This window comes from Leisingera sp. ANG-Vp, assembly GCF_000813725.1.
Lineage (GTDB): Bacteria > Pseudomonadota > Alphaproteobacteria > Rhodobacterales > Rhodobacteraceae > Leisingera.
In genome coordinates this window covers 1-57671 of record NZ_JWLD01000045.1, presented here as the reverse complement: position 1 = coordinate 57671, position 57671 = coordinate 1, and the positions used below count along the sequence as shown (strand labels likewise).

The 57671-nt window shown below is 62.1% G+C and carries 48 protein-coding genes (1 of these 48 running past the window's edge); 23 read left to right on the top strand and 25 right to left on the bottom strand.

The window, feature by feature from the left end:
• Together RA20_RS15560 and RA20_RS15555 are read left to right on the top strand one after the other, a co-directional pair.
• Positions 1-1305, top strand: the 3' portion of a protein-coding gene (locus RA20_RS15560; protein WP_039130668.1) for a BCCT family transporter. Its footprint begins 348 nt before the window's first position; only the last 1305 of its 1653 coding nucleotides appear in the window; its start codon lies off the left edge, out of view; its stop codon occupies positions 1303-1305.
• Positions 1306-1371: 66 nt separating this feature from the next.
• Complete coding sequence (locus tag RA20_RS15555) at positions 1372-2385, top strand: alpha/beta fold hydrolase (protein WP_039130666.1); 1014 nt, start codon at positions 1372-1374, stop codon at positions 2383-2385.
• 8 nt (positions 2386-2393) lie between these two features.
• Here RA20_RS15555 and RA20_RS15550 read toward each other — a convergent pair whose 3' ends face one another.
• A complete protein-coding gene (locus RA20_RS15550) occupies positions 2394-3263 on the bottom strand; it encodes a LysR family transcriptional regulator (protein WP_039130665.1) in 870 nt (289 codons plus the stop codon).
• 113 nt (positions 3264-3376) lie between these two features.
• Between RA20_RS15550 and RA20_RS15545 the strand changes: the two genes are divergently transcribed.
• The 5 genes from RA20_RS15545 (at position 3377) to RA20_RS25425 (ending at position 8114) form a co-directional block, all read left to right on the top strand.
• Positions 3377-4213, top strand: coding sequence for a 3-methyl-2-oxobutanoate hydroxymethyltransferase (locus RA20_RS15545; protein ID WP_039130662.1), 837 nt, complete (start codon positions 3377-3379; stop codon positions 4211-4213).
• Between the two features lie 35 nt (positions 4214-4248).
• Positions 4249-5286, top strand: coding sequence for a sterol desaturase family protein (locus tag RA20_RS15540; protein ID WP_052249019.1), 1038 nt, complete (start codon positions 4249-4251; stop codon positions 5284-5286).
• A 120-nt stretch (positions 5287-5406) separates the two neighbouring features.
• Positions 5407-6102, top strand: a complete 696-nt coding sequence (locus RA20_RS15535; protein ID WP_039130758.1) for a fumarylacetoacetate hydrolase family protein — start codon at positions 5407-5409, stop codon at positions 6100-6102.
• A 183-nt stretch (positions 6103-6285) separates the two neighbouring features.
• On the top strand, positions 6286-7356 hold the full coding sequence (locus RA20_RS15530; RefSeq protein ID WP_039130659.1) for a GSCFA domain-containing protein: 1071 nt from the start codon (positions 6286-6288) through the stop codon (positions 7354-7356).
• Positions 7353-8114: a hypothetical protein gene (locus RA20_RS25425; RefSeq protein ID WP_206540113.1), complete on the top strand. Its 762-nt coding sequence runs from the start codon at positions 7353-7355 to the stop codon at positions 8112-8114. The genes RA20_RS15530 and RA20_RS25425 overlap by 4 nt, the downstream gene beginning before the upstream one ends.
• Here RA20_RS25425 and RA20_RS25090 read toward each other — a convergent pair.
• Genes RA20_RS25090 through RA20_RS15505 form a run of 4 tightly spaced genes read right to left on the bottom strand, consistent with a single transcriptional unit; the run spans position 8010 to position 10987 of the window.
• Positions 8010-8657, bottom strand: coding sequence for a glutathione S-transferase N-terminal domain-containing protein (locus RA20_RS25090; RefSeq protein ID WP_193748851.1), 648 nt, complete (start codon positions 8655-8657; stop codon positions 8010-8012). The genes RA20_RS25425 and RA20_RS25090 overlap by 105 nt on opposite strands.
• A gap of 49 nt (positions 8658-8706) precedes the next feature.
• Positions 8707-9585, bottom strand: a complete 879-nt coding sequence (locus tag RA20_RS24705; RefSeq protein WP_241482269.1) for an MBL fold metallo-hydrolase — start codon at positions 9583-9585, stop codon at positions 8707-8709.
• 23 nt (positions 9586-9608) lie between these two features.
• Entirely contained in the window at positions 9609-10070 is a 462-nt protein-coding gene (locus tag RA20_RS15510) for a cupin domain-containing protein (protein WP_039130652.1), read from the bottom strand.
• 59 nt (positions 10071-10129) lie between these two features.
• Positions 10130-10987 carry an MBL fold metallo-hydrolase gene (locus RA20_RS15505; protein ID WP_039130648.1) on the bottom strand — a complete coding sequence of 286 codons (858 nt, stop codon included), beginning with the start codon at positions 10985-10987 and terminating at the stop codon, positions 10130-10132.
• Positions 10988-11081: 94 nt separating this feature from the next.
• Here RA20_RS15505 and RA20_RS15500 point away from each other — a divergent pair, with 94 nt between their 5' ends.
• The 4 genes from RA20_RS15500 (at position 11082) to RA20_RS15485 (ending at position 17496) form a co-directional block, all read left to right on the top strand.
• Positions 11082-11969 carry a LysR family transcriptional regulator gene (locus tag RA20_RS15500; RefSeq protein WP_039130645.1) on the top strand — a complete coding sequence of 296 codons (888 nt, stop codon included), beginning with the start codon at positions 11082-11084 and terminating at the stop codon, positions 11967-11969.
• A gap of 930 nt (positions 11970-12899) precedes the next feature.
• Complete coding sequence (locus tag RA20_RS15495; protein ID WP_039130643.1) at positions 12900-14408, top strand: FMN-binding glutamate synthase family protein; 1509 nt, start codon at positions 12900-12902, stop codon at positions 14406-14408.
• A gap of 41 nt (positions 14409-14449) precedes the next feature.
• On the top strand, positions 14450-16114 hold the full coding sequence (locus RA20_RS15490) for an acetolactate synthase large subunit (protein ID WP_039130642.1): 1665 nt from the start codon (positions 14450-14452) through the stop codon (positions 16112-16114).
• Complete coding sequence (locus RA20_RS15485) at positions 16111-17496, top strand: aldehyde dehydrogenase family protein (protein ID WP_039130639.1); 1386 nt, start codon at positions 16111-16113, stop codon at positions 17494-17496. Before RA20_RS15490 ends, RA20_RS15485 begins: the two co-directional genes overlap by 4 nt.
• Here the strand turns inward: RA20_RS15485 and RA20_RS15480 are convergent.
• Positions 17493-18431, bottom strand: a complete 939-nt coding sequence (locus RA20_RS15480) for a LysR family transcriptional regulator (RefSeq protein ID WP_082018027.1) — start codon at positions 18429-18431, stop codon at positions 17493-17495. The genes RA20_RS15485 and RA20_RS15480 overlap by 4 nt on opposite strands.
• 103 nt (positions 18432-18534) lie before the next feature.
• Here RA20_RS15480 and RA20_RS15475 point away from each other — a divergent pair, with 103 nt between their 5' ends.
• Both RA20_RS15475 and RA20_RS15470 read left to right on the top strand, forming a co-directional pair.
• Complete coding sequence (locus RA20_RS15475; protein WP_039130636.1) at positions 18535-19485, top strand: DMT family transporter; 951 nt, start codon at positions 18535-18537, stop codon at positions 19483-19485.
• Between the two features lie 91 nt (positions 19486-19576).
• Complete coding sequence (locus RA20_RS15470) at positions 19577-19921, top strand: RidA family protein (protein ID WP_039130634.1); 345 nt, start codon at positions 19577-19579, stop codon at positions 19919-19921.
• A gap of 75 nt (positions 19922-19996) precedes the next feature.
• On the opposite strand, the gene RA20_RS15465 is transcribed toward RA20_RS15470, so the two are convergent.
• The 4 genes from RA20_RS15465 to RA20_RS15450 all read right to left on the bottom strand — a co-directional run bounded on the left by RA20_RS15465 (position 19997) and on the right by RA20_RS15450 (position 26252).
• Complete coding sequence (locus RA20_RS15465) at positions 19997-21688, bottom strand: BCCT family transporter (protein ID WP_039130632.1); 1692 nt, start codon at positions 21686-21688, stop codon at positions 19997-19999.
• Between the two features lie 228 nt (positions 21689-21916).
• Positions 21917-23338, bottom strand: a complete 1422-nt coding sequence (locus RA20_RS15460; protein ID WP_039130628.1) for a carnitine 3-dehydrogenase — start codon at positions 23336-23338, stop codon at positions 21917-21919.
• Between the two features lie 88 nt (positions 23339-23426).
• Positions 23427-24344 carry a 3-keto-5-aminohexanoate cleavage protein gene (locus RA20_RS15455; RefSeq protein ID WP_039130626.1) on the bottom strand — a complete coding sequence of 306 codons (918 nt, stop codon included), beginning with the start codon at positions 24342-24344 and terminating at the stop codon, positions 23427-23429.
• Positions 24345-24362: 18 nt separating this feature from the next.
• Positions 24363-26252, bottom strand: coding sequence for an acetoacetate--CoA ligase (locus RA20_RS15450; protein WP_241482268.1), 1890 nt, complete (start codon positions 26250-26252; stop codon positions 24363-24365).
• Positions 26253-26266: 14 nt separating this feature from the next.
• On the opposite strand from RA20_RS15450, the gene RA20_RS15445 reads away from it, so the two are divergent.
• Entirely contained in the window at positions 26267-27418 is a 1152-nt protein-coding gene (locus tag RA20_RS15445) for a GlxA family transcriptional regulator (protein WP_241482267.1), read from the top strand.
• A 2-nt stretch (positions 27419-27420) separates the two neighbouring features.
• On the opposite strand, the gene RA20_RS15440 is transcribed toward RA20_RS15445, so the two are convergent.
• A complete protein-coding gene (locus RA20_RS15440) occupies positions 27421-28311 on the bottom strand; it encodes an AraC family transcriptional regulator (RefSeq protein WP_039130617.1) in 891 nt (296 codons plus the stop codon).
• Positions 28312-28474: 163 nt separating this feature from the next.
• Between RA20_RS15440 and RA20_RS15435 the strand changes: the two genes are divergently transcribed.
• The 4 genes from RA20_RS15435 to RA20_RS15420 are packed head-to-tail and all read left to right on the top strand — an operon-like array spanning position 28475 to position 32844.
• Positions 28475-29290, top strand: coding sequence for an SDR family oxidoreductase (locus tag RA20_RS15435; protein ID WP_039130614.1), 816 nt, complete (start codon positions 28475-28477; stop codon positions 29288-29290).
• Positions 29291-29328: 38 nt separating this feature from the next.
• Positions 29329-30168, top strand: coding sequence for an SDR family NAD(P)-dependent oxidoreductase (locus RA20_RS15430; RefSeq protein ID WP_039130611.1), 840 nt, complete (start codon positions 29329-29331; stop codon positions 30166-30168).
• A gap of 35 nt (positions 30169-30203) precedes the next feature.
• Positions 30204-30665 (top strand): (2Fe-2S)-binding protein, encoded by a 462-nt coding sequence (locus tag RA20_RS15425; RefSeq protein WP_039130608.1) that lies wholly within the window; start codon positions 30204-30206, stop codon positions 30663-30665.
• Between the two features lies 1 nt (position 30666).
• The gene (locus RA20_RS15420; RefSeq protein ID WP_039130606.1) at positions 30667-32844 is read left to right on the top strand and encodes a xanthine dehydrogenase family protein molybdopterin-binding subunit; all 2178 of its coding nucleotides are present in this window, start codon (positions 30667-30669) and stop codon (positions 32842-32844) included.
• A gap of 69 nt (positions 32845-32913) precedes the next feature.
• Here the strand turns inward: RA20_RS15420 and RA20_RS15415 are convergent, their stop codons facing one another.
• From RA20_RS15415 to RA20_RS15405, 3 genes are all read right to left on the bottom strand, one after another.
• Entirely contained in the window at positions 32914-33816 is a 903-nt protein-coding gene (locus RA20_RS15415; protein WP_039130604.1) for a complex I NDUFA9 subunit family protein, read from the bottom strand.
• Positions 33817-34022: 206 nt separating this feature from the next.
• The gene (locus tag RA20_RS15410) at positions 34023-36437 is read right to left on the bottom strand and encodes a GcvT family protein (protein WP_039130601.1); all 2415 of its coding nucleotides are present in this window, start codon (positions 36435-36437) and stop codon (positions 34023-34025) included.
• Positions 36434-38821, bottom strand: coding sequence for a GcvT family protein (locus RA20_RS15405; RefSeq protein ID WP_039130599.1), 2388 nt, complete (start codon positions 38819-38821; stop codon positions 36434-36436). The genes RA20_RS15410 and RA20_RS15405 overlap by 4 nt, the downstream gene beginning before the upstream one ends.
• Before the next feature lie 99 nt (positions 38822-38920).
• Here RA20_RS15405 and RA20_RS15400 point away from each other — a divergent pair, with 99 nt between their 5' ends.
• The 3 genes from RA20_RS15400 (at position 38921) to RA20_RS15390 (ending at position 42829) form a co-directional block, all read left to right on the top strand.
• The gene (locus RA20_RS15400; RefSeq protein ID WP_052249016.1) at positions 38921-39886 is read left to right on the top strand and encodes a LysR family transcriptional regulator; all 966 of its coding nucleotides are present in this window, start codon (positions 38921-38923) and stop codon (positions 39884-39886) included.
• Between the two features lie 100 nt (positions 39887-39986).
• Positions 39987-41519, top strand: a complete 1533-nt coding sequence (locus RA20_RS15395) for a trimethylamine methyltransferase family protein (RefSeq protein WP_039130596.1) — start codon at positions 39987-39989, stop codon at positions 41517-41519.
• Positions 41516-42829, top strand: a complete 1314-nt coding sequence (locus RA20_RS15390; RefSeq protein WP_039130594.1) for an aspartate aminotransferase family protein — start codon at positions 41516-41518, stop codon at positions 42827-42829. Before RA20_RS15395 ends, RA20_RS15390 begins: the two co-directional genes overlap by 4 nt.
• A gap of 72 nt (positions 42830-42901) precedes the next feature.
• Here RA20_RS15390 and RA20_RS15385 read toward each other — a convergent pair whose 3' ends face one another.
• The gene (locus RA20_RS15385) at positions 42902-44950 is read right to left on the bottom strand and encodes an oxidoreductase (protein WP_039130591.1); all 2049 of its coding nucleotides are present in this window, start codon (positions 44948-44950) and stop codon (positions 42902-42904) included.
• 125 nt (positions 44951-45075) lie between these two features.
• Here RA20_RS15385 and RA20_RS15380 point away from each other — a divergent pair, with 125 nt between their 5' ends.
• Positions 45076-46128 (top strand): helix-turn-helix transcriptional regulator, encoded by a 1053-nt coding sequence (locus RA20_RS15380; protein WP_039130587.1) that lies wholly within the window; start codon positions 45076-45078, stop codon positions 46126-46128.
• 66 nt (positions 46129-46194) lie between these two features.
• Here RA20_RS15380 and RA20_RS15375 read toward each other — a convergent pair whose 3' ends face one another.
• From RA20_RS15375 to RA20_RS15360, 4 genes are read right to left on the bottom strand one after another with little or no spacing between them, the layout of a single operon-like run.
• On the bottom strand, positions 46195-47232 hold the full coding sequence (locus RA20_RS15375) for an extracellular solute-binding protein (protein WP_039130585.1): 1038 nt from the start codon (positions 47230-47232) through the stop codon (positions 46195-46197).
• 23 nt (positions 47233-47255) lie between these two features.
• Positions 47256-48065, bottom strand: coding sequence for an ABC transporter permease (locus RA20_RS15370; RefSeq protein WP_039130583.1), 810 nt, complete (start codon positions 48063-48065; stop codon positions 47256-47258).
• A gap of 3 nt (positions 48066-48068) precedes the next feature.
• Positions 48069-48998: an ABC transporter permease gene (locus tag RA20_RS15365; RefSeq protein WP_039130579.1), complete on the bottom strand. Its 930-nt coding sequence runs from the start codon at positions 48996-48998 to the stop codon at positions 48069-48071.
• Positions 48998-50077: an ABC transporter ATP-binding protein gene (locus tag RA20_RS15360; RefSeq protein WP_039130577.1), complete on the bottom strand. Its 1080-nt coding sequence runs from the start codon at positions 50075-50077 to the stop codon at positions 48998-49000. Before RA20_RS15360 ends, RA20_RS15365 begins: the two co-directional genes overlap by 1 nt.
• 305 nt (positions 50078-50382) lie before the next feature.
• On the opposite strand from RA20_RS15360, the gene RA20_RS15355 reads away from it, so the two are divergent.
• Positions 50383-51786, top strand: a complete 1404-nt coding sequence (locus RA20_RS15355) for an aspartate ammonia-lyase (RefSeq protein ID WP_039130574.1) — start codon at positions 50383-50385, stop codon at positions 51784-51786.
• On the opposite strand, the gene RA20_RS15350 is transcribed toward RA20_RS15355, so the two are convergent.
• From RA20_RS15350 to RA20_RS15325, 6 genes are all read right to left on the bottom strand, one after another.
• Complete coding sequence (locus RA20_RS15350; RefSeq protein ID WP_052249015.1) at positions 51783-52037, bottom strand: CBU_0592 family membrane protein; 255 nt, start codon at positions 52035-52037, stop codon at positions 51783-51785. The genes RA20_RS15355 and RA20_RS15350 overlap by 4 nt on opposite strands.
• Positions 52034-52414 carry a cupin domain-containing protein gene (locus RA20_RS15345; protein ID WP_039130571.1) on the bottom strand — a complete coding sequence of 127 codons (381 nt, stop codon included), beginning with the start codon at positions 52412-52414 and terminating at the stop codon, positions 52034-52036. Before RA20_RS15345 ends, RA20_RS15350 begins: the two co-directional genes overlap by 4 nt.
• A 10-nt stretch (positions 52415-52424) precedes the next feature.
• On the bottom strand, positions 52425-53564 hold the full coding sequence (argE, locus tag RA20_RS15340; protein ID WP_039130569.1) for an acetylornithine deacetylase: 1140 nt from the start codon (positions 53562-53564) through the stop codon (positions 52425-52427).
• Positions 53565-53566: 2 nt separating this feature from the next.
• A complete protein-coding gene (locus RA20_RS15335) occupies positions 53567-55636 on the bottom strand; it encodes an oxidoreductase (protein WP_039130566.1) in 2070 nt (689 codons plus the stop codon).
• Positions 55637-55739: 103 nt separating this feature from the next.
• Positions 55740-56681: a LysR substrate-binding domain-containing protein gene (locus tag RA20_RS15330; RefSeq protein WP_039130564.1), complete on the bottom strand. Its 942-nt coding sequence runs from the start codon at positions 56679-56681 to the stop codon at positions 55740-55742.
• Positions 56682-56708: 27 nt separating this feature from the next.
• The coding region (locus tag RA20_RS15325; RefSeq protein WP_039130562.1) for an aldehyde dehydrogenase family protein at positions 56709-57671 on the bottom strand (963 nt) is incomplete at its 5' end.

Genomic DNA, 57671 nt, shown 5'->3' with positions numbered 1-57671 from the left:
GGCATTGGCATGCTGACCTATGCCACGGCTGAACCGATCTACCACTTTGCCACCAACCCGGACGTGATCCAGGGCCAGGCCGAAGGCTCCACCGCCGGCAGCGTCCGCTCCGCCTACAAATGGTCCTTCATGCATTGGGGGTTCTCTGCCTGGGGCTGTTACGCCATCGTCGGGCTGACGCTCGGCTTTTTCAGCTACTCCCGCGGGCTGCCGCTGACCATCCGGTCTGGCCTGGCGCCGCTGTTCGGCAATGCGCTCTCCGGCCCCTTGGGCCATGCCATCGACATCGTCTCGGTTATTGCCACCATCCTTGGCGTCTCGGTGACGCTGGGCTACGGCGTGTCGCAGTTTGCCTCCGGCATCTTCAACATCACCGGCGCCGAGTGGATGATGGACGCCGAAGGCGCTCCCACCATCACCGCGATGATCATCGCGCTTGGCATCGTGATGCTGGCCTCCACCCTCTCGGCGCTGTCCGGCGTCGGCAAGGGGATCAAGTGGCTCTCCAACATCAACATGGGGCTGTCCTTCTTCCTGCTCGCCTTCTTCCTGATCTTCGGCTCGACCCTCTTTGCGCTGCAAAGCCTGTTTGTCGGCCTCTGGGATTATGTGATCAGCTTCCCGGCCATGGCGGTCACCGTCTGGAAAGGCGACGGCGCCGCGGACAGCGTCGCGACGCAGCTGGCCGGCTGGCAGGGCGGCTGGACCATCTTTTACTGGGCCTGGTGGATCGCATTCGCCCCCTTTGTCGGGCTGTTCCTGGCCCGCATCTCCCGCGGGCGGACCTTCCGCGAGTACGTTCTGGGTGCGATGATCGTGCCGTCGCTGATGTGTTTCGTCTGGTTCACCTTTGTTGGCGGCACCGCCATCGACCTGACGCTGAACGGCGATGCGGGGGATGCGATCACCGGCGCGGGCCTCTCCTCGCAGCTGTTTGCAATGATCAACCATATGCTGCCCTCCGGCCTGGCGCTTTTGATGACTGCGGTCATCGTTGTGCTGCTGCTCACCTACCTGGTGACCTCGGCGGACTCGGCGGTGCTGATCATCAACACCATCGCAGCCGGCGGCGATGCGCAGCAGAAGCCGAAAATCCACATCATCGTCTGGGGCGCCGCCCTGACGCTGGTGATCGGCACCCTGCTGGCGGCCGGCGGCCTGGGCGCGATCAACACCGCGATGATCATCGGCGCGCTGCCCTTCTCGGTGGTGATGGCGCTGATGGGCATCGCCCTGTTCAAGGCGGTGATCCGCGACGGCATGCGCGCCCGCCGCGGCGGTGAAAGCACCAGCCCCGCAGAGTAAGCCCCCGCCCCCGGCTTGGATTCAGGCCGGGGGCAGCCCCCTTTTTCAAACCAGAAGAGCCACAAAATGCCGGACTATGAAATCTTTGACCTGGGTGACTTTCCGCTGCTGTCAGGACAGGTGCTGAAAGACGCGAAGCTCGCCTATCAGACCTATGGCACCCTGTCGCCCGCACGCGACAATGTCATCGTGCTGCCCACCTTCTACACCGGCACCAATTCCCGCAACGAGGGCTTCTTTGGCCCCAGCCGCGCCATCGACCCGGCAAAGCATTTCATCGTCAGCCCCAATCTGTTCGGCAATGGCCGCTCCTCCTCGCCTTCCAATACTCCGGCTCCGCAAGACGGCCCCCGCTTTCCGCTGGTGCAGATGTGGGACAATATCGCCGCCCAGCACCGGCTGATCCACGATCACCTTGGCATCGAGCGAATCGCCCTGGTGGCGGGCTGGTCCATGGCCGGCTGCCAGTCCTACCAATGGGCGGCGCAATACCCGGACATGGTGCAGGCGATCCTGCCGTTCTGCGCCTCGGCCAAGACCTCGCCGCACAATTTCGTCTTCCTCGAAGGCGTGAAAGCGGCCCTCTGCGCCGATCAAACCTGGAACGGCGGCAACTACACCAGCCCGCCCGAAGCCGGGCTCAAAGCCTTTGGCCGGGTCTATGCCGGCTGGGCGTTTTCGCAGACCTTCTACCGCGCGCATCTCTACCGGCAGCTGGGGTTCGAAACCATAGAGGACCTGCTGCAGGACTGGGAGCAGGACCATGTGCAGGGCTGGGACGCCAACAACCTCTTGACTAAGCTTGCCACCTGGCAGGCCGGAGACATCTCTGCGGGGCCGCTCTACAACGGCGACTTCGAAGCTGCATTGAAAGCCATCAAGGCCCGCGCCATTCTGATGCCCTGCACCCAGGACCTCTACTTCCCGCCTGAAGACAACGGGATCGAAGCCCGCCACATGCCCAACGCCATCTTCCGCCCCTATGACTCCCCCTGGGGGCATTGCGCCGCCAACCCGGGCAATGATGCTGGCTTCACCGCGCAGCTGGATGCCAATATCCGCGAACTGCTGGAGGATTAGCAGCAGGCTCAGGCAAAAACCTCTTCAAGCCAGGCCTCGAACAGCTGCTTGGCAGCCTCGCTGGACGCCCGGGCAGGCACGCTGACCAGATAGTGTGCCTGATCGATCGGAACCGGATCCCCGGCAATGGAAATGGCCTTGCCCGTTTCCATCGCCATGCGGGCAAACCGTTCCACGACCACGGCATAACCGCCGCCTGCTGCAACAATGTCGAGTGCTGCCACCGTGGTATCCACCGCAAACCTGGCCGCCTCTTGCAGCGGCATGCAGCCGTGCGCATTCAGATACCGCAACAGCATGTCCTCAAACCCAAGGATCTGAACCAAGGGCCCCTGCCGCAAGGCTTCCGGACTAAGGAAACCGCTGCCCGCCGCACGCACCGGAACCAGCCTCTCCTGTGAAATCCTCCGCACCTCGCCGCCATCCCAGCCGCCGGAACCAAAGCGCAGCTCCACATCGACATTCTCCGGCGCCTCCGTTCCCGCCCAGATATTGGACACCATCCGGACTGAGATGCCTGGATGCCGCTCAGCGAATTCCGGCAACCGGTGCGCAAGCCACAAACCTGCGGTCGACATCGGAACCCTTACGGTCAGAACTTGCTCAGTCTCTGTGCCAAACAGGCTGGCGGTCGAAATCGCCATATCCCCCAGCGCCTGCCGCAGCGAATAGGCATAGGCTTTGCCCATTTCGGTCAATGTCAGCCGCCGCGCCGCGCGGGTGAACAGCTTGCATCCCAGCTCCGCCTCCAGCGAGCGCACATGCAGGCTGACCGCGGTCTGGGTCATTCCCAGCTCCTGCGCCGCGTCGGTAAAACTCAGATGCTGCGCCGCGCTCTCAAACGAGCGCAACCAGACCAGATTGGGCAGTTTCCGCATTTATCACCAAATTTTCTTTGTGATTTTTGGCTGTTTTACTCGTTTTACTTTGCGCGCGTCACCCCCTTATCACTGTTCCAACCCCACAGCCGCGGCAAGGAGGCCGCCACGCCATGAAACGCATCTACACATTCGGCGGCTACCCGGCGCTGCGCAACCTGACGGTTGCGGACATTGTAGCGGGCAAAGGCCGGCGCAAATTTGTCCAGACCACCGCAACCAACCGGATTGAGGCCGCCACGGCCGAGGCTGCGGGCATCGACCACCTGTCCATCGTTGACCACGATATTGCCGAGGTCCGCGCCGGAGCCCCCAACACCTTCACCACCGCCGCGCTGATGGCCAGCGACTATGCCACGCATGACGAGATCCTGCGCGCAGGCATCAGCGCCGCCGCTGCTGGAGCCGACGCCGTCTACACCCTGCGCAGCTTCAAAGCGGTTGAGAAACTGGCCGACGAAGGTCTTAGCGTGCAGGGCCACCTCGGCCTGGTGCCGCGCCTGTCGACACAGATCGGCGGTCTGCGGGCCTATGGCCGCACCGCCGAGGAGGCGATGAAGCTGGCCGAAGACCTGCGCCGCCTGGAAGATGCAGGCGCCTATGCGGTGGAGCTGGAATGTGTCGCGGACGAGGCGATTGCCGAGATCAGCCCCCGCACCGGGCTGGTCACCCATTCGATCGGCTCCGGCGGGGCGGCGGATGTGATCTTCCTGTTCCAGGAGGACGCCTGCGGCGACACCCCCAACCCGCCGCGCCATGCCAAGGCCTTTGCAGATATGGCCAGCGTCCGCAGCCAGCTGGAGGCGGAACGGCTGAAGGGCCTGCAGGCTTACCGCACGGCGGTACTTGATGGTTCCTACCCGGATGCCGCCACCAGCATCGCCATGAAACCGGGAGAACACGCGAAACTGCGCGAACTGCTGGACAAGCGCACGCCCTTCCACCGCTGACTCCGCCGCCAGGCATACAGAACAGGACCGCATTCATGACCACCACAGACGTAAACGCCTCCTCGCAGGCCGAACGGCAGGAACCCGGCCCGATGAGCCGCGAATGGCACTGGCATCCAGAGCTGCCGGTGAAACACGCGCCCTACTGGTATTGGCCGCCCAAGCCCGGCACGCTGGCGAAATGGCTCTGGCAAAACTGGCTGCAGGTCTCCGACCGCTCGATTTATGTGGCACTGGCCTTTGCGGTGGCTTTCTGGCTGCAGCCGGTCACAGAAGCGCAAGCTGGTTTCGCCTTTGACTGGATGGCTTGGGTTTTCCTGCGCAACTGGGTGCTGCTGCTGATCGTTGCCGGGGGCTTGCACCTGTGGTTCTACGGCATCGACGGCCAGGGCAAGCTGTTGAAATACGACCCGCGCCCCTATGCCAAGCGCAAAAACGCGCTCTATAAGTTCGGCTACCAGACCTGGGATAACATCTACTACTCCATGGTCTTCGGCGCGACCTTCCTGTCCATTCTGGAGTGCTTCCTGCGCTGGACCTATGCCAGCGGGTTTATCGGCACCCTCAGCTTCACCGCGCATCCCGTCTGGTTCATCGCCCTGTTCCCGGTCCTGGCAATCTGGCAGAGCTTCCATTTCTACGTTGTGCACCTGTTCCTGCATCAGCCCTTCATCTACCGGCACGTCCACGCGGTGCATCACCGCAACGTCAACACCGGCCCCTGGTCCGGCATGTCGATGCACCCGGTCGAGGCCTTCGGCTACCTCAGCGCGATCCTGATCGTTCTGGTGCTGCCCAGCCACCCGGTCCACATGATCTTCCTCGGGTACTGGCTGATGCTTGGCGCCGCCTCGTCGCACTCCGGCTACGAGGCGATCTGGGCCCGCGACCGCCAGGCCTTGCTGATCGGCGCCTTCTTCCACCAGCTGCATCACCGCTACTACGAGTGCAACTACGGCAACGCGGAAATGCCCTGGGACAAGTGGTTCGGCACCTACCACGACGGATCCGAGGAGGCGACCCGCCGCACCCGAAACCGCAAACGGGAGATGCACGCGCAGGGCAAGGGCTGACTCCCCCCGGCTCTGCTGCACTTGACCAGCGGGGAACTGCAGTGAATGACTTGGCAAGCTTTGCGGCCATAACCTGCCGCGCAGAATGACCCAGACGTGTTCTTGAAAGGGCAGGCCGCCATGAACAACTACGCTTTCCCAATCGCAGACCGCTCCGTGGTGCCGGTTGCAGGCTCGGACACTGTTTTCCCCGTCAACCGTATCTTCTGCGTCGGGCGCAATTACGCGGCCCATGCGCTGGAGATGGGGGCCGATCCCAGCCGCGAGCCCCCGTTCTTCTTCACCAAGCCTGCGGATGCCATCCTGGCCGGCAGCAGCCTGCAGCTGCCCTACCCGCCGCTGACCGGGGACTTGCATCACGAGGTCGAAATGGTTGTCGGATTGAAGTCCGGCGGCCGCGACATCCCCGCCGATCAGGCACTGGACCATCTCTTTGGCGCCGCCCTCGGCATCGAATTCACCCGCCGCGACCTTCAAGGCCAAGCCAAGAAATCAGGCCGGCCCTGGGATATGGGCAAGGGGTTTGACGGCTCCGCAGCGATTGGGGAGATGACCCGGTTCACTCCCGCCTCTCTGCCTCAATCCGGTGCCATCAGCTTGCAGGTGAACGGTGCTCTGCGCCAGTCCGGCGACCTGTCGGAGATGATTTGGAAAACCGAAGAAACCATTGCCGAGCTGTCCCGTTATCTGACGCTGCAGGCCGGCGACCTGATTTTCACCGGCACTCCCGAAGGGGTGGGCCCTGTGGTTCCGGGCGACTGCCTGCTGGCCGCGTGCCAGGGCCTGCAGCCGCTGCAGGTTGAGATCATCCGCTAGGCCTGGATCTCGGCCTGACCGGCAAAAGGCTGCTTCAGGATCTGCCCTTCAGTCCCTTGCATGCAGAACTGACCCTGCAGTACTCTCGCTGAAAAACACCTTCAACCGGCGGGGCAACCGGTTGAAATGGCACGAGTGAGAGCAGGCCGGCGGATCGTTCGGGATTACCGGAGAAGGCAGAAGATGAGCAGTTCACCTTATGAAAACGTTCCCGTGCACGGGTTTTGGCGCAGCGGAGTGGCAGAACAGAACCCTCTGGAGTTCAAGGGTCTGTACAAACGCAAATTCCGCATCCGCCGGTCGCAAACCATCGCGACAGCGGGCAGCTGTTTTGCGCAGCACATCGCCCGGCATCTGCGGGCGCGGAAATTCAACGTACCGGATTATGAGCCCGCACCCAGAGGCATGCGCGCCGAACTGGCACGAAAATACCAGTTCGGCATCTACAGCTGCCGCTACGGCAACATCTATACCGCTGCCCAGCTGCTGCAGCTTGCCCGCGAGGCCTTTGGCCATATGGTCCCCTCCGACCGCGTCTGGGAAAGAGATGGACGGTATTTTGATGCACAGCGGCCGAATGCAGAACCGGAGGGGTTCGAGAATCCTGAACAAGTCCTGGAGGCGCGCAAACGGCATCTGGAAAGTGTCCGGCAGATGCTGCTTGAGATGGACATTTTTGTCTTCACTTTCGGCTTGACCGAGAGCTGGCAGCACCGCGAAAGCGGCACGGTCTTTCCAACGGCACCAGGCACGATCGCAGGCACATTCGATCCCAAGGTTTATGAATTCAGGAACTTCACCCATTCCGAGACCCTGCAAGATTTCGTCAAGTTCAAGCGGCTCCTGAAACGCGAGCGTGCGAAGACACCTCAGTACATCGTCTCGGTGTCACCGGTTCCGCTGACTGCTACCGCAACCGGCCAGCATGTGCTCGCAGCCTCGACATACTCTAAATCCGTGCTGCGCGCCGTTGCCGGTGAATTGTTCCAGACCAACCGCGATGTGGACTATTTCCCCTCATACGAAATTATCACCGCTCCGGTCACCCGCGGTATCTTCTTTGAGCCCAACCAGCGCAGCGTCAGCGGCCACGGGGTGGAAACGGCAATGCAAGCTTTCTTCTCGCAGCATGACCCTGGCGGGCACGGCGGCTCAGTCCCCGCGCCGCAGGCCCAGGACCAGAACGCAGCTCCTGCGGATGAAGAAGATTCTCTTATCTGCGAAGAAATACTGTTGGAGAATTTCTCCCGATGACCCGCAGGATCTGCGTAATGGGAAACTCGCACACTGCAGCCCTGAAAGGCGGCTGGGAAGAAAGTGGCGGCCGGAAAGATCTTGCACCGGACTTTTTCGGCGCCCTTTCCGACGGTATGGCATCCTTATCCTTTGAGAATGGCCAGCTGATCCCGCAGGAACCCGCCGCTGCCGAATTCTTCGGCAGGATTTCAGGCACAGGACGCGGAGTAGTCCCCGGGGACTACGACCTGTTCCTGCTCTGCGGCATGGGGATGTTCCCGGTTTCTGTCTTCAATAATTACAAGAACTTTGCCACCCCCAGCACCCGCAACGCCGAAGCCCCATACTTTGTGAGCGACGCCTGTCTGGACGATCTGCTCTGGGAGCAGATCAGCAGTTCGATGATGATGCACTGCGCCCGCCTGGTGCGGCAAGTTTCAGAGGCGGAGATTTTCCTGGCTTGGCAGGCCTTCTATGCCGAGACCCTGTTCAGCATCGAGTGGCGCGCGCAGCAGATGCAGCCGCTACTTGACAGCAACGATCAGGACTATGTGCTGGAAAGGATGTGCAAAGTCGAAGACCGCCTGCGCAACGAAGGCTTTTCGGTACTGCGCCAGCCCGGAAACACCATCACAAAGGGCATCATGACCAAAGCTGAGTTCTCGCGCGGCTCAGTGCTGTTCCGCGAAGAGCTGAACAAGCCCCATCGCGAAAACGATGTCTTCCACATGAACAGCAGCTATGGCGCTCAGTGCTGGCAGGCCTGGGAGATCTGACGCATCCCATTCCACCCTTTCGGGCGGAGCGGTCCATTGCCGCCGCCTCACGCTGCCTGCAGGCTTGCCAGCAGACCGCAGACCGGGCAGGAGCCCTGCAATTTCACCAGTAAGCTGACCGGTCTTCGCCATAGCCTCGGCAAAGCTCATGCCAATCCGCTTTGGCATCTCGGATTCGAACCAGCGCCGCGCGCCGGGGCTGGCCAATTCGGCGGGAGAGAGACCCGGCATGCGGGGGTAACACAGTGCATCCAGCGGCGCCCTGATGCTTGCACGCCATGCCTCAAATGCGGCAGAGGTTTGATAGCCGGACAGGAGCGGCGTGCCTTTCGCATCGAGCTGGCGGATGATTTCAGCACTGTTTTGCAGCACCTCGTCGCCGAGTTCCAGAATGGGTACGGTGGCTTCGCTCACACGCTTTCGCAAATGTTCCGGGACCTCCCTGGGAGTCATCGGTACGACGGTCAAGGGCAGGCCCTTCAACTCTGCGAAGATCCGGACGCGCAGGCAGAATGGGCAAGTTTCAAAGACATGCAGTTTCACGGGGGATCTCCAGTTCATCGGGACGGGTTGAGGTAACAGTCGGGGCTGATCAGCCCCCATGAATCAGCGCAAAACCCATTTTCACCACATAATCCGGCAGGTCTTCGTAATTGCCCCAGTCGGCATATTCGGGCAGCTCCAGCGTCCTGCTCAGTTCCAGCACCGCCTGAACCGATCCGGCCGGGTTCTCCCGGTTCACCTGTTCGACCACAGGAAAGACCGCATCATAGAGGTCGTTGTAAAATTCGGCTGCGGCTGAAAGCAGCGCCGGATCGGTGTTGTGCGAATGCGTGTTCACCGCATGCTTCAGCGCCCAGCCGTCCAGCGTGTTCAAAATCTGGCGCGAGCCCAGCAGGTTGGTGTCAGTCAGGGCCCAGCCCGGCGTCAGCGCGCCATCCAGATACATGTCGGCCGTGACGGCGATCCGTTCCTGCGGCAAGTGGATCACTGAAACCGCGACCCCGTCTGCCGGGCCGAAATGCAGCAGATCAACATTAGTGGTGCCCATGCCGATGCTCATGCGGTCTTCATAGGTCACATCCACCTTGCCCGGCGTCAGGCCGAGCGGGTCCTGGTCAAAGAACATGTCGATATTCTCATGCGCAATGACTTCCGCGCCGGGAAACACTTCGGTGCCGCCGATATGGTCGAAATGCTCGTGGGTCATCACAATCCGGGTGACCGGCAGATCGGTCAGCCGGGCGATCTCTGCACGTAAGAGCGACGCGCGGTAAGGATTGGCCGGATCCACCAACAGTACGCCCTCGGCCCCCTGAACAACAAGGCTGGTGTAATGCCCGAAGCTCATCGCATAGACGTGTTCATCGAGCTTCTGGGTTTTGACCGCAGTTTCTTCAGCCAATGTGCTAGCGGCTATAATATTGGCTGCAGCAAGGCCTGCGGCCAATACGGTGATTGTCCGTTTCATGTTCATTTCCCTTTCGGCACACCTCAGAGGTAGACCACACCAAAGCGCTCTTCGATCAGCTTCAGATCACGCTCTCCGGTTTCATTCTGGCGGGAGGTTTCGGCCATGAAGTCCTCGGCCCAGTCTCCGGGGAAGATGTAGCTGATGATCTTCGCCGTCTTGCCACCGGTATTCTTCATATAGTGGGAGGTGCCGCGCGGGCATTGGATGCTGGCGCCGGGGCCTGCCTGGAACACCTTGTCGCCGATTTTGACCTCAAGCTCGCCTTCGATGATGTGGAAGGTCTGATCCTCCCATTTGTGGTAATGGTCCGGAATACAGTTGCCCGGCGCGATCTCGCCTGCGCCGAAGACGTAGTCCGATCCGGTGTCGTCCTTGCCGGCCGCGACCGAAGTATATTCATCCGGCGCCATGAAGTACTTCCGGCCCTCGTGCCAGCCGCTGACGACTGTCTTTTTGGTGGTGGTTTCGGTTTTTCGGGACATGACTGGCCTCCTGAATGGCGGGATGGGCACGGGCGGGAATGCCGCCCGGGCCGCGGGGGTTACTGGCCGTGCCAGATCGAATAGGCCATGCGCTCCACATGGGCGGGCAGGTTCTGCTCGTACATGTGCCAGTGGCTGAACTCCGGCAGTTTGACCGTTTCTTTCAGCTCTTCGACCGTTCTGCCGGCCTGCATGCCTTCCCAGACCGCCTTGAACAGCGCCTCGTTGAAGGCCAGGTCCTCGGCCAGCTGTTCGGGCGAAGACTCGTGCATGTGACCCGAGATAACAGTGTCGAAATCCAGCTCGGCGGTGACCCGGCGCAGGGTGTTGAGCGAGCCGACGTAGTCATGCGTGTTCAGGCGTCCGGGCATGTTCACAAAGCCCTGCAGATGCCAGTCCACCGCCATCAGAACCTTGTCGTCAGGCATGTAAATGGCGCTGTTGCACTGGCCGTCATTGGCACCGAAATAGCGCATTTCGACCACTTTGCCGCCGAGCTCGATCCGGTGTGCATCGCCCTCGTAGGTCACGTCCGGCTGCACCACCCGGTTTTCCAGGTCACGGCTCAGCAACTCAGTGCAGCCCGCGTGGGTGATGAACTCCGCACCTTCGTCCTTGAACAGCCGGCCCCCGCGCGAGTGGTCAAAATGCGGATGCGAGTACAGCACCTTGACCACCGGCTGATCGGTCAGCTTGGAGATCTCCGCCCGCATCGCTTCGGCGCGGAATTCCTGGTTCGGGTCGACCACCAGAACGCCCTCTTCGGTGATGACAACCAGGCTAGAGTAATGCGCCATGTGGAACTGATAGACCCCGTCCTTCAGCTTGGTCATGACAGGTTTCATTTCATCATCTGCGGCGAATGCTGCGCCGCTGAAGGCGGCTGCCGCGGCAAGGGCTGCAAGAATACGTTTCATGGGATGGGCCTCCTTTTGCTGAAGGCAATATATCCATGACCTAAGATGTGATAATTGTAGCTGAAATAAGATCAGAAGGTACAAAAGGTATCGAATGGATAAGCTGCGGAAAATGGCGGTCTTCGCCCGTGTGGTCGAATTGGGCAGCTTTGCCGCCGCCGCTGCGGATCAGAATGTCACCCCGGCGATGGTCGGCCGCCATGTGGCGGATCTGGAGGCGACGCTGGACCAGCGCTTGATCAACCGCACGACCCGTTCAATGGAGGTCACCGAAGCCGGGCAGCGGTATTATCATGGCTGCAAAGCCATGCTCGAACAGCTGGATGCCCTAGAGCAGGAGGTTGCGGACCAACAGGGCAGCCGACCCGCGGGCATCATCCGGCTGGCCGCACCTGAGGGGCTGGGTTCGCTGCTGCTGGACGCGGTCGAAAGCTTTCAGGCGCAATACCCTGAGGTGCTGTTCGATCTGGTCATCGACAATGCCCAGACCGATTTCGTCAGCGCCAATGTGGATCTTGCAGTGCGGCTGGCGATTTCTCTTGAAGACAGCTCCCTGATCGTTTCCAAACTTTCAAACACCCGCCTGGGCCTGTTTGCCGCGCCCTCATATCTGACGAAGAACGGAACACCCGCGGGCGTTTCGGATCTCGGCAGCCACGCCTGCCTTGTCTTCGGTGGATCCCGTTTCGGAGACAGCTGGCCCCTGGTCACTCAAACCGGCGTGCAGAAGCTGCGCCAGCCCTGGCGGCTGGTGATGAACCAGACCCATATCTACCGCGACGCCCTGGTCAGGGGCATGGGGATCGGGCTCCTCCCGGAAATCATGGCTGCAGACCTGGTCGAAGCCGGATTTCTTAGCCCAGTAACTCTGGATGCTCGTTTCCCGGATGTGGGCGTGTTTGCAGTCTATCCAAACAGAGCCTTTCAGCCCCGCCGAGTCAGCCTGTTTTTGCAGCATCTGCGGCTGAAGATGAAGCCATGACAGGCTGTGCAAGGGCTATAAAGCCCCCGGCGGACACAGCACTCTCTTGCCATAGCTACCCCTCTCGAGGGCGCGGCGCGTTTTCAGGAACCGCTGCAGGCGATACCGTATTGCCCGCCGGTCTTTGTCGGCATTGTGGAACTCTGCTTCGATGAACTTGATCTTGGACATAGCTGGCCCTTTCCCGGCGCGCAGCGCCGTCTAGCTCCCGATTACACACAGTGCGCTCGGGAAAATGGAGGAAAGAACCTGGCCAGGTTTGAGCTTCAGACCTGCTCAATACGGCCGCTTCTGTCAACAGGAGGCGCTGACCAACGCTGGTGAACAAAGCCTACGCAGTGGGCTAAAAGTAACTTTTGCTAAGCCATTGTTTTAAAACAAAACCACCAGCCGAAGCTCGGTCAATGGCAAATAATCTCGTGTTGGAATGGCAGAAAACCCCCATCAATGGCAGTTATTTCACGGGTCCGACATCTGCCGGTTTCGGCAGGTCAGCGGCAAACGGCGATCGGTTATACATTCCATAATCAAACGTCATGGCAAATTGCACTAGCTATCAGGCAAACACAGCCAGAGCACTACATGACCCTGTCAAGCCTGCCGCCATTGCGGCTGTTCCGGATGCGTCCTTCACGCAAGCCGGACTTTGCACCCTTTCCTCCCGGCCTGGTCTGGCTGGACACATCCGCAGCACTCACGCACAATCGAAACGCGGTCTTGCGCAATCGGCGCCGCGCCACAGTTTCCCCTGCGCCTGCCTGCAGACCTTACGCGGCAGGTTCTTCCTAGTTCTGCCGCCGGTGCACTGCTCCGCAGGATGTGATCCGCCCGTGAATGCAATATCTGCGCACCGTGCGCATTCTAAACAGATTGAAGCCAGAAAGACGGCGCAGACCGTCCAGTCAAGCCCATGAAGGAGCGACGGAAAACATGTCCCAGATATCAAGCACGGTTCTCGCGCTGCTCGAACTCTTGTCTTATGCATTTATCTTTGCAGTTGGTGCCGGCATCCTGTGGCTGGTGATTATCTACATCCGCGACAAGACCCAGACCGAAAGCACCCTGCGCCGGAACTATCCGGTGGTTGCACGCTTCCGCTACTTCTTCGAGCATATGGGTGAGTTCTTCCGGCAGTATTTCTTTGCCCTGGACCGCGAGGAAATGCCTTTCAACCGCGCCGAACGCTCCTGGGCCTACCGCGCGGCTAAGAATGTGGATTCCACAGTTGCCTTCGGCTCCACCCGGGACCTGCGCCCGACCGGCACCGTCTATTTTGTGAACTGTCCCTTTCCCACACTGGAACAGGACGCCAAAGAACCCTCTGCCGTCACCATCGGCCCCTACACGCGGCACCCTTACTCCACGGATTCCTTTTTCAACATTTCCGGCATGAGCTACGGCGCCATTTCGGTCCCTGCCGTGCGCGCGCTCTCGCAAGGCGCCAAGAAAGCAGGCATCTGGATCAACACCGGCGAGGGCGGCCTCTCTCCCTACCATCTGGAAAGCGGTGCCGACATTGTGTTCCAGATCGGCACCGGCAAGTTCGGCGTGCGCAAACCCGAGGGCGGCTTTGACGAGGACAAGCTGCGCAAGGTCGCAGGGCACGACAACGTCCGGATGTTTGAGATTAAACTCAGCCAGGGCGCCAAGCCCGGCAAAGGCGGCATCCTGCCTGGCGCCAAAGTGACCGAGGAAATTGCAGAAATCCGCGGCCTGAAACCTGGCCAGGACGCAATCAGCCCCAACCGCCACCCGGAAGTCGACAGCGTCGCCGACCTGTTGGACATGATCGCCTATGTCCGTGACGTGACCGGCAAACCGGTGGGCTTCAAGACCGTAATCGGCGCCTATGGTTTCCTCGACAGCCTGTGCCGGGAAATTCTCAAACGCGGCCCCAAAAGCGCCCCGGACTTCATCACCATCGACAGCGCGGACGGCGGCACTGGCGCCGCTCCGATGAGCCTGATCGACAATATGGGCATGCCCCTGCGCGAGAGCCTTCCCCTCGCCGTTGACATCCTGAAACGGCACGGTTTGCGCGACCGCATCAAGGTCTGCGCCAGCGGCAAACTGATCAACCCGTCAGAAGTCGCCTGGGCCTTCTGCGCCGGAGCCGATTTCGTGAACTCCGCCCGCGGCTTCATGTTTGCCCTGGGCTGTATCCAGGCCCTGCAGTGCAACAAGAACACCTGCCCCACCGGCATCACCACCCATGACCCCAAGCTGCAATTCGGCCTGGATCCGGCCAGCAAGTCCGAACGCGTCGCCTATTACGCCAAGAACATGAAAAAGGAGGTCGGCATCATCGCCCACAGCTGCGGCGCCGCTGAGCCGCGCCTGCTGAAACGCTACCACGCGCGGATCGTGCTCGACAACGGCCGCTCGGTCTCGATGGACGAGTTGTATCCCGAGCCCGAGCAGCAGCAAGCCGCCGAATAACCTCTTCTCAGAACTCACAAATTTATTGAACAGGAGCCCCCATGCCTGACACCCGTTCCGCTGCCGTCAAAGCCTCCGACCTCCTCGTCGCCGCCCTTGAGGCCGAAGGCGTAGACTACATCTTTGCCGTCCCGGGCGAGGAAAACCTGGACGTGCTGGAATCCCTGCGCCCCTCGAAAATCGAGCTGGTTCTGACCCGCCACGAACAGGGCGCGGCCTTCATGGCCGCCACCTATGGCCGCCTCACCGGCAAGGCCGGCGTCTGCATGGCCACACTCGGCCCTGGTGCCACCAACTTTGCGACCCCCGCAGCCTATGCCCATCTTGGAGGCATGCCGCTGATCATGATCACAGGCCAGAAGCCGATCAAGAAATCGAAGCAGGGCCAGTTCCAGATCATCGACGTGGTCGGTCTGTTCGCCCCGATCTGCAAGATGTCCAAGCAGATCGTGCACGGCAACACCATCCCCGCCCTGATCCGCGAGGCTTTCCGCGTGGCCGAAGAGGAACGCCCCGGCGCGGTTCTGCTGGAACTGCCCGAAGACATCGCCGCAGAAGACACCGACGAACCCGTCCTGCAGCCCCACCCCCGCCACTACGCGGTGGCAGGCGACACGGTGCTGAACGAGGCTGCCGAACTGATCCGCAACGCAAGGATGCCGCTCTTGCTGCTGGGCGCAGGCGCCAACCGCAAAGATGCCCGTTCCGCCCTCAGCGCCTTTGCCGAGGCGACGCAGATCCCCTTCTTCAACACCCAGATGGGCAAGGGCGTGATTGACGAACGTTCCGACCTGTTCCTGGGCACCGCGGCGCTGTCGGACGGTGACTACCTGCACTGCGCCATCGACCGCGCCGACCTGATCATCAACGTTGGCCACGACGTGGTCGAAAAACCGCCCTTCTTCATGGAGGAGGGCGGCACCAAGGTCATCCATGTGAACTACAAGGCCGCCCAGGTCGACCAGGTTTACTTCCCGCAGGTCGAGGTGGTCGGCGACCTCGCTCAATCCATCACCCGCCTGGGTGAAATCCTAGGCGGTCCCTTGGATTTCGACCGCGGCTACTTCCAGCGCATCAAGCAGGAGACTGAGAAACACACCTCCGAAGGCTCGGAAGATCCCCGCTTTCCGATCATTCCGCAGCGGCTGGTCGCGGACACCCGCAAGGTGATGGCGGACTGCGATATCATCGCGCTCGACAATGGCATCTACAAGATCTGGTACGCCCGGAATTACAAGGCCTATCAGCCCAACACCGTGCTGCTGGACAACGCCTTGGCGACAATGGGCGCAGGGCTCCCTTCGGCGATGATGGCGGCCAAGCTTTATCCCAACCGCCGGGTGATGGCGATCTGCGGCGACGGCGGCTTTATGATGAACAGCCAGGAGCTGGAAACCGCTGTCCGGCTGGGCCTCAACCTGGTCGTCACGGTGCTGAACGACAGCTCTTACGGCATGATCCGCTGGAAGCAGTCGCACGCAGGCTTTGACGACTGGGGGCTGGAGTTCAACAACCCGGATTTTGTGCAATACGCAAACAGCTACGGCGCTACCGGCCACCGGATCGAGCGAACCGAAGACCTCGCGCCGACCTTCGAGAAAGCCTTTGCCGCAGGCGGCGTGCATCTGATTGATGTCCCTGTCGATTACAGCGAAAATCAGCGCGTCCTGATTGATGAACTGGCAGCAAAGGTGTGCCTGATATGAGCAAGACCGTGGAAGTCGTGAACCCCTACAGCCTGGAACGCATCGGCACAGTCGAGACCAGCACGTGGGAGCAGATCGACGCAATGCTGGACACCGCGCATGGGCTCTACCGCCGGCGCGGCGCCTGGCTGCCTGCCTATCAGCGTATCGAAATCCTCAAGAAAACCGCCCGCCTGATGGAAGCGCGCTTTGACGAGCTTGCGCTGCTGATCGCCAGCGAAGGCGGCAAGCCGCTGGTCGACGCCAGGGTCGAGGTCAAGCGCGCCATCGACGGGGTGGAGCTTTGCGTGCATGAAATCGGCCAGATGGCGGGCAAGGAAATCCCGATGGACCTGACCACCGCGGGTGCCGGCCGGATCGCCTTTACCCAGCGCGAGCCGATCGGCGTAGTGGTGGCCGCCAGCGCCTTCAACCACCCGCTGAACCTGATCGTGCATCAGGTGGCGCCCGCCGTAGCCACTGGCTGCCCGGTGATTGTGAAGCCTGCAATGGATACGCCGTTGTCGTGCCAGGCCTTTGTTGCCATGCTGCATGAGGCCGGACTGCCGCAGGACTGGTGCCGCCCGGTGGTCTGCAGCAATGAAGTGGCCGAGCAGATGATCACCGATGCGCGGGTTGGCTTCTTCTCCTTCATCGGCTCCGCCCGCGTTGGCTGGATGCTCCGCTCCAAGCTCGCTCCCGGCACCCGCTGCGCGCTGGAACACGGCGGTGCAGCCCCGGTTATCGTCGGCGAGGATGCCGACATTGACGCCATGATCCCGGCCTTGGCCAAGGGCGGCTTCTACCACTCCGGCCAGGTCTGTGTCTCGGTGCAGCGGGTGTTCGCCCCCGCCGCCAAGGCCGAAGAGATTGCGCAGAAACTGGCAGAAACGGCAAAAGCACTGAAAGTCGGTGACGCCACCGACCCCGCAACCGAATGCGGCCCGCTGATCCGCCCCGGCGAGGTCGACCGGGTCGAAGAATGGGTGCAGGAAGCCGTCGACGGCGGCGCCAAGCTTCTGTCGGGGGGCAAACGCCTGGGCGAGACCACCTATGCCCCTACCGTACTGCTGGACCCGCCCGCAGACGCGCGGGTTTCGCAGCTTGAGATCTTCGGCCCGGTGATCTGCGTCTACAGCACCGCCGGCATCGAAGACGCCTTTGAAACTGCAAACAGCCTGCCTTTTGCATTCCAGGCCGCAGTCTTCACCAAAAGCCTGGACACCGCCATGCAGGCCGTCCGTCAGCTCGACGCCACCGCGGTGATGGTCAACGACCACACCGCCTTCCGCGTTGATTGGATGCCTTTCGCCGGCCGCCGCCAGTCCGGCTACAACACCGGCGGCATCGGCTACACCATGCATGACATGACCCAGGACAAGATGGCGGTGATCAAACTCTAGCGCTCCGGGGCGGGCAGCCCAAAGCCTTGGGCTGCCCCCTTCCCGCGGTGCGCCTTCAGGCAGTCTATGAACAGGCGCAGGCACTCCAGCCGGCTGTTTTGCTTTGGAAAATACAGGTAAAACGGCGGCAGGCTGGCAGTGTATTCGTCCAGAACCGTCTCCAGTTCCCCGGTCTCCAGATAATCCGCCATCGTGGCACGCAGCGACCAGCCGATGCCGTGCCCCTCCCGCGCGGCCTGGATCACGCCAATGACCGTATCGAAGCTCAGCCGCATCGGCGGATCGATCCGTTTCTCCTGACCATTCTCCAGAACCCGCCACTCCTTGATCTGCCCCGACGTGGGCATCCGGTAGCGGATGCAAGGATGCGCCAGCAGATCACGCGGATGCCGGGGCCGGCCATGTATCCTGAGGTACTCAGGTGCCGCAAAGAAGGCCGGCACCAGCGGGTCCGTCACCCTGACCGCAATCATGTCCGGCGCCAGAATGTCGCCCTGCCGGATCCCGGCATGAAATCCGTCGCGCACGATATCCGCCAGTTCCTCGCTCCATGAGATATCCAGTTTGATGCCCGGGTTCTGCACCAGAAAAGCGTTCAGAACTGGTGTTACCGCCGTCATATATGCCCCGCGTGACATGCTGAGCCGCAGGGTCCCAGTTGTGGACTTGGCCATTTCCTGCGCTTTCTTCACCGCATAGCCCATGTCGCGGTAGGCCGGCGCCGCCGCGTCGAACAGAACCCGGCCCGCCTCAGTCAGCTCGATACTGCGGGTGGTCCGGAACAGCAGATCCACTCCCAGCCGCTCTTCCAAAGCTTTCAGCTGCAGGCTCACCGCCGGCGCACCCACTCCCAAAGCTTTGGCCGCCGCCCGCAAGGAACCCTCGCGAACAATGGTCAGGAAAACTTCAATTCCATTAACAGGTGTTCGTTGCATTATTTAGAAATATTAAACAACCAGTTCAGTTTGCAAGGAGTTCTCAAAAACCGTCCGGCTCGATAGCTGTTTCCCTGCAAACAGCAGTCAAACAGGGGCAGCCATGACGGAACTCACGGGAGCACGGCCGCAGAATCTGCTGCGCGGTGTCGCGATGATCCTTGCGGCAGCTTTTCTCATTTCAGTTCAGGATGTTGTATTCAAACTGTTCAGCAGTCAGCTGACCCTATGGCAGATTTTTGCGCTGCGCGGTCTGCTGGCGGTGCCGCTGCTGCTCACGATTGGCCGGTTCCGGCGGCGGCAGGGCAGCGTTTTGCGGCTTGCCCTCAGCAAATGGGCGATGCTGCGGGCCCTGCTCATTACAACAACCTTCCTGGCATTCTACGCTGCGCTGCCCTTTCTCAGCTTGTCGACGGTCGGAGCGGCAAACTATATCGCACCGGTCTTTGTCACCCTGCTGTCCGCCTATGCCATTGCTGAACCGCCCGGTGTGCGCGGCTGGGTTGGCGTTATAATCGGGTTTGCCGGCGTGATCGTCCTGCTGCAGCCCGGCACCGATGCCTTTTCCATCTGGGCCATACTGCCAATCTGCGGTGCCGCATTCTATGCGCTGGCGCATATCACCACCCGCACCAGATGCCAGGGCATCCCTTTATCGGCACTGGCACTGTCGCAGAACCTGGTCATGCTGGCCGCAGGCCTGGCAGTCAGCGCAGGGCTTTTGTGGCTGCAACCTCAAGACGGGTTTTTTGACAGCTACCCTTATATCTTCGGCCTGTGGGCACCGGTCTCCGCCGCGGATTGGATGGTTCTGATTTTGCTGGCAGCATTTGCCGTTGCAATCGGCATGATGCTGGCCGGGGCCTACCGCACAGCACCGCCCTCCGTCATTTCGACCTTTGAATACAGCTACCTGGCCTTTGCGGCAGCCTGGGACATTCACCTCTTCGGCACAGCGCTGTCCTTCCCTCAGATCGCCGGCATGATGCTGATCGCCGCCGCCGGACTGCTGGTCCTGAAGCCCGGCCGATCCAAAGAAACAGCAGCACCGTGAACCCTTCCGTACGCGGTGCCGTTTCGGCCTTTCCGCACCGCGCCGCAACCGCTATGACCGCCTCATCCCTGCACAAATGAGGCATTTTCCCATGACCATCACCCGTATCGGCACCACCGCCCGCTCCAGCAAAATCGTCAAGCACAACGGCGTTGTGTATCTCAGCGGCCAAGTGTCTGAAGCCGAAACCGCCGCCGACCAGACCCGCGAGATCCTCGCCAAAGTCGACGCCTTGCTGGAAGAGGCCGGCAGCGATAAAACCCGCCTGCTGCAGACCGTGATCTGGCTGTCCGACATGTCCTACTTCGCCGAGCTGAACGAGGTCTGGAACGCCTGGGTTCCCGAAGGCCACGCCCCGGCCCGCGCCTGCGGCGAAGCCAAACTGGCACGTGAAATCCTGAAGGTCGAAATCATCGTCACCGCCGCCTGCGACTGATTTTTCTGAGAACAATAAAAAACTGCGCCGGGCCTCAACAGCCCGGCGCATTTCTTTTCACCAGTTCGCCCCGCTTCAGGCGTGCAGATCCTGCGACATGCGGGTGCCATCCGGCGCAGCGGCGTCCTTGCCAATCGGCGCGGCCGACGGATCGGTTTTCAGCGACCGGTACAGCCCCAGCGTCATCCCGATGATCACAAAGGAAATCGGGAAGGCCGCCGCAATCGACGCGGTTTGCAGCGCGCCAAGCCCGCCTGCCATCAAGAGCACAATCGCAGTGGCACCGATGCCGGCACCCCAGATGATGCGGAACTTCTTCGGCGGGTTGTCATCGCCCATCGACAGCATGGTGGTGATCACCAGCGTGCCCGAGTCCGCCGAGGTTACAAACCACGAGAATAGCAGCAAAGTTGCCAGCGCCGACAGCGGCCAGGCGGTCCAGCTCAGATCCCCCAGCCAGGAAGTGGCGCCCAGATTGCCGATGGTTCCGTAAAGCGCCGCAGGCAGGTCCCAGTCACGCACCGTCTGGATCACGCCCGCACCGCCTTCGGCGGCCGGGCCGCCGGCCATGTTCAGCTCCTGCCAGATGGCGTTGCCGCCGAACATGCACAGCCAGAAGAAGGCAATCGCGGTCGGCACAAACAGCACGCCCACCATGAACTCCCGGATGGTGCGGCCGCGCGAGATGCGGGCGATGAACATGCCCACCATCGGCGCCCAGGCAATCCACCAGCCCCAGTAGAAGATGGTCCAGCCGCCCTGCCAGGCGATGTTCTCTTCCGAGCTGGCGGTCCAGAAACCCATCGGGATGAAGTTCCAGATATAATCGCCTAGGGTGGTCACATAGAAGCCCAGCAGCCATTTCAGCGGGCCGATCACCACAAAGGCCATCAGCAGGAACATCGACAGCCAGATGTTCCATTCGGAAATGATGCGGATGCCTTTGCCCACGCCCGACACGGTCGAGATGGTGGCTATGATGGTCACAATGACGATCAGCACGATCTTCAGCGTCAGCGTCGGCTCCAGACCGAACAGCACGTTGAGACCGGTCGCCATCTGGCTGGTGCCCAGGCCCAGCGAGGTTGCGATGCCGAACACCGAGCCGAACACCGCCAGCAGGTCCACCATATGCCCCCAGGGGCCATAGATCTTTTCCCCGATCAGCGGATACAGCGCCGAACGCATGGTCAGCGGCAGCTTCTTGCGGAAACCGAAATAGGCCAGGCACAGGCCCACGATCACGTACAAAGCCCAGCCGTGGAACCCCCAATGGAAATAAGTCACCCGCATCGCGTCAATGGCGCGCTGCATGTTCATTTCCGAATGGCCTGCCATCTCGGCATGGGGGTTGTTCGGATAACCCCAGACGGCCGAGTTGTCGAAGTAAAAAATTGGCTCGGCAACGCCAAAGAACAGGATGCCGATGCCGATACCCGCCGAGAACAGCATCGCAAACCAGCTGAAGTTGCTGAACTCGGGGCGCGCATCATCGTCGCCCAGCCGCAGGCTGCCGAACTTCGAGAACATCAGGAAGAAGCAGAAGAACATGATCCCGGCCAGAACCGAGATGTAATACCAGCTCAAGCCGCCTTCGATCCAGCTGCGGACCGACTTGTACAACCCGCCCGCAAATTCGACGTTCAAAACGGTGAAAATCACAAAGGCGGCAATCATCGCCTTAGCTGCCATACCCATTCCCGGGTGCAGGCCGGTAAAGAAACCGGACTTTGCCACCAGGTGGCTGTTGGAATTGCTTTCAGACATTTGGTCCTCCCTTTGTCCCTATGCAAATAGCTCTCCGGAGTCCTCCGCTCCGGCAAAGCTGCCCGGTCTGCCAAGGCGGGATGAAGCCCTCCCTCTTGCCATGCTTTCCGGAAATGCCCCCCCGGGCAGCCGGCGGAACCGGCCGCGAAAATGCGGGCTGGAATCGGGGAGGAGATCCAGCCCGCAGCGGGGAAGTTCCGGCGGGCCGCAAACCCGCCGGCCCCGAGCTCAGCCGCGCTGGCCGACGTGGCGCCCCGCGCCCTCCGGCAGCGGCATGCCTGCGTGCGCAGCTGCGTAGCTTGCCAGTTTGTCCGCCACGTCCTGCGAAGGCAGCGACGTGCCGCGCGCATTCAGATCCATATGCAGCAGCAGCGTTTCCACAGTTGCCGCCAGCTTGCCTTCCGGGCCGTGCAGGCGGTGGAACAGATGCATCTTCTTGCCTTCGCCCTGCAGCACCTGGGTGGTGACAGTCAGCGCGTCGCCCTCGTGCAGCTCATCCAGGAAGCGCACGTGGTTCTCGACGGTGAAATAGCTGCCGCCTGCGGCGATGTATTCCGCATCAGCGCCGATCATCTCCATGAAGCGGTCGGTCGCCTGGGCCGAGGCCTCGGTATAATGCGCCTCGTTCATGTGGCCATTGTAGTCGGTCCAGCTTTGCGGAACCGGGCGGCTGACAGTGACCGGCAGCTCTACCGCGTCCGGCGCAGGCAGCGTTGCCTCGTGGGTGTTGATGACACCGCCTGCTCCGCTGCCGGATTTCTTCAGCGCCCGCATCATGCCGACCAGATTGTCATCGCGCAGGCGCTCCAGCTCACGGATCGACAGATGGCCGGACTGCGCATCCGACTGGCCCGCGATCAGGTCCACCAGCTCATCAGTGAACTCCGGCACATCCATCAGCTTGGTCCAGGGCCATTCCAGCGCCGGGCCGAACTGCGCCATGAAATGCTTCATGCCCGCTTCGCCGCCGGCAATCCGGTAGGTCTCGAACAGGCCCATCTGCGCCCACCTGAGGCCAAAGCCCATGCGGATGGACTCGTCCAGCTCCTCGGTGGTGCAGATGCCGTCCTTGATCAGCCATAGGCCCTCGCGCCAGACCGCTTCCAGCAGACGGTCGGCAATATGCGCGTCGATCTCCTTGCGCACGGTCAGCGGGTACATGCCGACTTCACGCAGCAGGTCCGAGGCTTGCGCACAAGTGTCCGCATCGCCCACCAGCTCGACCAGCGGCAGCAGGTAGACCGGATTGAAAGGATGCGCCACAACGGCGCGGGCGCCCTGCTCGTTCAGCTCCGATGGTTTGAAGCCCGAGGTTGAGGAGCCAATCACAGCGCTTGCGGGCGCGTGCTCCTGGATCTGTGCATGGATCTTGTGTTTCAGGTCCAGCCGCTCCGGCACGCTTTCCTGGATCCAGGCTGCCTCTGCCACAGCCTCTGCCATGTCTGCATGGAAGGTTAGCTCACCTTCGGCCGGCAGCGCCTTGTCATACAGAGACGGCAGCGCGCGGCGGGCATTGGCCAGCACTTCGCCGATCTTGCGTTCCGCTTCCGGGTCCGGGTCGAAGACCCGCACATTCCAGCCGTTCAGAAGGAACCGCGCGGCCCAGCCCCCGCCGATGACGCCGCCGCCGATGATTGCTGCTGTTTTCATGATCTATCCTCTGATCGCCAGACCAGTGCACCCGCTGATGCACGGAGGGTGTACGGGGGGTGCACACATGGCACCCCCGGGTTTCAGCTTATTTCGCCACCGGCGCGCGCTTGGTCAGGCCCAGCTTTTCGCGGACTGCGTCGGGGCCGATGATCTTGGCGCCCATGCCCTCGATCACGCCCACCGCGCGTTCCACAAGCTGCGCGTTGGTGGCCAGCACGCCCTTCTCCAGGAACAGGTTGTCTTCCAGGCCAACCCGCACGTTGCCGCCCGCCAGCACCGACTGCGCGGCATATGGCATCTGATCACGGCCCAGCGAAAACGCCGACCAGGTCCAGTCCGACGGCACATTGTTAACCATCGCCATAAAGGTGTTGAGGTCGTTCGGCGCCCCCCACGGCACCCCCATGCACAATTGCACCAGCGCGTTCGGCTCCAGAATTCCCTCTTTTACCAATTGCTTGGCAAACCACAGATGGCCGGTGTCGAACGCCTCGATCTCCGGCTTCACGCCCAGATCGGTCATCATCTGGCCCATCGCGCGCAGCATGCCCGGGAAGTTTGTCATGACGTAGTCGGCTTCGGCAAAGTTCATGGTGCCGCAGTCCAGGGTGCAGATTTCCGGAAGGCATTCCGCGATATGGGCCATCCGCTCGGTGGCACCGATCATGTCGGTGGCCGCTTCGTTGACCGGGAACGGGTTTTCTACGCCGCCAAAGACGATGTCGCCGCCCATGCCCGCGGTCAGGTTCAGCACCACGTCCACCTCGGAATCGCGGATGCGGTCGGTAAGTTCCCGGTAATACTCAAGCTTCCGGGACGGCGCCCCGGTCTCCGGGTCGCGGACATGGCAATGCACCACAGCAGCGCCGGCCTTGGCTGCTTCGATTGCAGACTCGGCAATCTGCTTGGGCGAGCGCGGCACATGGGGAGATTTGTCCTGGGTGCCGCCCGAGCCGGTCACGGCGGCGGTGATGAAGACTTCACGGTTCATGGTCAGGGGCATGGGTTCGCTCTTTTTGAGTTAAGCTTGCAGTTCGGGGTGATCCGCAAACAGCTCCAGCGCCTGCGGGTTCGCGAGGCCGGAGAGGTTTCGGACGGGTTGTTTGTTCACCACATCGCGCACCGCCAGCTCGGCGGTTTTGCCGGATTTGGTGCGCGGAATGTCAGCGACAGAGATGATCTTAGCCGGTACATGGCGCGGCGACGCGTTCTTGCGGATTTCCGTTTTGACACGGATGGTTAGTGCATCGTCCAGCACAGTTCCGTCTGCGGTTTGCACGAACAGAACCACCCGCACGTCGTTGTCGAAGTTCTGGCCCACAACCACCGCGTCCGAGACCTCGTCAATCTTGTCGAGCTGCCGGTAGATCTCGGCCGTGCCGATCCGCACGCCGCCTGGGTTCAGGGTCGCGTCCGAGCGGCCCAGAACGACATAGCCGCCGTGCTCCGTGCGGATGGTGAAATCCCCCTGCCGCCAGATGTTCGGGTAGGTCTCGAAATAGCTGGAGCGGTAGCGGGTATTCTCCGGATCGTTCAGGAACCGCGTTGGCATAGACGGATGCGCGTTGCGGCAGACCAGCTCGCCCGCGGCGCCTTCCACCGGGTCGCCCTGATCGTTCAGGGTGGCCACATCCAGTCCCAGCATCGGCGCCTGGATTTCACCCTGGTGCACCGGCAGTACCGGGCAGCCGCCGATGAAGCAGCCCAGAATATCGGTGCCGCCGCAGATCGAGGCCAGCTGCACTTCCGCCTTCCAGTCAGCATAGACATGGGCAAAGCCCTCAGGCGAAAGCGGCGACCCGGTCGACAGCACAACGCGCAAACCGTTCAGATCGCGGGTTTCCATGGGCCGGTTCCGGCGCTTCAGAGACGCGTCAATGTATTTCGCGGAAATGCCAAAATGAGTCACCTTCTCAGCCTCTGCCAGATCGAACAGGCGGCTGATCCCGGGAAACATCGGATTGCCGTCAAACAGCACAATCGCGGCCTCGGACGCCAGCGCCGCCACTTGCCAGTTCCACATCATCCAATTGCAAGTGGTGTAATAGAACATCCGGTCGCCCGGGCGCAGATCGCAGTGCAACTGCTGTTCCACCAGCATCCGCAGCAGGGTGCCGCCGCCGGAATGCTCGATGCACTTGGGCTTGCCAGTGGTGCCGGAGGAGAACATCACATAGAGCGGATCGCGAAATCCCATAGGGCGGCAGTCCAGCGCCGGGGCATCGTCAAGTTTGAAGGCCTCATAGGCAGTCATGCCGTCCGGCAGATCCTCAGCCCCGCCCGCATAGGGCCAGACCACAATCTGCTCGATTGACGGAACACGCGCGGCAACCTCGGCAATCGCATCGCGGGTGCCAAAAACCTTGCCATTGTAGAAGTAACCGTCCGCCGCAAACATCAGCTTGGGCGCGATCTGGCCGAACCGGTCGACCACCACATCCGGCCCGCTCTCCGGTGCACAGGAGGACCAGACCGCCCCCAGCGAAGCCGTGGCCAGCATCGCCGCCACAGCCTGCGGCATGTTTGGCACATAGCCGGCAACGTGGTCACCTTCCTCAATCCCGGCAGCGCGCAGCGCCGCTGCCAGCTGTTCGACTTCGCGCTTCAGCTCCGCGCGGGTCCAGGCCGTGCGGCGGCCATCCTCGCCGATGAAAACAATTGCCTCCCGGCCGTCGGCGTTCTTTAGAAAGGTCTCAACGATGTTGAGGCGCGCTTCAGGGAAGAACCGCACTTTCATCGGATCGGTATCCGGCTCCAAGGCGACACTGCCCTTGTCCCCTTCCAGCCCGCAGAAATCCCAGGCCAGCGGCCAGAAATCGGCTGCATGATCCACCGACCATTCATGCAGCTTCGCATGATCCGCAAAACTACGGCCTGCGGCGGCCTCAGCCTGGGCATGAAAGTCGGACATAAGCGGTTTGCGGCGTGCCGAAAGATCCGGCTGCCAGAGAAGGCGAGCAGTTGTCATGGATACATCAGTGGCTAGAGAGCGGTGTTCGGTTCGGCGTCAACGGGCTGTCAAAAGTTTTGACTAATGCGGTGATTAGCCCAGGAAAGGAACTTGCGCTTATACAGTTTTGGCCAAATAATGTGCAGATGCCGTCAATTTCTTCACCAATCTTCGAGTTCCTGCTGTTCGACGGGTTTTCAAACATGGTTCTGGCCAGTGCGATGGAACCGTTGCGGGATGTGCGGATGAACGCCGGCCAGGAGACTGCAGCTTGGCGGGTCAGTACTTTGGACGGTGCGCCAGTCACCAGTTCCAGCGGGCTGCAGATCACGCCGGACGTTACCTTTGACGAACGTGCAGGCAACCGGAATCTGGTGCTTGTTGCCGGCTACCATGTGCGCGAACAGGTGACTCCTGCACTTCTGACCAGACTCAGGGCGGCCACCCGGCAGGCAAGGCTGGTTATTGGCCTCGACACCTCTGCCTGGCTGCTGGCTGCAGCAGGCGTGCTGGACGGGCACACCGCCACGATCCACTGGCAGGAACTAGAGGCCTTTAGCGAAACCTTTCCCAAAGTGGATGTCTCCACCGCACGGTATGTGAGGTCGGGCCCGTTTGTAACCTGCGGCGGCGCCAGCACGGCCTTGGATCTGATGCTGAGCCTGATTCAGGATCTCTACGGGTCTGCTGCTGCGTTCGGCGCATCGACGATGTTCGTCTATGATCCGTCGCGACAATCAGAATTGAACCGCGGCGCGGCACGGCTGGAACAGAAAGGTTCGCCCAAAATCCTGATGGCCGCCAACCTGATGGCGGAGAACATCGAAACGCCAATAACCACAGCGGAACTGGCAGACCGGGTATCTCTTTCAGAGCGCACCCTGACGCGAGCCTTTCAACGTGAATTGGGCATGACACCTGGGAGATATTACAAGATGCTGCGGCTCCAGCATGCCCGCTACCTGTCAGAAGAAACTCACCTGAGTCTGGAGCAGATTGCACTCAGGTGCGGTTTCTCTTCGGCTTCGTCGCTGGGCCGGTCGTTCAGCGGGCTTTATGGCCGGACCCTTCGCGAGGCGCGCGTACAGGAAAAACCCTGGATGAAAACTGCCCGCAGCACTGGCTGAGGTTAGGATGCCGCCGCAGCGGCAGGCTTTTCGTCCCGCGGAGACACCCCGAATTTGCGGGCATATTCCCGGCTGAACTGGGTGGGGCTCTCATAGCCCACGTCGTAGGCCGCGGAGGCAACCGATTTTCCGCCACTCATCAGCAACCTGCGCGCTTCCATCAGCCGCAGCTCCTTTTGGTACTGAAGCGGCGTGCTGGACGTCAGCGCCTTAAAGTGCTCATGAAACGTCGATTGGCTCATCCCCGCCGCCGCAGCCAGTTCAGACACCGGCAGCGTGGCTTTGTAACCCTCCCGGATCATGGTGATGGCCTTGGAAATCCGGCTGGCCGGGCTTTCGTGCAGCAAGAGCTGGCGCAGCATGCCTCCGTGCTGAGCGCGCAGCAGGCGGAAATGAATCTCTTTCAGCACCAGCGGCGCCAGCGCCTGCACCTCTACTGGATCCTTGGCCAGGCGGAACAGCCGCGCCACGGCGTCGAACAGTTCTGCGTCACCATCCGCGACGCTCATCGAATGCGAGGCCCGCTCCTGCCCATCTGCCGCGCCGATTTCGTCATATAGACTGCGCACGGTGACCAGGTCCAGTTTCAGCGCCAGCGACACATAGGGAGTTTCTGGCGACGCATCGATCACCCCAGCTGTGACCGGAAGGGCATGGCTGACGATGAGCGACTTGCCGGCTCCGTAGCGGATCACCCGGTCCTCCAGATGCGCCTCCTTGGCGCCTTGCAGGACCAGGCACATGATCGGCTCGTAGATCATCGCCTGAAATTCAGTCCGCTTCTCGCTGCAAAAGGCAAACAGCCCATCGACCCCGGTTTCACAGCCGGTTTCAAGCCCGCCGCGGGCGCGGACAAAGCCGGCGACTTCGGAGATCAGATCCTGGGGTACCATCGGCGTTCCTCCTGTTGCCTTGGCTTATAAACGCTGCCGCGGCGGCACAGAACCTCAAATCCCGAAGCTTCGGAGGATCAGGCAGATCATCCGGAGGATCGGGCACGGGGAACGGCCCGCTGGGCTCTACCTTGGGTGCAACGGAACGACTGGAGCCAGGACTATGCCGCAAACCATTCTCATCACCGGAGCTTCGTCAGGGATTGGCAAAGCCACCGCCCGCCTGTTTGCCGATGGCGGCTGGAACGTCGTTGCCACTATGCGCAACCCCGAGGATGCCGAGGATCTGGCGGAGCGGGCGAATGTTCTGGTTGCGGCGCTGGATGTGACCAAGCCCGGGACCATTGCAAAGGCTGTGGACCTGGCCCTTAGTACCTATGGCCGGATCGACGTGCTGCTGAACAATGCAGGCTACGGCGCCTATGGTCCGCTGGAAGCCTTCCCGATGGAGCGGATCGAGCGTCAGTTCGCTACCAATGTGATCGGCCTGCTGGCGGTGACCAAGGCAGTGCTGCCGCACATGCGGGCGCAGAAATCCGGAACCATCGTCAATATCTCCTCGATCGGCGGCCAGATGACCTTCCCGCTGGGCACCCTGTATCATGGCACTAAGTTTGCCGTCGAAGGCCTGTCCGAAGCCCTGCACTATGAGCTTGAGGCCGTCGGCGTGAAGGTCAAGATCGTCGAACCCGGCATGATCAACACCGATTTCGGCGGCCGTTCTTTTGACTTTGCCGTGGATGAGAGCATGCCCGAGTACATGCCTGTTGTTGCGGGAATGCAGGCGGCAATGGGCACATTCGGCGCGCAGGCATCTGAGCCGGAACTGGTGGCAGAGGTGATACGGACCGCAGTCACGGACGGCACATCCCAGCTGCGCTACCGCGCCGGGGCTGATGCCGAAGCACTGCTGAGCGCGCGCAAGACGCAGGATGATGAGACCTTCATCGGCGGCATCAAGGCCGGCATGGGGCTGTAATCAGACCCGTCCAAACGTCAAGACAGGGAGGGAAGATCATGTATGGACAAGCACTTGCAGCAGGCGGGCTGGCGGTTGTGACCGGCGGTGCCAGCGGCGTTGGCTTTGCCGCCGCCCAGCGGTTCGCGCAAGGCGGTTTGGGCGTTGTCCTCGCTGACCTTCCGGGTGAAGCGCTGGATCAAGCAGCAGAGAAACTGCGCGGCATCGCCCCACCCGGCACGCCGGTTCTGGCAGTACCCGCGGACGTCAGCGATGCGGCTTCGGTTCAGGCACTGGCGGATGCGGCCTTTGATGCTGGCGAAGTGGCAGTGCTGATGAACAACGCAGGCATTGCCCGCCCCACGGGCAGCTGGGAAGACCCGGACGCCTGGCGCGCGATGATCGAGGTGAATCTGTTCGGCGTGCTGAACGGTGTGCAGGCATTCCTGCCTCGGATGATCGCCGCCGCGCGCCCCGCCACGGTCATCAACACCGGTTCCAAACAGGGCATCACCACCCCACCCGGCAACCCCGGTTACAATGTCTCCAAGGCTGGGGTGAAGGTGCTGAGCGAAATGCTGGCCCATGACCTGCGCCAGGCAGAGGCGCCGATCTCTGCGCATCTGTTTGTGCCCGGATTCACCTACACAGGCATAATTGCACGCTTCATGCCCGAAAAACCCGCCGCAGCTTGGACTCCGGAACAAACCGTGGACCACCTTCTGAACCGGATGGAGGCGGGTGATTTCTACATTCTCTGCCCGGACAACGACGTCACGCAAGAACGCGACAAGCGCCGGGTCACCTGGGCTCTGGGCGATATCCTGGAGAACCGTCCGGCCCTGTCGCGCTGGCATCCCGATTACGCCGATGCCTTTGCCAAATTCGAACAATCCTGAACACGACTATCCAGCCAAGGGGAGGCCCCACAGCCATGGCAATATCTTTGAAACTCAACGGCCAGACGCACGAAGTCGACGCCGAACCCGGAACCCCGCTGTTGTGGGTGATCCGGGATGAACTGAAGCTCACCGGCACCAAGTTCGGCTGCGGCGTTGCATCCTGCGGCGCCTGCACCGTGCATCTGGACGGCGAGCCCGTGCGCTCCTGCCAGACCTATGTCGAAGACGCGGAAGGTGCCGAGATCACCACCATCGAAGGCCTGAACTCCAAGGCCGCGCAGGCAGTGCAGGCGGCCTGGGTCGAGCTGGACGTGGTGCAATGCGGCTACTGCCAATCGGGGCAGATCATGTCCGCGGTGGGGCTGCTGACCGGGAACCCCAAGCCCACCGTTGAGGAAATCGACGATTACATGAACGGCAATGCCTGCCGCTGCGCCACCTACCAGCGCATCCGCGCCGCGATCCAGCGCGCATCCGACATGATGGAGGCCTGAAATGACCCTGAACACCTCCCGCCGCGGTTTCCTGAAAACCGCCGCCGCCGCTGCTGCCGTTCTTTACGTTGGCGCCCGTCCGGATGGAGCGTTGGCCGCGGGCTCTGCGCCTGCACAGCTGAACCCCTTTGTGAAAATCGACGCGGACGGCACCGTCACCGCCATCGTCAAGCACTTTGAAAAGGGCCAGGGCCCGGCCACCGGCCTCAGCACCTTGATCGCCGAAGAACTGGGTGTGTCTATGGAGGACATCCAGTACGAATTCGCCCCCTCCGACCCCTCGCGCTATGCCAACCTGGCGTTTGGCCAGTTCCAGGGCACCGGCGGCTCTACCGCGATGGCCAACTCTTTCATGCAGTACCGTCAGGCCGGCGCCGCCGCCCGCGAGATGCTGATCAAAGCCGCTGCCGAAGCCTGGGGGGCGGACACCAGCGCGCTGACCATCGAAGACGGCATCATCAAGGGCGCAGGCCACGCGGCGCCGATTGCGGATTTCGTGGGCGCAGCTGCGCAGATGGAGGCCCCGGCTGAGCCGCGGCTGAAGGACCCCAGCGAGTTCCGACTGATCGGCAACGCCTCAGTCAAACGCAAGGATTCCCCGCCCAAAACCAACGGCACTGCGAAATACGCCATGGACCTGCATCTGCCGAACCAGATGGTTGCGGTGATTATCCGCAGCCCGCGTATGGGCGGCCTGGCTGCCGGGTTTGACGATGCGGATGCCAAGGAGGTCAAAGGCTACATCCGTGCCGCGGTTCTGCCCAACAAGGCGGGCGTTGCGGTCTATGCCGAAAACACTTGGGCGGCCTTCCAGGCGCGCGAGGCGATTGCCGTGGACTGGGATTTCTCGGGTGCCGAGACCCGCAGTTCGGACCAGGTCCGCGATGAACTGCTGGCCGCAGTGAACAGCGCGCCTGAGTATAACGTCAACGGCGCCGACCAAACCGCCACCGCAGCCCTGATCGACGGCGCGGACAAGGTGGTCGAGCAGACCTTCTACTTCCCGCTTTTGGCGCATGCGCCGATGGAACCGCTTACCTGCACCATCGAGGCCGACGAGGACGGCGGTGTCACCCTGCATGATGGCGCCCAGATCCCGACGGGTCCGCATTTCGCAATGGCCGAGATCTTCCAGCTGCCGATGGAGAAGATCCGCATCAACACGATGTTTGCAGGCGGCTCCTTTGGCCGCCGCGCAACGCCCACGGCCGATTATCAGGTCGAGGCAGCGCTGGCCTTTGCCCTCACCGACCGCACCCGCCCCGTCAAGCTGGTCTGGTCGCGCGAAGATGACATCACCGGCGGCTATTACCGCCCGGCAGTGGCGCATAAGGTGCGCGTGGGCCTGGACGCCGATGGCAATATCACCGGCTGGGACCATCGCGTCGCGGCGCAGTCGATCATGAAAGGCACCGCCTTTGAGCCAATGATCGTGCATAACGGCGTCGATCACAGCTCGGTCGAGGGCACAGCGGATTCACCCTACCGGATTCCAGGCCAGTTCGTCGGCCTCACCGATGTGGCCAAGGCCACCACTGTTCTGTGGTGGCGCTCGGTCGGGCACACCCACACGGCCTATGTGATGGAGACCATGATGGATGAGGCTGCCCGCGCTGCAGGACGCGACCCGGTTGAGTTCCGCCTGGCTCTGCTGGAAGGCGGCGGCAAGGACCAGCAGCGTCTGGCAGGCGTGCTGAAACTGGCTGCCGAAAAGGGCAGCTGGGGCAACGCGCCTGAAGGCCGCAGCCAGGGCATTGCCGTCCACAAGAGCTTTGGCAGCTATGTCGCCGAGGTGGTTGAAATCTCAGGCAACGCCGAAGACGGGGTGCAGGTCGAGAAGGTCACCTGCGCGGTGGACTGCGGCCTTGCGGTCAACCCGGATGTGGTCAAGGCGCAGATGGAAGGCGGCATCGGCTATGGCATCGGCCATGTGATGCGGAATGAAATCACCCTGACCGAAGGCGTTGTCGACCAATTCAACTTCCCGGATTACGAGCCGCTGCGGATCGGCGATATCAACGCCATCGAGGTGCATATCGTGCCCTCCGCCGAGGCGCCCTCGGGCGTTGGTGAGCCCGGCACGCCGCCCTCGGCTCCGGCGCTGGCCAATGCCATTGCGGTCTCCGGCCCGCGGGTGACGGAACTGCCGATGATCAACAGCGGTGTCAGCTTCGCCTGACTGCCCGCCCGCACCGGGCTTGTCTGGTGCGGGCATTCACTGCAGGCATTGCCGCAAGGCAAAATCCTGTCAGACCAGCCCCATGGCGATGGCGGAATGCGGCTCCATGCCAAGATCCGAAAAGGCTGCTGCATTCCCGCCGGCAGTGTTATCGCGGCGCATCAGGGCGATCTGCGCCTGAGTCACCGGCGGCCGCCGCAGCGGCGACAGCAGCGCTGCCCCAAAGCGCCACAGTATGAAGGGAACCGGCAGCATCAGGCGTCGGCGCCCAGAGCGGACGGCCAGCCGCTCCAGGATTTCCCGGTAGCGGAAGATGTCGGGACCGCCAAGCTCAAACACCCGCCTTCGGGCTCGAGCACCATCCACGATACGGCAGGCTGCTTCGGCGGTATCGCCTACCCAAACCGGCTGCAGTTTGGTATTCCCGCGCCCGAACATCGGAATAACCGGAAGCCGGTCAACAATGCCCTGCAAGTCCCTGAAAAAGGCACCGCTGCGGCTGAACATAACACTTGGCCGCAAAATGAATGCACCGGGGAATATGCTGCGCACTGCGGCTTCGCCTTCTGCCCGGGCACGCACATAGGCCGACCCTGAACGCAGGTTTGCCCCTATTCCGGAGACGTGAATCAGACGCTGGCCGCCATGTTCCTTCACCAGCCGCGCAATCCGCCGGGCAGCATCGACATGAATGTCCTGGAAAGTCTCACCGCCGGTTTCGGCATAAAATCCAATGCAGTTAATCACTGTTCCTGAGCTGGCAAGGGCGGCTTTCAGTGCGGTACTGTCGCCCAGATCCGTCCGGACAATCCGCACTTCGCCGCCCCATTTCAGTCTGCAGGCGGCTGCAGCTCCGGGGGACCGCGTTCCGGCACTCACCTGGCAGCCATGCCTGACCAGCCGGCGCACGACCCTCCGGCCAAGGAAACCCGTGCCGCCAAGCACAATCACATTCCGGGCACTGGTCGTCATCGGAAATCTTCCTTGCCAGGTCCTGTTGCAGCCGTGGATCCTGCATAATCCGCGCACGCTCATAGCCGTTTCCGCTCAACCCGGTTATGCAGCCAGGCGGAAACAACCAATAGCTGCGCCTACAGATAGCGCGGCTGGCGGCACAGGCCACTTGCCGCGCTACAAGTTTGTATTCAAAAGATTTCCGGCGATGGCCGCGCTTGCGCCTATCCTTTCAGGCGCGCATTTCCGGGATCAAAGGGCGGCTGCGTCAGCACCCGCGCAGGCAGCCGCTTTCCAAGCAGGTCAACGCACAACCCATCGCGCGCAGCCCGGTCGCGAAGATATGCCAAAGCCAGTGTTTTCCCGGTGCGGTGGCCATGTGCAGCAGAGGTTACCATGCCGACCACCCGCTCTTGCTGGAGCACGCCATGAGCATAGAAGGGGTCAACGTCACGGGCTTCGATCTCCAGCAGCACCATCTCCCAGCGGCCATCTGCCTGCATCCGCTGCGCCAATGCGTCTTTGCCGGTGAATTCATGGTCCATCTTGATCATGAAACCAGCGCCGGTCTCGGCCGGGGTGCGTTCGGTGGTGAAATCGGCGCCCCAGGCGCGATAGCCCTTCTCCAGCCGCATCGCATTCATCGCGAAGGCGCCGAAGAAGCCCAGCCCGTGCGGCTTACCCGCCGCCTCCAGCGCCAGGAACAGTTCCGGCATCCGGACGGCATCCGCATGCAGCTCCCAGCCCAATTCACCTACATAGGAGACCCGCAGCGCACGTACCGGAATCCCCGCCACGGTGATCTCGCGCACCGAGAGCCAAGGGAAACCTTCGCTTAGGTCTGCATCTGTCAGCCCAGCCAGCACTTCGCGCGACTTCGGCCCCATCAGCCCCAGCACGCCGAAATCTTCGCTCACCCGGCTGATCGTCACATCAAACCCTTTGGATCGCGTCCGCAGCAGATCCTCGTCCATTTCCTCGGCCGCCGCAGCGCAGGTCAGGTAGAAATGATCTTCGTCCAGAACCGAGACCGTGAACTCGGATTGCGTCCCGCCGGCCGGGGTCAAAGCGTGGGTCAGGCCGATGCGCCCTACCTTGGGCGCCCGGTTGGCACCGATCGAGTCGACAAAGGCGCGCGCATCCGGGCCGGTGACGTCGAATTTCGAGAACACCGACATATCCGCCAGGCCCACCGCCCCGGTCACCGTCCGGCATTCCTGCGCCACCGGTTCGAACCAGTTGGAGCGCCGGAAGCTGGGCACAGCCTTGTCGCCGGGTTTCTTCGAGAACCAGTTCGGCCGCTCCCAGCCATAAGCTGCGCCCATCACCGCGCCGCGCTCGACCATCAGGTCATGGATTGGCGACAGCCGTTTGCCGCGGGCCGCCGGGCGTTCCTCATGCGGGTAATGCACGCCGAACTGCAGGCCGAAGCATTCGATGGCTTTCTCAACCCGGTAGTCCCGGTCGGCCCACGACCCGAACCGGCGGCTGTCCACTGCCAGCGCATCCATTGGCGGCGCGCCGTGGGTCATCCAATGGGCCAGGAACCAGCCCGCGCCGCCGCCCTCCATCACCCCCATCGAGGAGCCGGTCAGCAGCCAGGCGTTCTCCAGCCCATGCGCCGGGCCGATCAGAGGGTTGGCGTCAGGGGTAAAGGTGATCGGGCCGTTGACCACCGATTTCACCCCGCCGGTCTCCAGCGCCGGGATCCGTTCCATGGCCGCCATGATGATATGTTCCACCCGGTCCAGATCCGGCGGCATCAAGTCGGCGCCAAAATCCGGCGGGCAGCCGTCGATTGACCAGGGCTGGGCGTCTTTCTCGTATGGCCCCAGGATCAGCCCGTCACGCTCCTGGCGCACATACCAGCTTTCCTCCGGGTCCCGGATCATCGGCAGCTCGGGCAGGCCCTTGGCGATGCGGTCCGCCACCGCAGGCACCGTGTCGGTCACCAGATACTGGTGCAGCACCGGCACCGAGGGGATGTTGAGCCCCATCATATGCCCCACTTCCCAGCCCCAGGTACCGGCCGCATTGACAAGGTGACGCGCACGGATGGTGGTTTTCTCTGTCTCCACCACCCAAACGCCGTCTTCGCGCCGGATCGAGGACACCGGGTTGTAGCGCAGGATGATGGCGCCATTGGCCCGCGCCGCCTTGGCCATTGCGTTGGTCGCCAGCGAGGGGTCCACGTGGCCGTCGTCCGGCTCATAAATGCCTCCAAGGATGCCTTCAGTGCGGGCCAGCGGGTGCAGGCGCTCAACGTCATCCGGCGTCAGCATCTGCAGGTCATAGCCGGTAAAGCGGCTGAGCCCCGCCACATGGGCAAATTCATCCATCCGGTCCGGGTTCGAGGTGATCCGCATCGCGCCCGAGCGGTGGAAGCCGCAGGTATCGCCGGTCTCTTCCGGCAGGATATCGCGGTAGAGTCTTACGGAAGTTGCCCGCAGCTCCAGAATGGTGGGGTTATGCGCGAAATGGGTGCACAGTCCGGCCGCGTGCCAGGTGGAGCCATGGGTGAGGTCGTTCTTCTCGGTCAGCACCACGTCTGTCCACCCAGCCTTGGCCAGGTGATACATCAGCGACACCCCCATGGCGCCGCCGCCGATGATCAGGACATTTGCGTCTGTTGTGGTCATGCTTTCATCCGTTCGCCAGAGGGGTCAAAGGGCGGGCGCCGCAGCGCCTCCGCGCCATAGCGCTGCCCTGCGATTTCGATTTCAAATGCCCGGGCGCAGGTCTCGGTCAGGGTCTCACCCGGCTGCACCTCCACCAGCGCCAGCGCCAGGGTGAGGCCAGTGCGCGCGCCGCGCCCGCCAGAGGTGGTGAAGCCCACCACCCGGCCCTCTTCCAGCACCGGCTCATCATGCAGCACCAGAGGGTGGCCGGGCAGATTGAACAGGAGCATCCGGCGGCTGAGGCCATCGGCTTTCTGCCGGACCAAAGCGTCCTTGCCCATAAAGTCTGTTCCCCAAGCCACGGTAAAACCTAGCCCCGCCTCCAGCGGCGTGATCTCCGGCCCCAGGTCATGGCCCCAAGCGCGGAACCCTTTTTCGATCCGGCAGGCCTCCAGCGCGAAATGACCCATCGGCTGCACTCCAGCTGTTTTGAGCGCGTCAAACACGGTGGCTGCGGAGGCCTCCGGCACCGACAGCTCCCAGCCGAGCTCTCCAACGAAGCTCACACGTGTGGCCCGCACTTGCTGTCCCGCTACGGTCACGACGCGGGCGGTGGAGAAGGGAAAGGCCCACCAATCATCAGAGCTCAAGCCCTCCAGCACCGCCCGCACGCCGGCGCCCATGACGCCGATCACACATTCTTCTTCGGTCGCATCGCGTACCGTCACCTCGTATCCCAAGGCCCGGCGGCGCAGCCAGGCAAGGTCTTTCCGCCTGGTGGCCGCACCGGAGGTGATACGGAAATGATCCTCTGCCAAGCGGGTGATGGTCACATCCGCCTCAATCCCGCCCTTGGCGTTCAGCATCGGCGTATAGACCGCACGGCCCGGCTCCACGTCCACGTCGCCCGCAGCGAGATACTGCATCAGCGCCACAGCCTCGGGCCCCTGCACATCGAACTTGCCGAATGGGGAGAGGTCCAGCATCACCGCGCCCTCGCCCATCACCACTGCTTCACGGCAGGCAATCGGGTACCAGGGCTGATCACCCACTGAATAGGGCAGGCTGCGCTCGCTGCCATCCTGCGCGTACCATAAACCGCGCTCCCAGCCCGCGGTCAGGCCGAAATGCGCCCCCGCCGCTGCCCAGCGGTCATGCAGAGCGGACTTGCGCAGGCCCCTGCCCGCCTTCGGCTGCTTGAAAGGCCAATGCAAGGCAAATGCATCGCTGACGGCCTCTTCCATCCGGGTCTCGATATGCGCCTGCCCGGCGGCCAAAGGGTCAACGCGGGCAATGTCCACTTCCCACAGATCCATCGGCGGCTCGCCTGCCAGCATCCAATCGGCCAGCACCCGGCCCACGCCGGCCGAAGACATAACGCCCACCGAGTTCATCCCGGCCGCCACATAGAGCCCGTCCATCTCCGGCGTCTGGCCGATCAGCGGTCGGGTGTCGTTGGTGAAGCTCTCAGGCCCGTTCATGAAGTGCTGAATGCCTGCGCTTTCCAGCCCGGGGACCAACGCCAGTGCGGCTTCCATGAAGGGCATGAACTGGTCCCAGTCCTCAGGCATTTCCAGGAACGGGCGGTCGCCCTCGGGGCCGTAGGCATCCCAGACCTTGGCCTGCGGTTCAAACCCGCCAAAGACCAGCTTGCCCGCATCGCCCTTCACATAGATGCCGCGGTCCAGGTCGCGCAGCACCGGATAGGGATTGGGCAGGCCCTGCATCACCTCGGTCACCACATACATATGCTCAACCGCCTGCAAAGGCAGTGCGACTCCGGCGGCATCAGCCAGGCGTTTCGACCAGGCCCCGGCACAAAGCGCCACCTGATCGGCCAGCATTTCCGTGCCATCCGCCATCCGCACCCCCTTACAGCTGCCGTTTTCGACCAGCAGCGCCTCAACCTGCACGCCTTCGCGGATCACCGCCCCCTTGGCGCGGGCGGCCTTAGCATAGGCCATGCAGAGGTCGACCGGATTCACATTGGCGTCTTCCTCGACCCGCAGGGCACCCACGACCCCGTGCAGATCCAGCCCCGGCACATCAATCCCGTCTGCCGCGACGATAGACGGTGTCAGTCCGAAATGCCGACCCAGAGCTGCGATCCGGTGCAGCTCATCCATCCGCGCCTCTTCCCGGGCAATCCAATAGCCGCCGGTCTGGCGGTAACCTGTCGATAGGCCCGTTTCGTCTTCCAGCTTTGGAAACAGTTCGCCTGCATACATCGCCAGTTCGGTCATATTCGGCGTCGCGCGCAGCGGCCCAACGATGCCAGCGGCGTGCCAGCTGGTGCCGCTGGTCAGCTGGTTGCGCTCCAAGAGCGTAACTTCAGCCCGCCCGGCCAGGTGATAGGCCAGCCCCAGCCCGATAGCACCGCCGCCAATGATGATGATCTGCGCCATGCAGAACCCTTTCGATGTTTGACGCAGGATTGACTTGCGCGGAGGCGCAGCACAAGAATTTGCTCCGACAATTAGAAAGACTAATGAAAGTCAGAAATAATGAAGAAAACGCAGGCGGAATCGGACGTTAACCTGCTGCGGGCGCTGGAGGTCTTCATGGCTGTGGCCGATTCCCGCCATGTCACGGCAGCGGCGGCAACGCTGGGGATGACCCAATCCGCGGTGTCCCAGCAGCTGAAAAAGCTGGAATGGGCGCTGGATGCGCCGCTGTTCAACCGCTCCCGCCGCCCGCTGGAGCTGACCCATGCGGGCGAGATTCTGCGCCGCCGCACCTTCCGCATCCTCAGCGAAGTGGAGGATCTGCGCTCCGAGCTGCGCTATCTGCACTCAAGCTCGATGCCGATCCTGCGGGTGGCCTTGCTGGCCTCCATCGCCACCACGCTGACGCCCGGCCTCTTGGATATGGTGCGCGGCGGTCTGGGTATTCCGGAGCTGAGCCTCTCGGCGGGGCTGGCGACCGATCATCAGGCCGCGCTGAATGCCCGCAGCATTGACATTGCCATCACCTCTGATCCGCAGTTCGACCTTACGGATTATGACTGCGCACCAATTCTGGAGGAGCCATTTTTCCTGGTTCTTCCAATGGATTATGACGGCCCTACCAACGACATCCACGAGATCAGCGAACGTTTGTCCATGGTCCGCTTCAGCGCCGACGCGCCGGTCGGGCGGCGCACCGATCAGCACCTGCAGCGCTGCAGGCTGGACCTGCCGCGGTCGATGGAGGCAGACCGCGCCTCGATGGTGGTGGCTGGCGTGATAACCGGCAAATGCTTTGCCATCCTCACCCCCTCGCTGCTGATCGACGCCATTGCCGAAGGGATGGCGCTGCGCATCGAACCCTTGCCCTTTGCCGGGTTCAAACGCTCCATCGTGGCAATCTCGCGCGCCGGGCAGCTGGGGGATATCCCCGCCAAGGTTGCGCAGGAAAGCGGCCGTATCATGCGGCAGAGCTTTGAACGGCTGATGCCCCAGGCGGCGGGCAGCGTTATCTACCCTTCCTAATCCGCATCATTAATGCAGCTAATGTTGCTAGGTTTTGCTGTGCGGGCGGCAGAATCCTTGCCATGTCTGATGCAAGACGTGACCGCAACGGAGGCCCTGTATGGCCCGCACATCCACCCGCCGCGCCGGACGGCAAGAGCGCATGGCCGCCCGCGCCGCGCAAAGCACGCTGGCGGCGCCGTATACGATCCGGCAGACCGGGCTGGTCAGCCTGATCAGCGACGAAGCCGTCGCCATCATCGAGCGCAACGCCGACCGGATCCTGGATGAGATCGGCATGGACTTCCGCGGTGACCCGGAAACGCTGGAACTGTTCAAGAAACACGGCGCCCGGGTGGACGGCGAGCGGGTGCGGTTCGACCCCGGCTGGTGCCGCGAGAAGATCAAGACCGCGCCAAGCGTGTTTAGGCAGCACGCCCGCAACCCGGCCCGTTCGGTGCAGATCGGCGGCGATGCGCAGGTCTATGCCCCGAGCTTCGGCCCGCCTTTCGTCCATGACATGGAAAAGGGGCGCCGCTATGCAACGCTGGAGGACTTCAAGAACATCACCAAGCTGCACCATAGCCTTGGCGCGGTGAACCATTCTGGCGGGGTGGTGGTAGAACCCGTCGACGTACCGGTCGAGCTGCGCCACCTGCATATGGCGCACACGCACCTGACGATGAACGACAAACCCTTCATGGGGGCCGTCACGGCGCCGGAACGCGCCCGCGACACCATCGAGATGTGCCGCATCGCCATGGGGCACGAGTTTGTCGACAACAACTGCGTGCTCTATTCCGTGGTCAACACCAACGCGCCCTTGGTGATGGATGAAACCATGCTCTGGGCGCTGAAGGAATACGCGCAGGCCGGGCAATGCACCGTAGTTTCACCCTTTGTGCTGGGCGGCGCGATGTCGCCGGTCTCGGTTGCCGCCACCCTGGCGCAGGTATTGGCCGAGGTGATGGCCTCCGTTGCCTTGATCCAGCTGATCCGCCCCGGCGCGCCTGCGGCTTTTGGCACTTTCTTCTCTCCGATCAGCCTGAAAACCGGCGCGCCGACATTCGGCACCCCGGAAGGCACCCAGTTTCAGATGTGCGCCAAGACATTGGCGGACCGGCTGGGCCTGCCCTTCCACTCGGTCGGCGGACTGACCGCGGCCAAGGTGCCGGACGCACAGGCTGGCTATGAAAGCCAGGCGCAGCTGATGGGCGCGGCGCTGGCCGGTGTTAACTTCATCATCCACGCCACCGGCTGCCTGGAAGGGCTGCTGACCACCGGCTACGAGAAAATCGTGATGGACGCTGACCGCTGCTCAGCCATGCAGCGCTTTATCAAGGGCGTCGATTTCTCCGAAGCGGCACAGGCGATGGACGCCTTTTTCGAGGTTGAGCCCGGCGGCCATTTCCTGGGCGCCCAGCACACCCAGGACAACTACCAGACCGCCTTCTGGATGGGCGACATGTCCGACAACGGCACTTACGAGCAGTGGAATGCCGAGGGCGCGCTATGGCAGCACGAACGCGCAACCGCCCGGGTGAAACAGCTGCTTAGCGACTACGAACAACCATCAATGGACACCGGAATCCGTGCGGCGCTGGACGATTTTGTCGCCCGCCGCACCAAGGAGATCGAGGGAGGAAAAACATGACCCTGCACACGGATTGGACCCTGGTTGAGACCGCCGAACGGCGCGACAACTACTACGCCGCTTCTCAGCGCAAATTCATCCCGTTCAAGGACCCGATGGTCTTCAAGAAGGGATCTATGCAGTACCTGTGGGACGTGGAGGGCCGTAAATACACCGACCTTCTGGGCATGAACGTCTGCATCTCGGTCGGCCACAGCCACCCCAAGGTGGTCGCGGCGGCAATGGAACAGGCGCAGGAACTGACCCACTGCACCACCATGTTCTACCATCCCGTCCCTGCACACTTTGCCGAGGAACTGGCGGCCACCATGCCGAACCCGAACGGCGATATCGAATGGGTGGTGCATTTCACCAACTCCGGTTCCGAGGCGGTTGACCTCGCGATGACCATGGCGCGCAGCTACACCGGCAACCTGGACCTCTTGGCGCTGCGCTCGGCCTATCACGGGCCCACGGCGGCAGCGCAGTCGATCACCGGCATCTCCGGCTGGCGCCATCCCGGCATGCCCGGCAACGTCGCATTTGTCGCAGAGCCGCACCAGTACCGCGGCATCTTTGGCGAGAACGCCGGTGCCCAGCCCTATCTGGACGAGATTGAACGCACCATCCACACTGCCACTTCCGGCCGGGTCGCGGGCATGTTCATCGAAAGCGTGCAGGGCTATGGCGGAATCGTTGAAATGCCCAAGGGCTATATGACCGGCGCCGCCGATCGGGTGCGCGCGGCGGGCGGCCTGCTGATTGCCGATGAGGTGCAGGCCGGTTTCGGGCGCACCGGCGACCACATGTGGGGCTTTGAGGCTGATGGCGTTATTCCCGACATCGTGGTGATGGCCAAGGGCATCGGCAACGGCTTCCCGCTGGGTGCTGTCGTGGCGCGCAAGGAAATTGCCGCTCCGATGGCCGAGAAGTTCATGTTCCACACTTATGGCGCCAACCCGACCTCCTGCGCCGCAGGCCGCGCCGTGCTGCAGGTTCTGAAGGAGGACAAAGTGCAGGAGAACGCCCGCACCGTCGGCGCCGCCTTGCTGGAGCGTCTGCATGCGCTGAAGGAGAAGTATCCGGCAATCGGCGACGTCCGCGGCCGCGGCCTGATGCTGGCGATTGAGATGGTCAAAGACCGAAGAACCAAGGAACCCGACCCGCAGACCACCGCGGCCGTGTTCGAAGCAACGCGCGAAAGCGGGATCATCCTGTCGAAATCCGGCGCCTACCAGTCTTGCCTGCGCATGGTGCCGCCGATGTGCCTGTCGCTTGAGGACGTGGACCATGTCCATGACGGCCTCGACCGCGCCTTCGGCAGCCTTTGAGGTCCAATTGAAGCTCTGAGGGAACCGTCCGGCCTCTCGGCCGGACGGTTCCTATCTGTAATGGAGTGTGCTTTACGCCGGATTGACCGGCATCGGCAGATAAGGCGGCACCGGCACCTCTTCCTGGTCCAGATCCCGCGCCCATTTGCTGCCGGAGTGCACGGCCGCCGCAATGATGCTCGGCGCCACGCAATCGCCGATCCGCGACACCGACTTGATCCCCGCATCAGCCCACTCCGCTTTGCGTGCCATCAGTTCCTGATAGACCGCGTCCTCCGGCAGTTTCGAGGTCAGCAGAACCATTGTGCCCATCGCCAGCTCCAAGCCCTCGCCGCCGTGAACACAGGCCAGCTTGACCACGCCATCGGCAACGCTCTCCAGCATCTTCAGCCGCTCGATCCGCACCCCCAGCTCCATCAGCCGGGCGATCACCTTGTGCTGCTCCATGGTCAGCGCCAGGTAGGGCGCGGCCTCGTTGGCCGGAGTGACATAGGTAACCTGATGCCCCTCCTTCACCAGCTTTTCCGCCAGCACATTGCCCATATAGGCACCGTCCTCGTCATAAATCACCACCGGGCCCGAGACTCCGGCGCCGTCCAGCAGATCGTCCGGTGTCAGCACATTTGCCTCATCCCCGCGCAGCACCGGCGTTTGGTTCCAGCGCCCAACCCCGTCGCGGCGCCACTTGGCGCCGGTGGCCAGCACCACATGCTCCATTCCGAAGTCCAGGATATCTTCCGCTGTCAGGAGCGATTCCGTGTAGAGGTTTACATTCCCTAGCTGCTGCAGCGCATAAAGCCGATAGTCCGCTACCCGGATCCACTCTGCCAGCCCCGGCAAGCCGGCCTCGCGCTTGACCCGCCCGCCCAGCTCAGCGCGAGCATCGGCCACCGTCACATCATAGCCGCGCTTGGAGAGCACATTGGCGCATTCCAGCCCGGCGGGGCCGCCGCCAACGATCAGGATACTGTCGTCCGAACCCTTCGGCTCCACCTTCTCGGGGTGCCAGCCGCGGCGGTACTCATCCATCACTGTGGGGTTCTGGGTGCAGCGCATCGGTGCATAGGACAGCTCGCCCGAGGCGCAGATGTTGCAGCCGATGCATTCGCGGATGTCATCCACTCGGCCTTCGTTGATCTTGTTCGGAATGAACGGATCAGCAATCGACGGCCGCGCCGCGCCGACCAGATCCAGCACGCCGCGCTTCACCTGGCTCAGCATGGTGTCGGGTGAAGTGAAGCGGCCAACGCTCACCACCGGCTTGTTCACGATCCCCTTCACAAAGGCGATCTGCTCTTCCTGGAACCCTTCCTTGGAGAACCGCGAGGTCTGGCTGTCCTCCGGCCAATCCGACAGGTTCACGTCCCACAAGTCCGGGATGTCTTTCAGCATTTCCACCAGTTCCTGGCCTTGGGTCAGGTCGCCATCGACCTCATTGACGGCAAAGCGGAAGGCCACGGCGCTGGTATCCCCAACAGCCTCTTTCATGCCTTCCAGTACTTCGCGCAGCAAGCGGGCACGGTTTTCCAAAGATCCGCCGTACTCATCCGAGCGCGAGTTGTACTTGGTCTGCAGGAACTGGCTGAAGATCGACAGCCCGTGCGAGGCGTATGCGTAGATAATGTCGAACCCGGCTTTCTTGGCACGCACCGCCGCCGCGATATGCTGTTCGCGGACGGTTTTGATGTCCTGTTTGTCCATCATCTTGGACTGGAACGGCTCCACCGACTCCAGCGTCAGGAAGGAGCCCGGCCCCAAAGGCGGCGTGCGCGAGGCGCGGTTGCCCGCCGCCAGGCCGACATGGCCCAGTTCAACCCCCGCCAAGGCGCCATAGCGGTGCACCGCTTCGGGCATCCGGGCGATGCGCTTGATGTCGTCGTCGGTCCACAGGTGCAGGGAGGGAAACGGCCAGAACTCGGTGGTATTGGCAATCTCGGCGATTTCGGTACAGACAACACCCCAGCCGCCCTCGGCCTTCATTTCCCGCATACGGGTGTTGGCATCAGGCGCGTTGTCGGAGGTGCCCGAGCAATGCGGCACCTGGTAAAAGCGGTTCTTGGCAGTCACAGGGCCGATTTTCACAGGCTCGAACAGAATGTCATAGCGCGGATCACGTGTCATGCTGGGTCTCCCTTGCTGGCTGCCTGCGAACTGACGCAGCCGTTTCAAACCCAGCTTTACCCAAGGCGGCCTGACGCAGTAGGGTCCCTAAAGGGACCCCTTTCCAGACCGCGAAGCCTTTGCCCATGCATGACAATCCTGCACCGCCGCGGATGCCTTTCCCCGATCTGGCGGAGCCTGTGCGGCTTTGCGGCCGGCCGGGCTTTCAGCGGGCGCTGCTAGACGCGCTAGGCCAGTTCTTGCAGGCCGGCACCAGCGGGGTACTGCAGTATTCGCGCTATGCGGTGCCGCATTACTTTATCCATGACAACGTACCGGATCAGGAGATTTCCGCCTACTTGGCTGGGGCGTACCGGTTCGATCCCTTTTTCCGCCACTGGCGCGAAACCGGGCAATCGGGACTGCTCAGCCTGGCTTCTCTGGCCAAAGCCTCGGGCCGGATCAAGGAAAGCCTGGAAAGCTATGTGGCCAGCTTCCAGCCGCGCACCGGCATGGCAGATGAAATCGCGCTGATCTGCCCGAAGATCGGCGGCCATGCGGACAATTACTTCTTTCTCCGGCACGAGAGATTCAGCCACAGCGAACTGGCACTTCTAAGGACGCTGTTTCCAACCCTTCACGCCTTGCACAAGCGTAATCAGGAGCTGGTGCTGGCAGAGCTGGAGGATGGCGCCGGACAGGAGACCGGGTTTCCGGAAGCAGACGCCTTCCTGATAGAAGACAGCAGCGGCAAGACCGCCTTTGCCGATGCGAACTGGCTTGCAATGGCAGGACAGGATCTGGCGGTTTCGGAAGCCGTCAGTGCAGCGCGCCGCACACCTGGCATCCCCATTGCCGCAGGCCAGGCACAAGTCTTGTGCGAGCCGCTGGACGAAGAATTCGCTCTTGCTCCCGGCGGGCGCATCACCTTTTTGATCCCGCGTCTGGCTGCAGAGGCTTCCCTCGATTTCGAAACCGTACTGCAACAGCTGTTCCGTGACAGGCTGACACAGCGGGAGGCCGCCATCTGCGGGCTGATTTTGCGCGGCCAGCCAACGGTTAGTGTCGCGGAAACCTTAGGCATTTCTGCAGGCACCGTTAAGAACCACCGCAAACGGATCTACCGCAAGCTCGACATCACCACTGAACGGGAGTTGTTCCTTATGCTGCTGGGCCACATTGGGTCCCCCGCAAACTAACCATGAAAAAGCCCCGGGCGCGCAGCACCCGGGGCAGGCTGTCCTGACGGACTACCAGGGGAGGTATTACTTTTTCAGGTTGGTCCAGATCTGATCATAAACGGCCTGGGTTTGCTCGTCGCAGACCTCAATGAACACGCCCTCACCCGCATTTGCATGGGGGTTCTTTTCAGGCTGTGCGGCCAGAGCCGGGTCCAGGAAAGAACTCACGCCTGTGACACCGGCGTTGTACTGCGCATAGTTGGTGACCAGGGCGATGTTTTCCGGCTGCAGCAGGAAGTCCATAAATTTCAGAGCGTTGCCGCGGTTTGGCGCATCTTTCAGAAGCACGACGTTGTCCATCCAGGCAATGTAGCCCTGGGTCGGATAGGCGTATTCCACATTGGCGCCTTCTTCGCGGGCTTTGGCCGCAAAACCATCATAGATCTGCCCGACAGCGGCATCGCCCGACACCAGCACTTCCTTGGCGGTATCGCTATTGAAAGATGCCCAATGCTGCTTGGCGCGCTGCAGGAGCGCATTCAGCGCCTTCAGCTGCTCACGGTCAGTGGAGCACTGCGGAATTCCCAGATGCAGAGAAGCCATCGCAATTACTTCACCCTGGCTGTCCAGCATGTTGATCTTGCCCGACAGTTCCGAGGGCGGATTGAACAGGATGTCAGTGGTTTGAATGTCGCCGTCATAGGTGTCGCGGTTCACCGCAAAGGAGGTCGAGCCCCACTGGTAAGGGATCGAGGACGCCCGGCCCGGGTCGAAACTGGGGTTGGCCCATTCCGGGGCAATATTGCCTTTGTTCGCCAGTTCGCCATCCGCGATGGTGTCCAGCAGGCCCTCACCCGCCATGATGCTGACCATATAGTCGCCCGGCACCGCCAGGTCATAGGTTCCCATTCCGCCGGCCTTCAGCGACGCTAGCATCGCCTCATTGGAATCATAGGTATCCATGGTAACCTTGATCCCGGTTTCAGTGGTGAATTTGTCCAAAACCTCCTGCGGCATGTATTCAAACCAGTGGTAGAGAACCAGCTTCTCTTCCGCGGCTGCAGCGCTTGCGCCAACCGTCAGCGCGATAGCCGCTGCGGTGGTTTTCAGCATGGTTTTCATTTCCGTTTCCTCCGTGTTGAGACTTATTTGGTGTTGTCTGATTTGCTGACGAAATAGCTGATGGTGACCATCACGATGGAGAAGCTCAGCAGCATGGTTGAGATCGCCATGATGTTGGGTTTGATCCCTTGTTTCACCGAGCCGAAGATCGCGGTGGGCAGGGTTTCAACACCGGCGCCCTTAACGAAATTGGTGATGATGAAGTCGTCCAGCGAGACGATGAAGGCCAGCAGGAAGCCCGAGATGATCCCCGGCGCCATCAGCGGCATCAGCACTTTGGTAAAGGCCTGGCGCTTGGTTGCATAAAGGTCCATCGCCGCCTGCTCAAAGCTGTCCTCGATGCCCTGCATCCGGGCCGAGATCGGCAGATAGGCAAAGGGGATACAGAAGGCGATATGGGCAACCAGGATGGTCAGGTAGCCGCGGGTGAAGCCGATCGAGTTGAAGAAAATCAGCGTTGCCACCGCGGTCACGATCTCGGGCACCATCAGCGGCAGCGAGATCAGGCCGAAAGACACCGTGCGCAGTTTGAACTTGCCGCCGCGCACCATGGCGGTGGCCGCCAGGGTGGCAATGGTGGTCGAGGCGGTGGCCGCCATGATCGCGATGGTAAAGCTGTTGAACGCCGCCACCTTGAACTTGTCGCTTTCCGGGCCGGTAAAGACATCGGCGTACCAGCGGAAGCTGAGGCCTTCCCAGTTGGTGATCGAGGCCGAAGCGTTGAAGCTGTAGATCGTCACGATCACCAGCGGCGCATAGAGCACCAGAAGGCACAGCAGGGTGATGGCACGGAAGCCCTTGTAGGTCTTGATGTCGTTGTTGACGGTTGCCATGGCTCAGCTCCCTGCGTTTTCGGCTTTGGATTGCTGGCGGGCAAAGATCAGCAGGATGATCAGCACCATGGTCAGCAGGATCATCGACGCTGCCGCCCCAAAGGGCCAGTTGCCCGCGTTGCCCTTGAACTGCTCCTCGATCAGCGAGCCGATCATGAAATTCTTGGCGCCGCCCAGCAGGTCGGGGGCCAGGAAGGAGCCCATCGAGGGCACAAACACCAGGATGCAGCCTGCGATGACGCCCGGTTTGATCGCGGGCAGCACGATGCGGCGCAGGGTAACCCATTTCGGCGCATAGAGATCCGCGGCGGCCTCGCTGAGCGAGAAGTTGTAGCGTTCGACAGCTGCATAGATCGGCAGCACCATGAACGGCAGGTAGGAGTAGAACAGCCCCAGCTGCACCGCAAAGTTGGTGTTGACGATATGGATCGGGCTGTCGATCAGGCCGGTGCCGATCAGAAAGTCATTGAGCGGACCCTGATCGCGCAGCAGGAACTTCATCGACACGGTGCGGATCAGCAGGTTCACCCAATAGGGGATGGTGATCAGGAACACCCAGAACGGGCGCACGCGCTCGGGCCGTGTGGCGATGAAGTAGGCCGTCGGGAAGCCGATCACCAGGCTGAGCAGCGTCGCCGCGCCGGCCTGCCAGATCGAGCGCCAGAAAATGGTGATATAGGTCCATTCGATCTTGGCCGGCTCGTCGCCGAACAGCCCGCGGTCAAAGAAGAACTGATCATAGGCCGCCAGCGAAGGCTCCCAGATCACCCCGCCGCGGAATTCCTTGGTCAGGAAGGAATAGACCAGCATCATGCATACGGGCGCGAGGACAAAGATCCCCAGAACCGCCCAGGAGGGAAGCAGCAGCCAGTTGCGTGCTTCCTTGTATGTGTCTGTTGTTGCGCTGCCGCCGCTTGCTGCACCTGCTGCCATCAGTCCACCAGGAGGCGCCCGGCCCCCAGCTCCATATTGACAAAGATCTCGCTGCCCGGCTCAAAGATGCGCTTGTTGCCGCGCTCGGAATTCGAGGTCCGCACGATGAACTGCGGCCCCTCGGCCAGATCGACAATTGTGCTGATGTCGGTGCCGACAAAGATATTCTCGACCACGCGGCCCTTCAGCGCTTCGCCCTCGACCGGCACATCCGTGGTGAACAGCCGCTCGGGCCGCACCGACATATGCACCTTGGAGCCAACGCCGATGCCTTCCACCGAGTTGCAGGTCAGCGCATGGCCGCCGCCCAGATGGCAAACCGCCCGGCCGTTCATCACCTGATCAACCGACACCTCCAAGAGGTTTGTCTCGCCGATGAAATCCGCCACGAACATGTTGCGCGGCTGTTCATAGATCTCGGTCGGGCTGCCCAGCTGCTGCATCTCGCCTGCCGACATCACCGCGATGCGGTCGGACATGGTGAGCGCCTCTTCCTGGTCATGGGTCACAAAGATGAAAGTGATCCCGGTTTCCCGCTGCAGGTGCTTCAGCTCCAGCTGCATCGCCTTGCGAAGCTTCAGGTCGAGTGCCGACAGCGGCTCGTCCAGCAGCAGGACTTTAGGCTGTGGCGCCAGCGCACGCGCCAGCGCCACACGCTGCTGCTGGCCGCCTGAGAGCTGGGACGGTTTGCGTGCAGCGAATTGCGACAGTTGCACCAGTTCCAGCATTTCGCCGGCGCGGGTGCGGGCCTCGGACTTGGACTTGCCGCGCATCTCCAGGCCAAAGGCGACGTTTTCCAGAATGGTCATATGCGGAAACAGCGCATAGTTCTGGAACACCGTGTTCACCGGCCGCTGATGCGGGGGCAGTTTCTCGATCTCATCCCCGTAAAGGAGGATCTCGCCCTCGGTCACATCCTCAAACCCTGCGATCATCCGCAAGAGCGTTGTCTTGCCGCAGCCCGAGGGCCCCAGCAGAGTAAAGAACTCATTATCCTTGATGGTCAGCGATATGCGCTTGAGGGCCGTGAAGTCCCCATAGCGCTTGACCGCGTTACGCACATCAATCGCGTTTGACATCCTCTCCGACACTTGCGCCTCCCTCAATGCCGCTTGACGTTTGTCCCAGCATAGGAAGCGCAGAGGCCCGCATTAAGAATTGACTCCCTCAGCAAATGTTAGTCTCTGCCTAACCTTTGTTTTTCTATTTTTTTCAACGCCCTATGGTCAATCAAAGTAGAGGGAAAACGTGCTAAGGAGGCGCATTGCGAACCCTTCCTAGCGGCTTTGCGGAATCCTAACCGCTGGCAAGGAAACCGCGTCTTTACCGGCTTGCCGCGCGGCTCTTAGGCAAGGGCGGAGTTTCACAGCGGCCAGGACCAGAGATGATGCACACCACACGCCAGGAACAGGATTCGATCGGACCGGTCGGACTGCCTGCAGACTGCCTGCACGGCATCCAGACCGAGCGCGCCCGGCAGAACTTCCCGATCACCGGCGTGCCGCTGTCGCATTTCCCGGCGCTGGTGCGCGCACTGGCGATGGTCAAATCCGCCGCTGCCCGCGCCAACGCAGAAACCGGCGGGCTGGAGCCTGACAAGGCGGGCGCGATCACTGCGGCCTGCGCAAGCATCATCGCGGACCAGCACCACGCGCATTTCAGCGTCGACATGATCCAAGGCGGGGCCGGCACCTCCACCAACATGAACACCAACGAGGTGATCGCCAATCTCGCGCTCCTTTGGATGGGGCGCGCGCCTGGGGAATACACCCATCTGCACCCCAATGACGATGTGAACCACGGCCAGTCCACCAATGACGTCTACCCGACCGCGATCCGGCTGGCGGTGCTGGCCAGCACCGCACCGCTGTGCGCAGCACTGCGCGGGTTGCAGCAGGCTTTTGAAGACCGGGCCGAGGCTTTTGACGGTATCGCCAAGGTCGGCCGCACCCAGCTGCAAGACGCGGTGCCGATGTCATTGGGGATGGAGTTTGCCTCCTTCGCCGTCACTGTAGGCGAAGACATCGACCGCTTGCGCGACATCAGCCAGCTCTTGACCGAGGTGAACCTCGGCGGCACCGCCATCGGGACCGGGGTGAACGCCGAGCCCGGCTATGCCCCGCTGGCACTGCAATACCTGTCGGAACTATCCGGGTTCGACCTGAAGCAAGCCGGGAACTTGATCGAAGCGTCCTCCGACCTCGGCGCCTTTGTCGCCTATTCCGGTATTCTGAAACGGGTGGCGGTGAAGCTCTCGAAGATCTGCAACGACCTGCGGCTGCTGTCCTCGGGCCCGCGCGCGGGGCTTGGCGAGATCACCCTGCCGGCGGTGCAGGCGGGATCTTCGATCATGCCGGGCAAGGTCAATCCGGTGATCCCCGAGGTCGTCAACCAGGTCTGCTTCCAGGTGATCGGCAATGACCTCACTATCACCATGGCCGCCGAGGCAGGCCAGCTGCAGCTCAACGCGATGGAGCCGGTAGTGGCTTATAACCTTCTGGAATCGATCCGGATTCTGAAGAACGCCGTCGAGGTTCTGACGCAGAAATGCGTGACCGGCATCACCGCCAACGGGGACCGCTGCGCGGCGCTATTGGACAACAGCCTAGTGCTGGCCACCGCCTTGGCGCCGCATCTGGGCTATGACGCCGCCGCCAGGATCGCCAAGGAGGCCCTGGCCAGCGGCCGCAGCATCCGCGCGGTGCTGGAGGAAGCCGGGAGCCTGCCTGCGGAGAAGATTGACGCGGTGCTGTCGCCCGCTGCCATGCTGAACGGGCCGGAGCGTTAAGCTCTGGCCCGCAAGTTCCGCCAAATGGCGAGCAGTGCAATCAGCAGGAACATCACCTCGATCACAATGGCACCCAGGTTTGGCCGGTAGACCAGCGAGATCATCACCAGCGCGCCGCCTGCGATATTGGCGGCGTTGAACGGGATCCTATCCGCTGGCAGAAGATTGCGCGTGGCCAGATAGTAGGCCACGACAATGATCACCGATCCGATTAAGCCAAGAGCGTCGTACCAGGCGATTTCGGCAATCACGCAGGGATATCCGTGGTCACCGCCAGGTAGGACTTGCGCGCCACATCGCTGCGAATGTCCCACAGCACCGGAGTACCCTTGGCAATGATCCAGCTGTCGCCAGGGCCATATACCACGGTCTCTCCGGTCGCCTCATTGGTCAGCGCCACCTCGCCGTCCAGCAGGGTTGCGTGCTCGTGGAAGCCGTAAGTCACGCGGTATTTGCCCTTGGTCACTGAATACAAACCGCCGAACACCGGATCATCCGGGCTGCCCAGATCGAAACTGCCGGCACATTCCGGCGCGCCTTCGACGGTTTCCGATCCGATATCCTCGGGCGTTCCCCAGGAATCCAGGTCTCCGCGCTCCATGGTTTGCAGATAGGCTGTCATTGTCATGTTCTTTTCCTCAATCTGTCAGATCGTCCAGAATCCGGTCCATCATCGCATCGCACGCTGCGAGCTGACTCAGCTCCAGATATTCGTCGGGCTTGTGCCCCTGCCCGTCCATCGAGCCGGGGCCGCAAACCACGGTGGGAACGCCCAGCTGGTCAAAGAACCCGGCTTCGGTGCCAAAGGCGACCTTGGTGGTGCTGTTGCTTTGGGCAAGCTTCTGGGCAAAGGGGACAACCGCGCTGTCCGCAGGCACGTCGAGGCCGGGATAGGCGTTGTACTGCTCCACCTCGACACGGGCCTGCTCCGGGTAGCGATCGCTAACGCGCTTGGCGGCTGCCTCAATGCGGGCCAGGATGTCCGCGCCCCGGTCGGCCGCCAAATGGCGGTACTCGAATGTCAGCTCGGCACGGTCCGGCACGATGTTTAATGCAGTGCCTCCGCTCATCTTGCCGGCATGCACGGTGGAATACGGCACCGCATAGGCCGCATCCCGCGCGCCATTTGCGGCGAAATCCTCCTGCAGCGCGCGCAGTTCGGCCAGGAAATCCCCGGCAAGGTGCAAAGCGTTGGTGAAGTTGGGCGCCAGCGCGGAATGGCCGCTTTGACCGTGGCACACCGCGCGCAAGGCGGCTTTGCCTTTGTGGCCGATGGCGACCTCCATTTCTGTCGGTTCCCCCACGAAACAGGCCCGCGGCTGGCCGATCAGCGGCGCCAGACGCTCCAGCATTTCCTGGATACCAACGCAGCCGATTTCCTCGTCATATGACAGCGCGATCTTCAGCGGCTCTTTCAGATCCGCCTTCGCCGCCCGGTCCGCCAATGCCAAGGCACTCGCGACATATCCCTTCATATCGGTCGTGCCGCGGCCATAGACGCGGTCTCCGTCCCGGGTCAGCCGGAAGGGATCGCGGGTCCAGCCCTGCCCGTCCACCGGCACCACATCGGTGTGGGCAGACAGCAGAACCCCCTGCCCCGCCGGGCCTTTCTCGGCGTAAAGCCCGGTCTTGGAACCATCCGGCGACGGCAGCCGCATCACGGCAAAGCCGCGCTCGGCCAGGAACCCCTCCACATAGGCTGCAAGCTCCAGATTGGAGTTGCGGCTGACCGTGTTGAACCCGGTCAGCCGCTCCAGTATGTCCAGCGTTGCTGTCATCGTCAGTCCACGGCCAGCTCGGTGATCTCGCGGCGGAAGGGCAACGCATCGCCGATGTCCGCGCCGTCCAGCTCGCGGGCGTAACGGTGGCCCGCATAGGTCGCCCAGGCAATCGGCCCCGGCGCGCTGGCATCGCCGATGATCTTGACGGACTTGATGCCGGCATCCGCCCAATCGGCTTCCCGGGCACGCAGGTCCTCGTAGATACTGTCGTTGCCTGTGCGGGATGCAACCATCACTACAGCGTCCGCCTCGATGATCCAGGTACGGTCGGTGTAGGTGCAGTTGCTGACCACATGGCCCGGGTGAATTTCGGTCACACCACGGTTCAGCACAATCTCCACTCCGGCCTCGACCAGACGCGGGTGAATGGCCACTTGCTCCAGCGTGTTGTTGGTCCAATCGCTGACAAAGGCCGACGGCGTGACCAGCGTCACCTGCGCACCCTTGGAGGCCAGCAGCTCGGCCAAAACCCCGCCCATGTAATAGTGGTCGTCATCATAGACCACCACGCGGCCTTCGGGGATCGTACCGTCCATCAGGTCATCGGGTGTATAGACCTTGGCGCCCTCGGCAATCGGCATCGGCACCACATGCTGGCGCGAGACCCCGTCGCGGCGCCAGGTGGAGCCGGTGGCGATGCAGACGTTTTCAAAGCCGAATTCCAGAATGCTGTCCGCATCCAGCGGGCTTTCGCGGTAGATTTCCACATTCGGACGCTGGCTCAGCTGATAATCGCGGTAGTCGACCACACGCCCCCAGGCATTGAGGCCCGGCAGAGTGCGCTCGCGGGTCACCCGGCCTCCGATCACATCCTTGGCCTCGGCCACCGCCACGTCGTAGCCGCGGCGGCACAGTGCCCAGGCGGCTTCCAGGCCCGCGGGGCCGGAGCCGACCACCAGCACGTTGGAGCTGTCGCCCTTGGTGTTCATCTTCTCCGGATGCCAACCCTTGCGCCATTCCTCCATGAAGGTCGGGTTCTGCGTGCAGCGGCTGATCGACATGGTCATGTCGCCGGTGATGCAGATGTTGCAGCCGATGCATTCGCGGATATCCTCAATCCGGCCTTCCTCGATCTTCTTAGGCAGGAAGGGATCGGCAATCGACGGCCGCGCGCAGCCGATGAAGTCCAGCGTGCCGGATTTCACCATCTTGGCCATCACATCCGGGCTGGTGAAGCGGCCGACACCGACAATCGGCTTGTCCGACAGCTCATGAATGCCGCGCACCAGCTGCTCCTGCGCCGCCTCTTCCTTGAACCGCGACGGGCCTGAGCAGTCTTCCCAGGTGCCCTGCGCCAAGTCCCAAAGGTCCGGCAGGTCCTTGTTCATCTCGATGTAGTCGCGCACCTCAGCATTGGAGAAGCCCAGTTCGCCAATGGTCTCATCCAGCGACACCCGCAGGGTTATCGCCATGGTGTCGCCCACCGCATCGCGCATGTCTGCGATCACTTCCTGGCTGAACCGCGAACGGTTCTCCAGGCTGCCGCCGTATTCATCCGAGCGCTGGTTGGTGGCGCGGCTCAGGAAATGCTGGAAGATGCCAAAGCCATGCGCACCGTAAAGGCAGATTAGGTCGAAGCCGGCCTCTTTGGATCGTTTCGCCGCATTCACGAACCAGCGGCGCAGGTCCTTGATGTCCTGCTTGTCCAGCGCCCGCGCCTGCACCGGGTCATTGGTGAAGGTGCGGATCGGCAGTGCGGACGGCGCCAGCGGCACTTCCTTGGTGTAAAGGTTCGGACCGTTGATGCCGGAATAGGCCAGCTGAATACCAGCCAGCGCGCCATGGGTCTTCATCCGCTCTGACATCTTGCGCAGCTGCGGGATGTCCTTGTCCTCCCACAGGCGCAGTTCGATGAACGGGGTGATTTCCGAGGTATGATGCATCTCGCACTGTTCGGTGAAGATGACACCCCAGCCGCCTTCGGCCTTGATGCCGCGCATCGCGGCGGCAGCCGACGGATCACGGTAGCCGCCGCCGTTGCAATGGGGCACCTGATAAAAGCGATTCTTGGCTGTGAGCGGGCCGATGTTCATCGGCTCAAACAGAATATCATAGCGGGGATCGCGCAATTTCCATCTCCTTCGTGCAAGAGTGCCAAAAGGGTACAGGACTGGGCGCGTTGCTAAAGTTCAGCTTGCGAAAGCGTTGATTAGCCTGCAGCTAAGCCGCGGCTCATGCCCCTTCCGGCGCCGTCTTCAACCCTGGCAGCGCGGCTTCTTCCACCAGCTCCGAGCAATGCTCGACAAAGGAGCGGATGGTGATCGAGTTCTCGGAATCCGGCGCCATCAAAAGCCCCATCCGCATCGGCCTGAGGTCGCCCTGGATCGGGATGAACTTCAGCGGCTTGCCGTCCGGCGACTGGTCATTAATGGGGCGGATGTTGGCAATGGAGTAGCCATAGCCATTGGCCACAAGGCTGCGCATCACCGCCATGTCGCGGGTGCGCTCGGCCACATTTGGTTTTATCCCCGCCTCGTGAAAGAACGACAGGAAATACTCGGCGCTGAACGGCAGGTCCAAAAGCACCATCGGATGCTCGCGCAATTCTTTGACCGTCACATCCTCCCGGTCCGCCAGCGGATGATCCTCGCCAACCAGCGCATAAGGCGGAAGCTCCGCCAGGGTGATGAACCGCAGGTCCGCAGGAATATCCAGATTATAGGTCAGCGCGATATCGATCTCGGCCCGCCGGATGCCGCTGAAGATCGCCGCCTGGTCCAGCTCGATCTGGCGCACGTTTACATCCGGATACCGGTCCTCGAACCCGCGGCGCACCGAGGGCAGCACCACCTGGGCAAAGGTCAGCAGGCAGCCCACTGCCAAGGGTCCGCGCACCTGGCCAGAGATGTCGCCGGCAATATCCATCATCCGGTCGGCTTCACGCAAAACTGTGCGGGCCTGCTCCAGCATCACCCGCCCGGCCTGGGTCAGCGCCAGCCCTTGCGCATGCTGGCGCACAAACAGCGGCAGCCCGAACTCCTGTTCGAGCTGCGCAATCGCCGCCGAGATCGACGGCGACGACACATTCACCTTTTCCGAGGCCAGCGCGATTGAGCCCGCCTCCCCGACTGCCACAAAATACTCAAGCTGGCGCAGCGTGTATCTGACAGGCAAAGGCAGGCTCTCCCGGGGCTTGGCGGATCAAGCCTTGTACTTGATCCAGGTTGTTTTCAGAGCAGTGTACTTCTCAAGCGAGTGCAAAGACAAATCCCGTCCGAAACCTGACTGCTTCATGCCGCCAAAAGGCGTCTGCGCCGACAATGCGTCCACGGTGTTGACCGAAACTGTGCCCACTTGCAGCTTGTCCGACACCCGGCAGGCGCGGCTGAGGTTGTCGGTCCAGACCGACGCAGCGAGACCATAGATCGAGTCATTGGCCATGGCGACCGCCTCATCCTCGCTGTCGAAGGGGATCACCGACAGGACGGGGCCGAAAATCTCATCCCGCGCCAGCGGGTTGTCGTGGCTCACATCATCAAAGATCGTCGGCTGCACAAAGCAGCCCTTGCCGTCTACGGTTACCCGCTCACCGCCTGCGACCAGATTGGCCGTGCCCTTGCCCGCCTCGACAAAGCGCATGATGCCCTCGGTCTGCTTCTCATCGACAATGGCCCCCATTTTCGAGGCCGGATCCAGCGGGTCGCCCGGCTGGGTTGCCTCGGCGCGGGCAATCAGCTTCTCGACAAAGGCATCCTTGACCGAACGCTCCACATAAAGCCGTGAGTTGGCCGAGCAGACCTCGCCCTGATTGAAAAAGATGCCAAAGGCGGCCATGTCGGCGGCGGCATCCAAGTCCTCGCAGTCAGCAAACACCAGATTGGGGCTCTTGCCGCCGGTTTCGGGCCAGACCTGTTTCAGGTTCGATTGTCCCGAATACTGCATGAACATTTTGCCAATGCCGGTGGAGCCGGTGAAGGCGAGGCAGTCCACATCCATATGCAGCCCCAGCGCCTTGCCCGCGGTGACGCCATAGCCCGGCACCACGTTGAATACCCCATCGGGCACCCCGGCCTCTGCCGCCAATTCTGCCAGCCGCAGCGCCGACAAAGGCGACTGCTCCGCCGGCTTCAGCACCACCGAATTGCCCGCTGCCAGCGCTGCCGC

Coding starts and splice junctions, on each gene's coding strand:
- RA20_RS15555 (WP_039130666.1), top strand. CDS start 1,372: ATGCCGGACTATGAAATCTTTGACCTGGGTGACTTTCCGCTGCTGTCA.
- RA20_RS15550 (WP_039130665.1), bottom strand. CDS start 3,263: ATGCGGAAACTGCCCAATCTGGTCTGGTTGCGCTCGTTTGAGAGCGCG.
- RA20_RS15545 (WP_039130662.1), top strand. CDS start 3,377: ATGAAACGCATCTACACATTCGGCGGCTACCCGGCGCTGCGCAACCTG.
- RA20_RS15540 (WP_052249019.1), top strand. CDS start 4,249: ATGACCACCACAGACGTAAACGCCTCCTCGCAGGCCGAACGGCAGGAA.
- RA20_RS15535 (WP_039130758.1), top strand. CDS start 5,407: ATGAACAACTACGCTTTCCCAATCGCAGACCGCTCCGTGGTGCCGGTT.
- RA20_RS15530 (WP_039130659.1), top strand. CDS start 6,286: ATGAGCAGTTCACCTTATGAAAACGTTCCCGTGCACGGGTTTTGGCGC.
- RA20_RS25425 (WP_206540113.1), top strand. CDS start 7,353: ATGACCCGCAGGATCTGCGTAATGGGAAACTCGCACACTGCAGCCCTG.
- RA20_RS24705 (WP_241482269.1), bottom strand. CDS start 9,585: ATGAAACGGACAATCACCGTATTGGCCGCAGGCCTTGCTGCAGCCAAT.
- RA20_RS15510 (WP_039130652.1), bottom strand. CDS start 10,070: ATGTCCCGAAAAACCGAAACCACCACCAAAAAGACAGTCGTCAGCGGC.
- RA20_RS15505 (WP_039130648.1), bottom strand. CDS start 10,987: ATGAAACGTATTCTTGCAGCCCTTGCCGCGGCAGCCGCCTTCAGCGGC.
- RA20_RS15500 (WP_039130645.1), top strand. CDS start 11,082: ATGGATAAGCTGCGGAAAATGGCGGTCTTCGCCCGTGTGGTCGAATTG.
- RA20_RS15495 (WP_039130643.1), top strand. CDS start 12,900: ATGTCCCAGATATCAAGCACGGTTCTCGCGCTGCTCGAACTCTTGTCT.
- RA20_RS15490 (WP_039130642.1), top strand. CDS start 14,450: ATGCCTGACACCCGTTCCGCTGCCGTCAAAGCCTCCGACCTCCTCGTC.
- RA20_RS15485 (WP_039130639.1), top strand. CDS start 16,111: ATGAGCAAGACCGTGGAAGTCGTGAACCCCTACAGCCTGGAACGCATC.
- RA20_RS15480 (WP_082018027.1), bottom strand. CDS start 18,431: ATGCAACGAACACCTGTTAATGGAATTGAAGTTTTCCTGACCATTGTT.
- RA20_RS15475 (WP_039130636.1), top strand. CDS start 18,535: ATGACGGAACTCACGGGAGCACGGCCGCAGAATCTGCTGCGCGGTGTC.
- RA20_RS15470 (WP_039130634.1), top strand. CDS start 19,577: ATGACCATCACCCGTATCGGCACCACCGCCCGCTCCAGCAAAATCGTC.
- RA20_RS15465 (WP_039130632.1), bottom strand. CDS start 21,688: ATGTCTGAAAGCAATTCCAACAGCCACCTGGTGGCAAAGTCCGGTTTC.
- RA20_RS15460 (WP_039130628.1), bottom strand. CDS start 23,338: ATGAAAACAGCAGCAATCATCGGCGGCGGCGTCATCGGCGGGGGCTGG.
- RA20_RS15455 (WP_039130626.1), bottom strand. CDS start 24,344: ATGCCCCTGACCATGAACCGTGAAGTCTTCATCACCGCCGCCGTGACC.
- RA20_RS15450 (WP_241482268.1), bottom strand. CDS start 26,252: ATGTCCGACTTTCATGCCCAGGCTGAGGCCGCCGCAGGCCGTAGTTTT.
- RA20_RS15440 (WP_039130617.1), bottom strand. CDS start 28,311: ATGGTACCCCAGGATCTGATCTCCGAAGTCGCCGGCTTTGTCCGCGCC.
- RA20_RS15435 (WP_039130614.1), top strand. CDS start 28,475: ATGCCGCAAACCATTCTCATCACCGGAGCTTCGTCAGGGATTGGCAAA.
- RA20_RS15430 (WP_039130611.1), top strand. CDS start 29,329: ATGTATGGACAAGCACTTGCAGCAGGCGGGCTGGCGGTTGTGACCGGC.
- RA20_RS15425 (WP_039130608.1), top strand. CDS start 30,204: ATGGCAATATCTTTGAAACTCAACGGCCAGACGCACGAAGTCGACGCC.
- RA20_RS15420 (WP_039130606.1), top strand. CDS start 30,667: ATGACCCTGAACACCTCCCGCCGCGGTTTCCTGAAAACCGCCGCCGCC.
- RA20_RS15415 (WP_039130604.1), bottom strand. CDS start 33,816: ATGACGACCAGTGCCCGGAATGTGATTGTGCTTGGCGGCACGGGTTTC.
- RA20_RS15410 (WP_039130601.1), bottom strand. CDS start 36,437: ATGACCACAACAGACGCAAATGTCCTGATCATCGGCGGCGGCGCCATG.
- RA20_RS15405 (WP_039130599.1), bottom strand. CDS start 38,821: ATGGCGCAGATCATCATCATTGGCGGCGGTGCTATCGGGCTGGGGCTG.
- RA20_RS15400 (WP_052249016.1), top strand. CDS start 38,921: ATGAAGAAAACGCAGGCGGAATCGGACGTTAACCTGCTGCGGGCGCTG.
- RA20_RS15395 (WP_039130596.1), top strand. CDS start 39,987: ATGGCCCGCACATCCACCCGCCGCGCCGGACGGCAAGAGCGCATGGCC.
- RA20_RS15390 (WP_039130594.1), top strand. CDS start 41,516: ATGACCCTGCACACGGATTGGACCCTGGTTGAGACCGCCGAACGGCGC.
- RA20_RS15385 (WP_039130591.1), bottom strand. CDS start 44,950: ATGACACGTGATCCGCGCTATGACATTCTGTTCGAGCCTGTGAAAATC.
- RA20_RS15380 (WP_039130587.1), top strand. CDS start 45,076: ATGCATGACAATCCTGCACCGCCGCGGATGCCTTTCCCCGATCTGGCG.
- RA20_RS15375 (WP_039130585.1), bottom strand. CDS start 47,232: ATGAAAACCATGCTGAAAACCACCGCAGCGGCTATCGCGCTGACGGTT.
- RA20_RS15370 (WP_039130583.1), bottom strand. CDS start 48,065: ATGGCAACCGTCAACAACGACATCAAGACCTACAAGGGCTTCCGTGCC.
- RA20_RS15365 (WP_039130579.1), bottom strand. CDS start 48,998: ATGGCAGCAGGTGCAGCAAGCGGCGGCAGCGCAACAACAGACACATAC.
- RA20_RS15360 (WP_039130577.1), bottom strand. CDS start 50,077: ATGTCAAACGCGATTGATGTGCGTAACGCGGTCAAGCGCTATGGGGAC.
- RA20_RS15355 (WP_039130574.1), top strand. CDS start 50,383: ATGATGCACACCACACGCCAGGAACAGGATTCGATCGGACCGGTCGGA.
- RA20_RS15345 (WP_039130571.1), bottom strand. CDS start 52,414: ATGACAATGACAGCCTATCTGCAAACCATGGAGCGCGGAGACCTGGAT.
- argE (WP_039130569.1), bottom strand. CDS start 53,564: ATGACAGCAACGCTGGACATACTGGAGCGGCTGACCGGGTTCAACACG.